This is a genomic window from Anabaena sp. 90 (assembly GCF_000312705.1).
Classification (GTDB): Bacteria; Cyanobacteriota; Cyanobacteriia; order Cyanobacteriales; family Nostocaceae; genus Dolichospermum; species Dolichospermum lemmermannii.
Map to the genome: position 1 here is coordinate 2,989,972 of NC_019427.1, position 57,671 is coordinate 3,047,642.

Here is a 57,671-nt window from a genome sequence, read left to right on the forward strand (position 1 = left end):
ACTGCTAGAACCAATTATTAAAACATTGCAACAATCATATCCTGAAATTACCTATAATTCCCTTGTTTCAAGTTTAAATATTCGTCGTGTTGGAACAACAAAAATCATCGAAATCAGCTATCAAAGTAATAATCCTCAAGAAATTCAATTCGTCTTGAATACATTTTCTCAATTCTATTTAAAATACAGCCTAGACAAGCGGCAAACCAAACTAAGTCAAGGCGTTAAATTTGTGAATCAACAACTACCCAATATCCAAAATCGGGTGACACAGTTGCAAAAAGAAATGCAAATATTTCGCCAAAAATACAATTTTATTAGTCCAGAAAGCCAATCTGGAATAATTACTGGAAAACTCCAATCTTTGGCACAACAACGACTATCTGTAAATCAACAGTTAGCCGCTGCTAAAAATAATTATCTGAGATTGCAGACACCAGAAGAACAATTGGCCATTCTCAATGATGCTCCTCTTTACCAACAGTTAATTGCCCAACAGCGCCAATTAGATACTCAAATATCTGGAGAATTAGCTCGATTTCAAACTGATAACCCAGTTATTCAAACCTTACAAGAGAAAAGAAACAATCTCTTACCTATTATCAATGCAGAAGCAAAACGAATTTTGAACACTAGAATAGCTCAAGCGGCTGTTCTCGTTCGGAAAGTAGAAGTAGATAATCAACAACTGACACAAGCAGAACAACAATTACAAAGCGAATTAAAACAACTACCAATTCTCTCTAGACAATACACTGACATTCAACTGAATTTACAACTAGCAAATGAGAGTTTGACGAGGTTTTTAGCTAAACGTGAACAATTACAAATAGACGTAGCACAAACAGAACTACCTTGGGAATTAATCCAAGCATTTACTCTACCAAGATATCCAATTTCCCCAAATGTTCCCCGGAGTTTACTATTGGGATTTGTGGCTAGTTCTTTGTTGGGCATAGGTGCTGCTTTTCTCAGAGAACAGACTGATAATACCTATCACAGTGTTGAAAATGTCCAGGATAAGATGGGAGTGCCTTTATTAGGATCTCTTCCCTTTAATAAAAACTTAGTTGGGAGTCGATCTTTCAACCTGAGAAAGAGAGGAAAAGATCAAGAACCAGAAGTAGTTGTAGACCCTCTTATGGTAAGTGATGAATCTAACACTTCTCCTCGTCGTCCTTCCCGATCCAGCTATTATTATGGACAGGGATCATTTTGGGAATCCTTGCAAGTTTTATATAGTAATATTCAACTGCTTAATTCTGATCGACCAATTAAGTCTTTAGTTGTTTCCTCTGCTGTCCCCGGAGATGGTAAAAGTACGGTGGCATTTAGCTTGGCAAAAACAGCCGCGGTCATGGGGAAAAAAGTATTACTTGTAGATTGTGACCTCCGCAAACCCAAGGTTCACAAAATATCAAAATTAAATAATCTGTGGGGAATAACTAGTTTAATTTCTTCAGATATAGATGTAGAGCAAGTAATTCAAAAAGTGCCTGGATTTGATGATTTATCTGTGATTACCGCAGGTCCTGTACCACCCGATCCTGCCCGGTTGCTCTCATCAGATAAAATGAGTCAACTAATGGACTATTTCACCGAGCATTTTGATCTGGTGATTTATGATACTCCTCCTTTGTCAGGATTAGTAGATGCTAGATTGGTAGCAGTTCATACTGATGGTGTGATGCTAGTTGTAAGAATTGATAAAACAGATAAATCAGTCGCAAAGCAACTTGTTCATACGCTAAAAGCATCTCCCATCAATTTACTAGGATTAGTAGTCAACGGCGACAAATTCCGAGGACTCGGATATAACTATAATTATAGGTATAGTTCATATTACTATACTAAGAGTCAAGCGGTTAGTTAGGTTTGCTGATAGCGAGGCGTGGCTTAAGCCATGGGTGGGGAAATCTTAACTGTTTCACCTATCTGGATATCCTCAATTTCCTAGATCCGACAAGGAAAAATGCAACTGTTTTGAGACACCATAAACCAAAACTTTGCATTTTTTTGTTCTAAAAATCCACGAAACGCTTTTTAATAAACGGCTTTATACTAAACACGGTTGGGACATGGACTTTTAGGAAATTATGAAAAACCTAAATTTGTAGGGGTTTAGCAGTGCTAAACCCCTACCCACAGAATCAAATGAATAAGCCGTGTTGAGTATAGCTTTATTCAGCCAGCCCTACTTAATTTCGGAATTATACAGCACTTCCCGGTGCTATGAGGTACATATCTAGCGGCTAAGATGCCCCCACCACCTTTGTACATCATAAGAGCGGAAACCGCTGTATTAAGCAAAGAAATATTCACGAGAGACCAGTCACAGACATTATTTCGTGTCTGTGGCTCGAATTTATTTTTCTAAATGGGCAGGAGGAGAATCGAACTCCTATGACCTCACGGCCGCCGCATTTTGAGTGCGGTGCGTCTACCAATTCCGCCACCCGCCCTTGGGTGTCACTTTTGTAAGTATAGCCTATTTTTTTTAGTTTGGCAAGAGGTAATTAGATTTAATTTAGAAATTTTTTGGTAATTGGCTCACCAAACTAGAATCAATATCCCCCAAACTGGCACAACCACTCAGAGCCATTGCCAAATTTAACTCATCTTGTAATAGGGAAATGATGTGAGATACGCCAATTTTTCCAGCTACCGCTAATCCCCATAACACCGGACGGCCAATGAGTACGGCTTTAGCACCGTAAGCTAAGGCTTTGAGGATATCTGTACCCCGACGGATACCACCATCCAATAGGACTTCGGCTTTACCGTCTACTGCGGCGATAATATCAGGTAAAGCATCCAAAGAAGCGATCGCTCCATCTAATTGTCTACCACCGTGATTAGAAACTACAATTGCTTGCGCTCCATATTCTACAGCCCGCACAGCATCATCAGCCCGTAAAATTCCTTTCACTACCAAAGGTAGGGGACTCAGAGATTGTAACCATTCCAAATCCTTCCAAGTGACTGCGGGGTTAATTTGTTGAGCAAAATAAGTCAATAAACCAGATTCTCCTGGTGCTTGGGGAATGTCCAAACCAGAGATATTAGTTAAATTAGCGGGATGTAAGCCAGGGGGTAAAGTGAACTCATTGCGCTGATCTCGTTCTCTTTTTCCCAACATAGGCGCATCTACCGTCAGACAAATTGCTTTGTATCCTGCGGTGTATGCTCGTTGCACCAAAGCCTGAGTTAAACCCTGATCTTTATGGATGTAAAGCTGAAACCATTGCAAACCATTGGCAACTGTGGCAACTTCTTCTAAACTCTTGGTAGCAAGGGTACTCAACACCATGCCCACACCTGCATCAGCCGCAGCTAAGGCTGTAGCAATTTCTCCTTCTGGATCAGCCAGACATTGAAAAGCCATGGGTGCGATTAATAGGGGTAATTGCAAAGATTCCCCTAAAACCTGGGTAGTGAGGTTAATGTTACTAACATCAACTAACATTTTCGGACGAAGTTTCACTCTTGTAAAAGCAGCGAGATTATCCCGCAAGGTCACTTCATCCCATGCACCACTGCTGTAATAATCAAAAGCCATCTGGGAAAGATGCTCTTTTGCTAGTTGTTCATATCCAAATAAATTAATCGCTGATAAAGAATTCATATCTTGATTGACTCTAGCAAAATCTACCAATTCCTCCATCCACCTTGAGATATAGTTTCACTTTTGTGATTAATGCCGTGATTTTGCACTAATTTTTGGTACTCTTGACTACCTGCCCAACGGTCAATTTCCTTCGCTCGTAATACGGGGACAGGATGACTTAATTGGGCTGTGCGGGCGGATTTGACCATTTCTCCCAATTCCGTTTTACTAATGTCATCATAGGCACGAGCTTGGTCAACAAAGGCATCTAAATTGAGTTGGGGGGCTAAACTGGGAGAACCGCCGGCTAACTTCATTAATACTGACATGACAACTTTCGGATTTTGGGTAGCTAACAAAGCGGCGCGATCGCAGGTAAACTCAGCACAGCGGACCCATTCTAATAATTGTGACTGGATAGCTTGAGCCAAAACAGCACCGACATTTGGGACAATGGCAGCAGCTAAAATCAATAAATTCACAGGTGTTAAATACACGCTATGATCACATTTAAGATGACCCAATTCATGGGCAATTACAGCCTGTATTTCTTCAGGGGTGAGGATTTCAATCAAGGATGTATGAATGACCACAAAAGGCTGCTTACCTCGCATGGCAAAGGTATAAGCGTTAGGGGCTGGGTGTTGACGCACATATAACTGAGGTGGATCAATATCCAGAATTTGACAAGCTTCTAATAGTAACTTGTGTAAATCAGGAAGTTGTTTTTCTCCTACTAAAATACTAGAAGCGATATTTTCCACATAGAAAACCTGTTCGGCCATGGGACCGAGCAAATTTCGCACCATCATATCTAAACCGGGAATTTGTTTGAGAGTTTTGGTGGCTTCCAAGTCCAGAGGATGACGGAATGAGTCTGCTTTTAAGCCTGTAAGCGAGGTTTTGAGTAAGGACATAGTATTTAAATTAAGAGAAAATGTGAATTCTAGTGTTTATAACATAACAAAACCCAAGATGATCGAGGATTTTGTTGGGTTTCCTTGCGTCAACCCAACCTACGATATGATGTTGATTTCTATGGTTCTAACTAACTTGTGCTTCAGGAATACCTACGGGACAAGCTACGTTAGTACCACCTAAACCACAATAACCACCGGGGTTTTTGGCTAAATATTGCTGATGGTATTCTTCAGCATAGTAAAATTCTGGTGCATCTAAAATTTCTGTGGTAATTTTGCCATACCCAGCACTGCTGAGGGCTGGTTGATAAGCGTTCTGTGATGTTACTGCTAGTTCTTTTTGCTCTTGTGAATAAACGTAAATTCCTGAACGGTATTGAGTACCAGCATCATTCCCTTGACGCATTCCTTGGGTGGGGTTGTGACTTTCCCAGAACACTTTCAACAGTTGGGAATAAGTAATGATTTTGGGGTCAAATACAACTAATACTACTTCATTGTGACCGGTCATGCCACTACAGACTTCTTGATAGGTGGGGTTGGGTGTGTAACCAGCCGCATATCCTACCGCAGTGGTGTAAACTCCTTCTTGTTGCCAAAATTTGCGTTCTGCTCCCCAAAAACAGCCTAAACCAAACATGGCGGTTTCTAAGCCTTGGGGAAAAGGTGCTTGAAGACGATTTTTATTAACATAATGTTGTACTGATACTCGCATTACTTCTGCGCGTCCTGGTAAGGCTTGCTCAGGTGTAGGTATGGCTGACTTTTTGCCAAATCCGAATATTCCCATGATTTTTAATTTGTATTATGTATGATTGCTATTCTTCTTTATTGTAAAGATTTTTGTAGCTAGTACACAACGGCGTAAGTCAATCAACCATTAAAAATTTGACAAAAGCTTGTGTAATCTGCTTTTTTAATTTTTAATTTTTAATTCCGCACTGCGGTGCTAGTCGGAGATCTATCAACCTCAAATTCCACACCAAATACTTCTGCAAAACATTGATTGACAAAAGGACGGACTTGGTTACAGGTAATGTCAGGAATCCATTTGGCTAAACTGCTGACTGGTTTATCAATAATGCCACAGGGGATAATTTGTTTAAATCCTGTCATGTCTGGACAAACATTTAAGGAAAAACCGTGCATGGTAATCCATTTACTCACTTTTATGCCGATGGCAGCAATTTTGTATCCTTCTAGCCAAACTCCGGTAAAACCAGGAATCCGTTCTCCTTTCAAGTCGTAATTTGCTAAAACGCGAATTAATACTTCCTCAAGTTGACGCAAGTACCAATGCAAGTCTTGACGATAACGGCGTAAGTTTAAAATGGGATAACCTACCAATTGTCCGGGACAATGATAGGTAACTTCGCCGCCTCTTTCAATGCGATGCACATCATAATCACTTTTGTCAAGATTAAATTTAATAAATTCTGGATTTGCTGCTGTCCCCAAGGTGTAGACCGGGGGATGTTCTAGTAGAATTAAGACATCATCTAGTTCTGGATTGTGAATGCGTTCTGCAACGAGCGATCGCTGCCACTGATGAGCGGTTTCATAAGGCATTACGCCAACATTATATAGTAAACAACGGTACGGGTTCAATTGAGTGCTAGGAATCATCAGTGAATAGGTGATAAGCAAGAAAGAGGCAAGAGGGAAGACACCCGATAAGTAAGTGGGCGTTAAAAAATGTAAAAATATAATATAAACCTAACCCCCCAACCCCCTTCCCTACCAGGGAAGGGGGAGTCAAAGCCTCTCCCCTGGTAGGGGACAGGTTTGGAGAGAGGTTTTATATTTAATTGTGTTAAGCTACTTACCTCTTATTTCCCAAAAATATAACGAACAAATGTCAAGCTATGCAAAGGATCTTAAAGGAACGTCAAGGAAATATATTTTATAAACCACAAGGTGCTAGTTTGAATATATAACCTGAATGGGCGTTGGGAGAAGAGCATTAAGCTAAGACAATACCAGCTAATTTACTGACTGATGGCAACTTAAAAATTTATTTGTATCAATCAGGATCAAATTTCCCAAAATGGTTGTATTCTCTATACAATAGTGAACAAGACTGGGGGACAAGAAAAGGGTTCCTTTTAGGAACTACGGTCAGAAACGGTAAGTTCTACCGAGATTGCCTGTGGAGCGGAAAAACCTCTTAGAAGCCATTCTAAGACCGTGATGAAGCAGGAAGTAAACACTAAGGTTATCGCTGTCCAGATGTGTCTAGACTTTGGTAATTTTGGGTAAGTTTTATAGAACGGCAAGCACTCCTATTTTGGTAAAGTTCCATAGAAGTAGGCGTTTAAAAGAAATATATCTCAAAAGGCCTAATTCAATAGTTTTGCTTCAAACAGCCAATTCCTTGGTAAACAGTTGGAAACAAGACGATAAATAGCGCAAACATGATGTAAGAAGTGTTAAAAATGCTAAAAGGCAATGTCTTAGGGATAGGTGGCGATTTATGCTGGTGGCAGTGATAGGCCTTACCGCAATTTCTATTCCTAACTGAAAACATCACATATAATATTGAGCGGGAGAGTTTACATGAAGCTTGTCATCCACGGTAAAAATATTGAAATCACTGATGCAATTCGTGAATATGTGCATCAAAAGATTGAAAAGGCAGTTAGTCACTTCCAGAACATCACCAATCAAGTGGATGTCCATTTAAGCGTAGCTCGCAATCCCCGAATAAGTACGAAGCAAGCGGCAGAAGTAACTATTTATGCTAATGGTAGTGTTATCCGTGCGGAGGAAAGCAGCGAAAGCTTATATGCAAGTATTGACCTAGTTGCCGACAAAATTGCTCGGCAATTACGGAAATATAAGGAAAAAAGGCAGGATCATAAAACTCAACCTATATCAACTAACGAAGTAGTAGCGCCCGAAACAGTTGCAGCGGATTTAATAGGCGATCGCACCGCTGAATTACCCCAAGAGGTTGTTCGCACCAAATACTTCTCCATGCCACCAATGACATTGGCAGAAGCGCAAGAACAACTGCAACTGGTGGGACATGACTTTTATATGTTTCATAATGCAGAAAGTGGAGAGATTAACGTCATTTATGAACGTAATCACGGCGGTTATGGAGTAATTCAACCTCGTAATAACGGTAACGGCAACGGTAAAAATGGCAAATCTGCTCATGTTGGTGTAGCAGAAAAATCTAGAGTTTAATTATCGAGAGTCAGATCCCCGACTTCTCTGAGAAGTCGGGGATCTTAATTTATGCTGCTAGTTGTTGCAGGGTTTTCAATGCTTCTTCAACGTGGCCTTTAAAGTTCAACATGGAATCAAGTACATACTGAACCACACCATTTTTGTCAATCACATAGGTGACTCGGCCGGGAATAAAACCAAAAGCGGTAGTTGCACCATATTGTTTTCGGACTTTATCACCTTGATCACTTAAAAGTGTAAAAGGTAAATTGTATTTATTTGCAAACTTTTGATGAGAGTCGCTAGAGTCACCACTCACACCAATAACTTCAGCGCCAGCGGCTTGAAATACTGCATATTGATCTCGAAAAGCGCAAGATTCTATAGTACATCCTGGTGTATCATCCTTGGGATAAAAATAGAGAACAACGGATTTTTTACCCCGAAAGTCTGCCAAGCTAACATTTTCGCCGTTTTGGGTAGGTAGACTAAAATTAGGCGCGGTATCTCCAACTTTGATAGACATATTAAAATTATTAATTAGGGAGTGTCAAGATTTAGAATTGTCAGTGTATTTACGTTTAGCCCAAACACCAATACCAAAAAGAATTGTACTACCTAATATTGGTAGGGTATCAGTTTCCCAAGGAACAGCCTGAATTTGAGCATTACTTAGGGTGAGAGTTGATTGACCTGTTGAATCATTAACGTCAACAACCCCAATACCAACATTATAACTTCCCGGTGAAGTGAAGGCATAGTTATAAGTACCATTATTACCAGTTAAGGGTTGAATATTATTGGCAATCGTTACAAAAGCTTGATCTTGATCTGTGCTTGTAAAATCCCAGTTGAAGCTAAACACATCTCCAGAATTGATGTTAGTGAAGGTACTTTTAATGGCTGAACCATATTGATTGTCTGGAATAGCATTTGAAAAATTGTTCGGATCAATACTCAGAAATGCCTCTAAACTATCAGTACCACCACCAGTAATAACCGTATTCAATAAACCTGAGTAAATAACTGTTTTGTTACTACTAACATCTCCAATGGAGTTAAAAGTGTTTAAATTAACTAAGGTGATAGAGTAAGCAGGAGCAGAGATTGCCATGAAACTGATACCAGTGGACAAGGTTATACCGATGGTGATCAGAGGGTTTTTAAGTTGAGTCAACATAGAGGTCCTGATAGAAAATGTTAAAAGACAAAGTTATCAACGTTATTTAACTGGGTGGTAGTGATGTTGTCAATCTGAAGGAAGTTCTTAAATATGGCACTACCGGAAATCCCATCCCGATCAATTTGCAAAAAGGTACTACCAGTATTACTACCTGTTCCCGCTACAAATCTGATGTATTGATCCGCAATAGGATTAGTGCCATTATAACTTATACTACTGATTAATTTAGTAAGAACAATTTTGTCTGCTCCCACAGTAAAATCCGTAATCCGTTGTCCCACATCTCGAAGATCGGTAAATACGAACAAATCATTACCCGCACCTCCGGTAATGGTTTTTGCCCCTGGACCGCCTATAATGTAGTCAGAAACAGCAGTTCCTACAATTGGGTTACGTCCATTGTTAATTGAAGGATTACCAATAATTTCATTGAGATCATTAACACCAATAGTTAATTGTTTTTCATGACTTAACCCCCCTTGGTCTGTGGTTTTGACACGGATGCTGTAACTATTCTTAGTTTCAAAATCGGGAGAAGCATTAATTTTTAGTTGATTGCTACTAATGGTAAAGACATTATTATCCGTGTCTCCTGCACCGTTTACCAGGCTATAACTGAAGGTATTACCCGTATCAATATCCGTGGTACTGAAATCTCCGATTACAGTCAGAAGGGCAACATTTTCGTTAACACTGGTATTACTAAGGATGAGATTTGTTGGGGTTTCGTTAACATTATTAACACCAATAGTTAATTGTTTTTCATAACTTAACCCTCCTTGGTCTGTGGTTTGGACACGGATGTTGTAACTATTCTTAGTTTCAAAATCGGGAGAAGCATTAATTTTTAGTTGATTGCTACTAATGGTAAAGACATTATTATCCGTGTCTCCTGCACCGTTTACCAGGCTATAGGTAAATAATGTGTTACCTGCATCAGGATCTGTGGCGCTGAAATCTCCGATTACAGTGAGAAGAGCAACATTTTCGTTAATACTGTTATTGCTAAGGGTTAGACTTGTTGGGGCTTCGTTAAGATCATTGACCCCAATAGTTAATTGTTTTTCGTAACTTAACCCCCCTTGGTCTGTGGTTTTGACAAGGATGCTGTAACTACTCTTAGTTTCAAAATCGGGAGAAGCATTAATTTTCAGTTGATTACTACTAATAGTAAAGAGATTATTATCAGTGTCTCCCGCACCACTTATCAGAGTATAGGTGAACGTATTACCCGCATCAACATCCGTCGTGCTGAAGTTTCCAATTACAGTCAGAGGGGCGACATTTTCGTTAACACTGTTATTGCTAAGGGTTAGACTTGTTGGGGCTTCGTTAAGATCATTGACCCCAATAGTTAATTGTTTTTCGTAACTTAACCCCCCTTGGTCTGTGGTTTTGACAAGGATGCTGTAACTACTCTTAGTTTCAAAATCGGGAGAAGCATTAATTTTCAGTTGATTACTACTAATAGTAAAGAGATTATTATCAGTGTCTCCCACACCACTTATCAGAGTATAGGTGAAAGTATTACCCGCATCAGGATCTGTGGTGCTGAAATCTTCAACTACAGTCAGAGGGGCGACATTTTCGTTAATATTGGTATTGCTAAGGGTTAGATTTGTTGGGGTTTCGTTAACATTGGTAACTTGTATATTCAGTGCAGAGACAGTTAAACCCCTCAGAGTAGTCGTTGCCGGTTCCCCAAAATTATCGTGGGCTGTAATCTGCACCTCATAAATATTATCTTGATTACTATCAATGGGATTTTCAAAATCAGGAATACTATTAAACGTGAGTTGACCCGTTGTGGGATCAAGAGTAAATAAAGATTGATCCGCTCCCCCTGTAATAGCAAAGGTTACAGTATCTTGTGGATTAGGGTCAGAAACAGTGAGAATAATATTATTACTATTTTCTAAAAAAGCCCCTGGGGTGGGAATCAGGGGTGCATTATTTACATAATCATCGGTAAAAGCCAAGCCCGATAGATTAGGAATCAGGACAAAATCTGAAGCGGTAACATCTGCTTCGGCTAAAAAGTGAAGAGTAGCAAAGGGTTCTAGTTTATCAACACCTATTGCTTGACCGAAATCAAATGCAGGTAAAGCCCCCGCTTCTAAATCGCCAATCCGCCCAACAGTGTTATCTAAAGTACCACCAAAAACGGCGGGAAAGTTTGAGGTAATAACTTCATCAGGGTTAAAAGGATCATCCAAAGATTGTAGAATATTTGGATTCCATTGTATGGAAGACAAAAAACCAATTAATCCGACTGCATCACTACGGAAGTCACCAACTAAAATTTGTGCATAAAAACTGTTTCCAGCCATAACGCTATCAACAGCATCGCTGATAAGACCGTCATTATCAGCAAATAGTTGGATTTTAATACTGAATGCCATAATATTTTCTTCGACTTGTCTAAATGAATTCTGACAATAACTGTACACAACGGTGTCTTGACACTCTGCGGACTGAAGACACCTTAATTTATTGAGGTTTTCGGTTTATCGAGCAAGCCCTAAGTAATAGACATCTCCGGTAAAGATTGTAGAGACGTTCCATGGAACGTCTTTACAATGGTTTCAAACCACGCCCATTTAATTTTCGGAGATAGTCTAATAGGCAGGGAATAATTTCAGGAGTTAAGAGGTTGTTTGAAAAGTTTTAGGTTGTGATTTTAGGCACTTACAGATCCCCCCTAACCCCCCTTAGCAAGGGGGGAACTAGAGTCAAAGTCCCCCTTTTTAAGGGGGATTTAGGGGGATCTGAAAATATTTGATACACCATGAGGGACTTTTCAAACACCCTCTAAGGGAACACCAAAAAATAAATTACCCAATTTTGTGGGATGGGCATCCTGCCCGTCCTTGATGGTTAGCGGGCAAGATGCCCGCACCACAAGAAATTTTTGAGTATTTTTTTAATTGGAAGTCCCTAAGTAGACACCGAGAACTTAAACTGACAATTTCAGTTTGATGTCAGCAATCAAAGCACTTGCATCAAGGGTATTAATAAAACCATCACCAGTGATATCAGCAGTGGCATCAAAAATTCCGTTATCAAAGTTCGTTTTTGCTTGGTTCAGTGAACCTAAATCACCAGTATTAACTTTGCCATCATAGTTGATGTCTGAGTTAAAGGTGGATTTACCGGACAAGGCGACCTCGTACTGAGACCAATTAGGAATGTTGGTAAACAATACCAGACCATTAGTAAGATCAAAGTTTTCCCCAGCCACCAAAGGATCATAGGTCAAGTTAACCCGTTGGCTCGAACCCGCATTCAGGAACAGGTCTTTATCCCCTGACAAATCCAGATTCACAGTAACCCCGCTGACATTAATCTGAATATCCGAAACTACCAGAACACCTGACCCCGTATTGGTGATGTCAAAGTATTTGGTGGTATCAGCATAATTGGGGCGGACATAATCGCTGTCTTGGAAGTTCTTACGGAACTTGGATAGTTCTGTTGTGAATTTGATACTAGAATCATTGGCATTGCCTGAATTATCGGTAATAGCCAAACCTGGAATCACAAGATCAGCTTCGGAGTATGGGCTGAAGTAGGAATCATAACTATACCCATCTGCTGTGTAAGCATAACCGTATTCTGAGCCTAGCCCAGAACCGCCGTCATAGCTATAGAGATTGGTGGTCTCACCGTAACCAGTATCACCATCTGTGTAGCTAGTCACATAGACACGATTGTTGTAGGAACTATCCGTTGTTCCAGCGCTCACTGAGTCAATGGTATAGTAGCCAGTATTTCCTGTCTCATTGGCATAACCATCCAATACTTGACCTGCTGTATAGGTTCCTGCTGCTGCGTAGCCATAACCACTATAACTATCGCCATTACCGTAGGTGTAGGTGTAGTTGAATAGTTGGTTCTGGATGTCAGCTTCGTAGTATTGGCTGAAGTAGGGGTCGGAACTATAGCCGTTTGCGTCATAGGCATAACCGTATTCAGAGCCTAAACCATAGTAACCGCCATAGTTATAGAGATTGGTTGTTGTTCCATAGCCAGTATCACCATCTGTGTAGCTGGTGACATAGACGTAGCCGTTATAGCCTGCGTTAGTATTGCCTAATTCAACCGAGTCAATGGTGTACTGGCCACTCTGCCCCGCACCAGGATAGGATTGAAGCTGACCAGGATACTTAGCAAAGGTCGTATTTAATAAGGTTTGACCGTCTGAAGTATTGACAGTAAATTCGTCTGGACCAGCAGCAAAAGAACCATTCCCATCCCAACTGTTTATAATAAACAAGTCAAACTCTACGGTGACGCTACCGTTTAGAGCGACATCATTGAGCGCTAGACTCACCGTATCGTTACCAAATTCACCGAGGAAATTGCGGGAACCAACAGGAGTTGTGGAACGGGTCGAGCTTGACCAACCAGTTACGGAATCGCTTTCAAAGTCATTGGAGTAATTGAAACCACCAGCAGTCACTTTGACATTATCCAATCCCCAACTTTCATCAGTGATTTCCTGTAGGCCAGAGCCTATAAAATTCAGGGTTAGGGCATCGGATACATTAGTAAAGGTATAGGACAGGTGGTAGACTGAATCACCGACCCAATTATAACCAAGAGTATTGTTTTCAACCGCTCCTGTACCGCCAGGATAAAGATTGGTTTCGTTAGTTTCGTTAGCAATGCCGCCAATGGTTTGACCTGCTGTATAGGTTCCTACTGCTGCGTAGCCATAGCCACTGTAACTATCCCCATTACCATAGCTATAGGTGAAGTTATATTTCTGATTACCCAGAATGTCGGCTTCGTAGTATTGGCTGAAGTAGGGGTCGGAACTATTGCCGTTTGCGTCATAGGCATAACCGTATTCTGAGCCTAAACCATAGTAGCCAGTTCCGCTACTAAGATAGCCTGCTGCACCAAAACCTGTATCGCCATCGGTGTAGCTGGTGACATAGACAAGATTGTTAAAGGAACTATCCGTTGTTCCACTGGTCACTGCGTCAATGATATAGTAGCCAGTATTTCCTGTCTCATTGGCATAACCACCCAATACTTGACCTGCTGTATAGGTTCCTACTGCTGCGTAGCCATAGCCACTGTAACTATCCCCATTATCATAGCTATAGGTGAAGTTATATTTCTGATTACCCAGAATGTCGGCTTCGTAGTATTGGCTAAAGTAGGGGTCGGAACTATTGCCACTTGCGTCATAGGCATAGCCATATTCAGAGCCTAAACCAGAGTAGCCATAACCGCTGATATTAGTTGTTGTTCCATAACCCGTATCGCCATCTGTGTAGCTGGTGACATAGACGTAGCCGTTATAGTAACTATCTAAAGTAGTGGAAGCAATGGAGTCAATGGTGTAATAGCCATAATTCCCCGTTTCGTTATCAATGTTGCCAATGGTTTGACCTGGTGTATAAGTACCCTCCACAGCATAAACATAACCCGTATAACTATCGAGATTACCGTAGTTATAGGTAAAGTTATATTGGTTGTAAACTGAACCTATGAAAATTGGTTGGGATGTTTCCACATCCAGAGAGTAGTAGGGATTGTCATCCGCTAAAGCAGCACTATCTACTGTGGTTGTGAAATAGTAAGTCCCGGTGGAATTTTCTGTTTGGAAGCGCAGAAGAGCAAAGCGTTCTAACTGATTCACTCCTATAGCTTGACCCAGTTCAAAAGCGGGGAGAGAACCGCCACTGAGGTTGTTAATCAAACCACTGCTATTGTCTAGAGTTCCATCCTGTAATAGGGGGAAATTGGCGGTGATAATGTTGGTGGGGTCAAAGGGAGTATCAATAGATTCCAGAATCAGCCCATCCCAAGCTAAGTTAAGTCCTAAACCGTTAACCCCAGCCGCATTTCCACGCAGGTCTCCTACTTGTATTTCCACAAAGAAGGAACGATTTAGTCCTACTTGGTCATTGCTGATTATTTCACCAGCTATTCCATTGTTATCTGCCAGCAGATTCAGTCGCACTTGCAGGACGGCAGGCAAATCTGCTTCGTAATAGCTGTTGAACAGAGTGTCTCCTGAATAGTTGGCATTGTAGGCATAGCCATATTCAGAGCCTAAACCAGAGTAGCCCCATGAGTTAATACTATTTGTTGTACCATAACCAGTATCCCCATCGGTGTAGCTAGTCACATAGACGTAGTTGTTGTTGCCAGTGCCAGCATTGTCAACAGAATCAATGGTGTAATAGCCGGGGTTGCCTGTTTCATTGGTGTAACCATCCAATACTTGACCAACCGTATAGGTTCCCTGTGCAGCATAGCCATAACCAGAATAGCTATCTCCATTACCATAGGTATAGGTAAAGGTATAAAGGCTTTGGGTAACAGGTTCATTCTCAACAATAGTGAGGGTTGAGTTTATTTGATTACCTAATATTGCGCCTCCCGTAGGATCGCTTAGGGTTAAATTGACGGTTTTATCACCTTCGTAAATGGTGTCATCAATAACGGCAATAGCTACAGTTTTAGTCGTTTCACCATCGCCAAAGGTGACAGTAATGGGATTGTTGTCGTAGTCACTACCTGCTGTTGCAGTTCCGTCACTGGGGGTTAGGGTGACACTTACTTCGCCGATGATTCCCCCTGAACGAGTAAGAGTTACTTGGGTAATGGGAGTTCCGTCTTCTTGAACACTGTAATTGGTGGTACTGAATGTGATAGTGCTGGGAATATTTACTGCACTGATGCCATTTAGAGTGAGATGAGCAAAGAAGATATGATCATCATTGGACGGATTAACCGTTTCCAGTGTAAGACTAGTATCTCCGTTATTAATGAAGGGTAACAGATTGTAAAGTTCATCATCTGTTGCTGGATCTGTGCTATAGGGGGGTGGGTTATCAGGACTATCTCCTATACCACCAACAGTAAACAAAGCCCCGTTACCGAGTTGACCGTCATCATAATTACCTGCAACTTGAGTTAATGGTTGACCGTTAACTTTAACTTGAGAGGTTTGTCCTCCGGCGGCGTAACTAAATCCAATTCCTAACCCTAAAGTTGCTGCGAGAGTTAAACTGGTATCAACAGGAGAAGAAAAATTGATCGTGGAAGTTGCACCTGTAGGGCGTAAACCACCAAAGTACAAAATTACGCTACTATCTGCCGGTTGACTAGGATCATCAAACAACACAGCAAGAGCGAGTCCTTCGTATGATGCAGATTCGTTTCCTTCGTCAACAGCAATGCTAATGATACCATCTGCTGCGGCATCAATGGTAGGTTTTACTAATGAAGTAACATCACTGAGGTAGCTGTAGAAGCTAAAAGAACTGGAAACCGTTGTAGATTCAGTTCGATCCCAATTAATGCTTGTACCATTTATTCCAGCAGTTGTGCCAATAACACTACTGGTAATATTTGTGCCGTCAGCCACTAAATAAGCTTTGCGAACGGTAGCACCGGGCTTTTTGTCAACCCGAACAGATCCTGTTGAATCGAAAGTTCCACGACCATCAACAGAGAGGTAAATTTTTCCAGTCTCATTGAAGAGGGCATTTAACCCAGTGGACTCCATCATAAGTATGACCCCGTGTATTGTTAATAGTTGCTTTTTTGAGTATATACTATAAATGACTAAGTTCCGTACTGACTATTACTGACTTTGTACTGACTTTGATTGCACATATATTAAGTTTTTTAACAATACGCGAAAGTCCCCAGCCTCAATGTAATTTTATGCTGGGGATGAGTAGCGGGCGGTCTCTACAATCTTTTTCACCCCACCCTAACCCTCCCCTTGCAAAGGGGAGGGAACTGGATTTTCTTGTTTCCCCCCTTCGTAAGGATTAAGGGGGGTAATTTGACTTGTGTGTACACGATAATTGCAAAAGGGAGGGGATTAGATTCCGGTTTCCCCCCTTGACAACAGAAAACTTCGGAAAAATAAAAGAGGCGATCGCTCAACACCAGCCAAAATATCCTAAAATTAAATACAGTAACGGGAATTTAGACTAAAAGAAATTAAAAATTAAAGTCATAAATTACCTAAAATAGGCGGGTTTAAGCGTAAAAATGAACCATCATCTGTACGCTTTCATCATGGGAATAACCACTTAACAGAAATCAATGCCAAGATCACTATGCCTTCGTTATGACTGTATTGACAAGGTTAGGGTGGCTGTTACACGCAATGGATATGCTAACCAAAGAGCCTTAGCTGATGATACCGGATTATCCTTAGCTACAGTTAGTAATTTCTTAACTGGTAAACCTGTTAACTATAGAACCGTTGAAGAACTATGTCGCAAATTAAATCTAGATTGGCAAGAAATTACCACTAGCAGCGATGAAGTAATATCTACCCCCCCCCCGCAATCCGGACAAATACGCAAAAAAAAAACAATTTCAATAAATTCCAAGACTGGGGAACAGCAATTGATATTTCACCATTTTACGGACGTAGGGAAGAACTGATCCAGTTAGAATCATGGATTATCCAAGATAGCTGTCGGTTGGTAGGATTGTTCGGTATCAGTGGAATTGGTAAAACAGCTTTAGCTACTCAACTAGCAAAACAGATTGGGGGTGAGTTTGATTGCGTTTTTTGGCGTTCAGTGCCTACTGTTCCATCTTTTGAGAGTATGATCACTGACTTGCTATCTTTTGTCTCTAATCACAAAGAAAGCAAATCCGACATTAATCGAGTTATCCATTATTTGCGTACTCGTCGTTGTCTGATTATCTTGGATAATCTTGACCCGGCTTCAGATGTTAATTATATAAAATATACTCAACTAACCCAAATAATTGCGGAAACACACCATCAAAGCTGTCTCATTTTCACAAGTCAATCCAAACCTGCTGAAGTTGGTTTTATGGAGAAGTGGACATTATCAGTACGTTCTTTGGGATTATTGGGTTCATCAGAAATAGCTTTTTCCCTAATCCAATCAAAACAATTATTGGGAACTGATGAACAAAAATATGAACTATGCTATCTCTATGGAAATAATCCCCTCAAAATTAAAGTGGTTGTTAGTACCATCATTGACTTATTTGATGGTGACATTGGGAAGTTTCTAGAAGAAAAAAGTACCCGTTAGACTCTCAAATAGATTATTCCGCCTATGCGTCTGAGTTCACTTGATGTGTTTCGTGGTATCACCATTGCAGCGATGATTCTTGCTAATATGGCAGGAGTCGCAGATGATGTTTATCGTCCCCTCAGTCATGCCCAATGGCACGGTTGTACACCTACTGACTTAATATTTCCCTGCTTTTTATTCATTGTCGGTGTAGCAATGACCTTTTCTTTAGCAAAATATACCGCCCAGAACAAGCCCACCAAAGCAGTTTACTTACGCATCCTGCGCCGCACTGCGATTCTGTTTATATTGGGTTTAGTATTAAATGGTTTTTGGAATCAAGGTGTTTGGACTTTTGATTTAAGTAGTATCCGCTTGATGGGAGTATTGCAACGAATTGCTTTAACTTATCTTTTTGCATCTTTAATAGTTTTAAAATTACCTCGCAAAAGTCAATGGTTAGTAGCAGGAGGATTACTAATTGCTTATTGGTTGACAATGATGTATATTCCTGTTCCTGATTATGGTGCAGGAGTGCTAACGAGAGAAGGTAATTTTGGCGCATTTATTGACAGATTAATTATTCCCAAGGCACATTTATATAAAGGTGATGGGTTTAATTTCCTGGGAGATCCAGAAGGACTTTTCAGCACTATTCCGGCAATAGTTAGCGTTTTAGCCGGTTATTTTACTGGACAATGGATTAAAGATAAAAAACAAGCTACTTCACAAACTAGCATGGATTTAGTATTGTTTGGTTTGTGTTGTTTGGTAATTGCAATTATTTGGGATGTGTCATTTCCCATTAATAAGAAAATTTGGACGAGTTCCTATGTTTTATTTACCACTGGTTGGGCGTTAATGTTATTAGCAGCTTGTTATGAATTGATAGAAGTGAGGTTAATTAAACGCTGGAGTAAGCCTTTTGAGATCATGGGATTAAATGCGATCGCTCTTTTTGTGGCTTCTGTATTCCTGATTAAAATCACTGCCAAAACCCAAATCGGTACAGGTGAAACTGCCGTTAGTATCTATAATTGGATTTACCAAAATATCTTTGCATCTTGGGCAGGAAATTTCAACGGCTCATTTTTGTTTGCATTTGTTACCCTGTTATTTTGGTATGGTGTTGCTGTTTTGATGTATCAGAAACGTTGGTTTATTAAAGTGTAAATAAAACTTTTGTGGGACAGGCATCTTGCCTGTTCAAAGTCTGTAAGAAATTCATTCTTTTACTTCAAAATCTACCTTATCATAGATATCTTCCAGCAAAATTTGACAAGAAATAGCAGCTAAATTTAAAGAATCATGACTATCTGAATATTCCGAAAAAATCCATTTGTTATGATCAGTTTTGGAATATTGTTCAACGTGCATTGTATATTGGTCAATTAAAATATATTCTTGAAAATCAGGAATAGTTCGATAAGCTGCAAACTTTTCATCTTTATCATAACTTTTGGTAGATGTTGATAACACTTCAGCAATCATCACCAGTATTTAGTATAATGATATAGTCAATTTTATCAGCAAATACTATTGAGATTCTCTACTTTTGAGTAAAATATTCTGAAGCTTATATTTCAAATACATAAGTAATGCTAGATTTTTTGTTAAAATACTGAGATTATTTGACTATTTTACATTGTAAGGTATTTTAATGGATACTTATCATAGACAGTGCCAACTAGGTGCTTCTCGTCGTCGTCTCGAAGATGCTTTAAAATTGCATGAACAAAAACGTTGGACGGGTGCTATTTATCTAGGTGGTTATGCAGTTGAATGTGCGTTAAAATCTCTAATATGTTATGAACAAGGGAAAAACCACTTTAAAGAAACAACCGTTTTCCAGAAAATACAAGGCGCTAGGTTGCATAATTTAACAAACTTACTCAATGAGTTAAAATATATTGAAAAAAGTATACAATTAGATAGAAGTGGTATTTATAAAGCTGCATGGAAATTAGTATCATCAATGTGGGATAATGATGAATTAAGATATTCTGATAAATTAGGTGATGAAGAAGATAGTGAAAAATTTATAGCAGCAGTAAAAATTTTACACACCTTTTTTCTAGCAAGGCAAAACGAGGCATCATGATAGAGAATATAAACTTAACACCTGATATTATTTATCAACACTTACATGAAAATCTGAGCCGTGAAGACGAACAAGTAGAAGTGAGTGTCAAAAGAATTTCATTAGGTTGGATAAAAATTAGGATAGTTACTCAAAAATTTGAGGGTAAATTCTTAATTGAAAGAGAACAAAAAATAGATGAATTACTAGGAAATCTTGAACCTAATTTCAATCTTGGTCAATATCCAATATCCGGCTATGAATTACTAACACCAGCAGAAGCAATAAAACAACCTCCTGAGTATGTTAAAGTACCACTTTGGTCAGATATTTTAATGGCTCCCAAACCTGATCAAGCAGTGGAGGTAGATGAAGATATTCCTACTAAAAAACCTTTAGTTGTTACCTTTTATTCTTTCAAGGGAGGTGTAGGTCGCTCTACAGCTTTAGGAGTGGTAGCAGGTATACTAGCAACCCGCAATCGTCGCGTGGTAATGGTAGATTTTGATTTAGAAGCTCCTGGAATTTCAGTTATGTTTCAGCAGGATATAGAAAATACTACTGGAGAAAATTTTGGAGTTTTAGATTATCTACATCAAAGGTCTTTAACCCCTGAAGAAAATATTCCTAATATTGCTGATTGTATCCAACAGATAAATTTACAAACTCGCGGAGAACTATTTTTAGTTCCCGTGGGAGAATATGACGAAAATTATATTCATCGGTTAGCTGATTTAGATATGCGTTCTTTTTATCGGACTGCAAAAAATCCAGTTAAGCAACTGATAGAAGATATTAAAAAGCAACTAGAACCAGATGTAATTTTAATTGATGCGCGTCCTGGATTTAATGATGTAGCTGCAATTACACTTTTTGATTTAGCCGATACAGCAATAATTTGTTTTTCACCAACTGATCAAAGTTTTCAAGGATTACGTTGGGTGATCAAGGCAATTCTGAAACAAAAACAATATCAGGGTAAACCTGATGTTAGATTTCTATTAACTCCTATTCCAACATTACCTCAATATAAAGAATTAGTAATAAAAGTTGAAAAGTGGATTGATCAAAATTGCTATGAAGGTGATTTTGCTATATCTCTAGGTCCAAAAATTGATGAACTACATCATACAATTTTCTATAATCCTATTATTACGACTTTATCTAGTTTAGTTAATGATGTACCCAAAAGTTTATTAGATGAATATATACCAATTGCTGATACTATTGATGCCAGTTTACCGGATATCAAACCCAGTATTGTTAGTAAAACTATTGATGATCGGAAAAAGATCCTGAATGAATTAAAATTGGCAGCTACAGCACAAGAACTAGAACCAGAAAATATTTCCGAAATATTTCAACGTACAGAAGATTTTCCTAAATTTTTAAGTAATAGAATCTGGTTGATTCGTGGTGCTAAAGGAACAGGAAAAAGCCTATTGTTTAGACTGTTTGTAGAACAACCAACAGCAGCAAAAGAACTAGCTCAATCGGATGTTAATTTAGATCATGTTCACTTTGTTCCTGGTCATGGTCAACCTAGAGTATCAAGCACAATTTTAGATAGGTTTGACCTTCAAAGCTACGAAGATCAAGTTGGTATAAATGACTGGCAATTTTTCTGGCTCAATTATGCTCTTTTACAACTGTGTCATCATTTATCGGAATTACGTTCACTAACTGGTTTAGATGAAAAATTAGTTGCATTAAGTAATCAAGAAACCCCTGCTCACTCTGATATTGTTACATGGATGGTAGAAAGATCCAACTCACCAACCAAGAAACCACAAGCTGCCGATGAACTGCGTTTAATTGACAGAGTATTACAAGAGAAAAATCAAGTAGTATGGTTATTATATGATGAATTAGATGCAGGTTTCGGTTCTAGCCCAGAAGATTATACTCGACGTAGAAGATCCCTAGAATCCTTACTTGCATGGTGGTTAGAAAGTGGTACAAATCTCAAACAAATTGTCCCGAAAATATTTTTACGTGAAGATATTTGGAAGCAATTTAACTTTACTAATACAGGACATTATAGCGGACGTTCACTAGAATTACGTTGGGAGGAAGTTGATCTCTGGCGACTTGTACTGCGTCAAGCTCTTACAAATTCTTCATCTCTGAGCAAATCTTTGGGAGAAAAGTTAGGAGTTACTGTTGAAAGATTAGATATAATTGGGCTGGAACAGTTACGCCAAAGTCTTTATCCGTTGTGGGGTGAGCGTATGGGCAGTGGTAATAAAGCCTATACTTATAATTGGGTGATCACTCGTATTACAGATGGCCAAAAAAACTGTTTTCCACGCAGTTTAATATTACTTTTAGAAGAAGCTGTGAAAATTGAAAAAGGATTTTCTACAGAATATTCTTTAGATATAACATTACGTCCAAAAGCTTTAATTAATGCTTTTCCTAGTGTTTCTCAGCAGCGTGTAGATGAGGTACGTAATGAATATCCTGAATTGAAAGATTTTCTAGAAAGACTTCAAGGAGAACGCTCTCCCATTAATGAAGATAGGTTATCTGAGATATGGAATTTGCAGGGTGGTGAATTATCACTTCGTATTCAGGATATGGTTGACGCTGGTATTTTGACAGAACGCTCTCGTCCCAAAGATCCTCCTCCTCGCGTCTATGCAGTTACTGAATTGTACCTGTATGGACTGGGGATGGTTCGTAAGGGACAACGATAGCGAAACTGTACTTAAAAAAACAAAATCAACCCATCAACTAAACCACAACCTCTTCCGCTTCCAACACATTAATCTCATCTAAAATCCGCCAAATTTCCTGCATCATTGCATCTAAACCAGTGCGAGTTACCGCAGAAATTATAAAAACTGGCGCTAAAGCCAGATGATTTAATTGCATAGCTAAAGCTTCCAAATCAACAGTTTCTCTATCAACAGCATCTATTTTATTTAAAGCTAAAATCTGCGGACGTTTAGCTAAACCGCGTCCATAAGCTTTCAGTTCTTCTTGAATAGTATGAAAATCAGCGATGACATCTTCACTTGTCGCATCAATTAAGTGTAATAAAACCCTTGTCCGTTCAATGTGACGCAAGAAATCATGACCTAAACCCGCACCATGAGAAGCACCTGCAATTAAACCGGGAATATCAGCAAAAACAGTACCATCACCCGTGGGTTTTTTTACCACACCCAAATTAGGAATTAAGGTAGTAAAAGGATAATCAGCGATTTTCGGACGTGCGGCTGATAAAGAAGAAATTAAAGTAGATTTACCCGCATTTGGTAAACCAATAATTCCTACTTCTGCTAACAATTTCAACTCTAAACGTAATACCTTTTTTTCCCCTTCCAATCCGGGAAGGGCATATTCGGGGACGCGGTTGCTATTACTCAAAAAATGTTGGTTTCCTAGCCCACCTTTACCACCTTTAGCAACCTGAAAACTTTGACCAGGTTCAACTATATCGCATAGTAAAGCACTCGTTGCCGCATCATAAACAGAAGTACCACAGGGAACTTCAACAATTAAATCTTTTCCACCTGCACCGGTACAATTATTCGGTCCACCACGTTCTCCATTTTGCGCCTTAAACAAATGCTTATATCGAAAATCTAACAAGGTTTGGAGGTTGCTATCACCTACAAAAATGATTGAACCGCCTCTTCCGCCATTACCACCGGAAGGACCACCTGCTGGTACATATTTCTCTCTGCGGAAAGCAACAATACCATCGCCTCCGTCACCTGCTTCTACTTCAATTACTGATTGGTCTATAAATTGCATAATTTAGTCAGTTGTCAGTTGTTAGTTGTTAGTTGTCAGTTGTCAATTACGCTAACAATTGACTACTAACAACTAATTTAAATATAAGGTGTAACATCCTCGCCACAGTCGTCTGCTAGGTAGGAAAGGGCGCGAAAGCGTAAACCTACCATTTGTTCATAAAGGGGGTTAATTTTACACAATGGCGGAATATGAACTATTTTCCGCCCGAATAGAGTTACATCTCTTTCAAAGGGACACTGGGAAGGAATCATCTTACACAAAAATTTCGCCAATCTGGGGTCTTGAATATCTAAACCGTCTAACCACTGACGCAAGGGACGTAAAGCGTCTGGGTGTGGGGCTTGAAGTCCAGTAGAGGGGAAATTGTTTGTTTGTGAGGTATCTTCTAGGGTCTGACGTAAAGCCGTGAGTAAACTTTCTTGCAGTTCTAATTTTTGACACAATTGCTGAAGTAGGTCATCTTCACTAGGTGAGTATATACCATCAGCGATCGCTACCATTACCGCTGTCCGCAAGAAATTTTCCGCTACAGGCGTACCTTTACCCAATATAGCCGCTAATTCATCTGGTTCAATTATCTCTAGAGTATTCCAATCAACAGCAGGGGCTAATTCATCTTTGGTCAGATTAGTAATTAATTCCTGTTCTTGAGTATCAAAGTTACCATCAGCCCAAGCAATAGTCAGTAATCCACGTAACCAAGCAATAATTTGTTCGCTACTGTAAGGAGTTTGAGCAGTAGTTGTCATAAAAACTCAGTCCTGTAATTTTTATTAGTCAATATTAAGTTACCTTGAAGATAACTAAATTTCTGTACATTTAATTGGTAAAAATAAAGTAAATGTAGTCCAACATGATCAGGAATTTTGTTGGGTTTCCTTGCTTCAACTCAACCTCCGAGATCAGGACTTTTTAGCCTGAACTAAGCAGTATTGATTCACAACGGCATAAAATATGGATATAATTGATTATATTTATCATTAATTAGGTATAAAGTATGTTCTCCTTTGGTATTGAACATGAAGTTGCTTTTCTCAATCATCAAGGAAAATTCGCAGATTTCCAGAATACAAAATTTGCAGATTTTCAGCAAATTGTTGACAAATTACCTATCTATCCCACTGACTACCCACAATTAAGAGTTGGTGATGCTGGGATTAAGAAAAAGCGGTGGTATATTGAAGGATTTGAAAGATTTAGCGACTCTGAAGAAGTAATTGACTGTGTAGCTAAAGGTATTGAAATTAGAACAACTATCCACTCTACTATTCAAGGAGCAATTGATGAATTAACCGCAAGTTTTATTTTATTACGTGATGTTGCTGCTAACTTTGGGTTTTCACCTGTTTTAGCCAGTTTTAATCCCTATACTTGCGTATTTAAACCACAACCCCCATTAAATGATTTTGAAATTAGGCAATTACAAGCTTATCCAGATGAACAAACTGCTCATATTTATATGGTTTCCTATGGACCAGATTTAAATATTTCTATGGCAAATTTATCTACTGAAAGGTTAATTGACATTGGTAAAAAGTTAACTTATTACAGCCCTTACATCATTCCTTTTAGTTATAGTTCTCCTTTTTATAATGGTGGTTTATGGGAAGGTTTATCAGTGAGGACATTTATTAGAACAGGAAAAAGATCCGCAACATTAGTTTTTTTAGAAACAGCAGAAGAACTGATTAAAAGTGTGCCTTCATTAACAAAAATTGCCCGCATTCCCTCAGAAGTAGGACGGATAGAATTTAAAGCTTGTGATAGTTGTGATAATTTCGCTATTTATGCAGGTTTATTAGCTTTATTAAAAGGTTTAGTATTAGATGAAACTTTACCAGGTAGAGCTATGATACCTGATGCTAATTTACACCAAATTTCGGCAAAATCAGGCTTTGAAAATGAAGACATTTTCGTTAACTCTTACAAACTTTTACAAGTTGCTGAAATTGCCCTGAAAGATGATCCTGATCTTGAATTTTTAACTCCATTAAAAGTCATTTTATCCGAGAAAAAAACAAAATCTCATGAATTAATTCAGTTATTCCAAAATTTAGGTTCAATTGAAGCCACTCTCAAGAAAAGTTATAACAGGTAATAGGTAATATTTACCAATCACCAATCACCAATCACCAATCACCAATGACCAATCACCAATCACCAATGACGAATTACTTTTTCTTTTCCTCCTTTTCCTGACTAGGAGGAATTTGTTCAATAGGAATTAGTGATTCCATCACAGTTTTCACAATTGGTGCAGCTACTGTAGAACCATAGGCATTTTCTCCCTTTGGTTCATCCACAACTGCAAACACTACATAACGAGGAGATTCCACGGGCAAAATAGCGACAAAACTGGTAATTCTTGCACCCTTAATATATCCACCATTAGGACTAGCTTTTTGGGCCGTTCCCGTTTTTCCACCAATGCGATATCCGGAAATTTTTGCAGCTTTACCAGTACCCACATTCACTACTGTTTCCATCATTTCCACAACCTTTTGAGTAGTTGTAGCTGAAAAAATTTGCCGTGGTTCTGGGAGAGTCAGTGAATAGTGCGTTACTCCTTGACTATCAATTAATCCTCGGACTACATGAGGTGTCACTAATTTGCCCCCATTAGCTAATGCACCATGTAGTTGTACCAGTTGTAGTGGAGTTAGAGAAAAACCTTGTCCAAAAGATGTTGTGGCTGGTTCAATGGCTGAAGAGATAAATTGTTCTTGACTTTTTAGTTGACCCATAACTTCAAAGGGTAAATCTGTCTCAACCTTTTGTCCTAGTCCTAAACGTTCTAGCCAGTTGTAGTATATAGATGGTTTTAATCGTTGAATGATTCTCACCATGCCAATGTTACTAGAAGTTTGTAAAATCTCAGGAATAGTTAATCGGCGATAACCAGTTTTTTCGGCATTTTTGATCGTATGTATCCCGATTTTAATCGAACCAGGATCTTCAAAAGTATCGTCTGGTTTGATTGCACCATTTTCTAGAGCGATCGCCACATTTACAGGTTTAAAAGTTGATCCCGGTTCATAAAGATCAGCCACAGTCCAATTTCTAAACAGAGAAATATCAGATTTAGCATATTGATTTGGGTTATAGGTAGGTTGGGAAACCAAAGCAAGTATTGAACCATCAACCGCATCCATGACAACCACTGCGCCTCGTTTGGCACTAAATTTAGTCATTTGTTCTTTTAATGCCCCACGGGCTACCCGTTGCACACGGCTATCAATAGTTAATTGCAGTTTTAAATCATCAAAATGCAGAAATCCCTCAGTCGCATAATCCGGCATCAATGACCCATTACCAGACTTACTCATCCGAACTGTTTGTCCAGAACGTTCTAGTAACTTCTCCTGACTATATTCCACACCAGCCTGACCACGACGGTCAAGATTAACATAGCCCACCACATCTGCTACCAAATCATCTTGGGGATAAAATCGAGAGTATTTTTGAATAAACTCGAACCCATTCAAGCGGAGTGATATCAACTTATCAGTAATATCTTCAGAAACACCAGAAGCTAGTAAAATTCCACTGCGTTTACTTTGGAATATTTTAACTAAATCAGCCTTTTCTCTGCCAATAACTGGAGCAATTTTCTCAGCAATTTCCTCCTGGGATAGATCAAATAACTTGGGATGGCTATAGACATTATAAACAGGACGGTCAATAGCCAATATATTATTACCCCGATCTACTACCGGACGACGGGGCATATAAGGGCGTAAATTGACCATTTGCTGGTTTCGTGCCTTTTGAGTCAGCTTTTTTCCCTGAACAATTTGTAACTGATATAAGTTAAATGCCAACCCTAGCATAGCAATCATTAACACACCCCACACAGCCAACAATCGTAATTTAATATTGGGTGGGTTTTCCGGTATTTTCGGATCAATATTTCCTATTTGAGTTTGTTTAGAGAACTTTCGTTGTCGTCTGAATTCTAAATTACGTAAATTTCTCAATTTTGTTTTAATTGATGACTTCACCATTAGAGCAACATATAAGTTAGGGAATAGGAAATAGAAAGAATTTGACCAATTACCAATTAATATCCTAATGGAGAAGGAGGTTCAGGTTGTAATTCTGGTTGAGAAGTTGAAAATGACGATTTGGGATAATTATTAGATGTTGGTGGTAAGAAAATTGTCCCTTCAGAAGTTGGTGATACCATTTCCGTCCCAGGCTGTTCGGCTTCCTGTGCCATTTTGCTAGTCAGTGTCGCATTGGCAGTATTTAACTGTCGCTCATGACGTTGTAAGCTTTGTAGTTTACGGTACGAGTCACTCCAAAGCTCTTGAGAATATACTGTACAACCATAAACTATTAATGTCGCTACCACTAATAAAAATGTGAAAACGGATGAATAGCGATTAACTGTATACATACGTAGCAACCATGTTGGCATAGTCGCAGCATTACTCATTTTATTTAGAGTAGCAGTTGATTGTTTATCGGTCCCGGTAGGTTGTTTTTTACTCGTTTCTAAGCTGGAAATGCGGGTTGCTGTCTTATTTCTGCGAGAACCTAAAAAATTTAAATTTATCCAAGCATTCCGGGAAATAGGTGATTTAACTGCTATCGGTTCACTCAGAAGTCGGGAGAAATTCTGTGTCTTTTTATTCGGACTTCGAGAACGTCGTCTATTCAATGACAAAGGAAACTTGCCCCATAACCAGGCATTTTTTGGGGAAACTGCTGATTTACGTTCAAAAACCATAATTTTTCTGATGGTAAATACTTTATTTTTGACTTGATTGAATTTTACAAGAAAGACTGGGAAGTTTGAAAGCCCCTGAATAAGCATTGCGTAGCAATGCCTTATATGCTTTAGACAGGGGATGAAAAACGACTCAGGTGGTTTTAACCTAAAGTTGCATTAATTAGATCAAGAATTTGAAGCTATTCTAACTCTTAATCATGATCTATTCGTGTTACATATAATCTACAAAAATGTTACAAAAAAGAATGAGTTGAAATATGTAATCAAAAAGTCCTAAAAAAAAATCAATAAATAAGGTATCTTATTCAACAGGCTGCATATTTTATTGCCACAATTGGTGAAAGAGGAGTTATGAAGACAAGAATTTTTGGTTTGGCTCTAATGTTAAGTCTGGCTACCATGCTTGGAGCTTGTGAAGGTGGTAGTGAACCAGCAGGTACTACCAGTTCTCCAGCAGCAACCACAGGTGGCGAACCAGCAGATACTGGTGCTACCCCTGCGGCGACAACCTCTCCTGCGGCGACAACCTCTCCTGCAGCGACAACCTCTCCTGCGGCGACAACTTCTCCTGCGGCGACTACCTCTCCTGCGGCTACTCCCAAAAAACCTTAGTATAGGGTAATACATCGCCCTCGTGATTAGTTGACTCTTTAAAAATTATTTTTCACAAAACTCTACTGAGAAAGTTAGCTTAATTTGTGGATAAAGACTAAAGATTCAACTGCCTAATGGTATCAAGTTGGGTAAAAAACAGGAACATTCATCAGGTTTTGCTTCTGGGCTAGATTCAGTTCTCGCCCAGTTTGATTTTTTTTATGTTCGTTTTCACTTAGTCTAGAACCTAAAAGCTCTCCTTACGAGTAAGGTCAATCAGAGAGCGAATTATCAGCAATTAACGCTGTTTGACCAAGGTTAAACTACGTTACTTGTGTATCTCAGTAACCAAGTAAGATCAATGTATGTTGTTACTGCAATTTAGTACATCTCATTATTGTCGCAAAGCCCGATTGGCATTGGGTTATAAGGGAATTAGTTATCAAGTTGAGAATTTAACTCCAGGGCTGCATATTTTAAAGGTCAAGCCCTTAACTGGGTTAACGACACTACCGGTACTGTTACCCCAAATTGTCGGACAACCCCAAACTATTGCTGACTCTACAGAAATTTTCAAATTTTTAGAAGGCTATCAACCTGAACCTGCTCTATTTTTACCCAATTCAGAACAGCAAACTCAAGCTGCGATGTTGGAAGATTGGTTAGATGAAAGTATAGGAACAGCTACTAGGTTTGTATATTATCAATTTCGCGCTAGTGAAGGTAAGTCAATTGACCCTTCGCTATTTAGCCAAATGGTGATTAAAATAGTTAGACAACAATATGGTATTAATGATACTACCGTTGAATTAGCGCGAAAAAGACTCGCCAATGCTTTGTTAGTATTATCTGCATATTGGCAAAAAAGTGATTATTTAGTGGGTAGCCGCTTGAGTATAGCTGATATTGCGGCGGCGGCTTTATTGAGTCCTTTAGCATTGATTCCCGATTATCGTCAGGAGTATCCACAGGTTTTTGAACGAATTATCAATATCCACCAGCTATGTGCTGAACCATTACCACCTGGACTTGAGAAATTATAGCAGGAGTCAGGAGTCAGGAGTCAGGAGTCAGGAGTTAGGAGTTAGGAGTTAGGATGAAACGGATACTGCTGCTTATTTTGGGCGTTACTACTAGCATTTTGATGGTATTAGTGGGTCATAGTGGTAAAGCAGTGATGGCATTACCACCACAAGAAGATATACCAGAAGAGATATTGCGGACAGAGATTATTCTAACAGTGCGATCGCCCATTGATGGCAGAATCCTCACGCCCGCAGAATATGCCGAATTGCAAGCACAAATCCAAATAAGTCCACCACCACGTTTAGCTTCTGGTATCCGCGATAAAGTATTTTTGCTGCAACTACGCAAAACATTATTACAACTTTTCCCATTTTTAAGTATTTAATCAGGGAATAGGGGGTAGGGGAGGTGGGGGAGGTTGGGGAGGTTGGGGAGGTTGGGGAGGTTGGAGAGGTTGGGGAGGTTGGGGAGGTTGGGGAGGTTGGGGAGGTTGGGGAGGTTGGGGAGGTTGGGGAGGTTGGGGAGGTTGGGGAGGTTGGGGAGGTTGGGGAGGTTGGGGAGAAATTTCTTTCTGACAACTGACAACTAACAACTGACAACTGACAACTGACAGTGGCGACAAAGATGCAAGAATATGAATAGTTAAAAAGTAGATTTAGTTAATCACCATATATCACATAGGTAGCTTCATGTCCACAACCACAGTCGCCCCTGAACAGGTTAATCGCATTGTTGGCAATCAACATCACGATCCCTTTGAAATTCTGGGTTCTCATCTCATCGAGCAAAATGGTAAAACTGTCTGGGCTGTGCGAGCCTATCTCCCAAATGCCAGCGCTGCGTGGGTAGTAGTTCCAGAAGAACGGAAAGAATACCCCATGGATACAGTGCATAATCCACACTTTTTTGAATGCACCATTGAAACCCCAGAACTAAAAAATTATCAGTTACGCATTAAAGAAGGGGAACATGAGCGAGTGGTTAATGATCCCTACGCTTTCCGTTCTGCCCACTTAACAGAATTTGATCTACATTTATTTAGTGAAGGCAACCATCACCGCATTTACGAGAAATTGGGAGCGCACACCACAGAAGTAGATGGTGTCAAAGGCGTTTATTTTGCCGTTTGGGCCCCCAATGCCCGCAACGTTTCCTTATTGGGAGATTTTAACCTGTGGGATGGACGCAAACACCAGATGCGGAAAGGACACACAGGCATTTGGGAATTATTTATTCCCGAAATCGGTGTAGGAGAACATTACAAATACGAAATCAAAAATTTTGAAGGGCATATTTACGAAAAATCCGATCCCTACGGTTTCCAGCAAGAACCCCGGCCAAAAACCGCATCTATTGTCACTGACTTAAATTCCTACACCTGGAAAGACGAAGACTGGCTGGAAAAGCGGCGACACAGTGACCCCTTGAGTCAACCCATTTCCGTTTACGAAGTCCATTTAGGTTCTTGGTTACACGCTGCTAGTGCTGAACCTGCCAAATTACCCAATGGGGAAACTGAAGCTGTAGTTGTCGTTTCTGAACTAAAACCCGGCGCTCGGTTTCTGACTTATCGGGAACTAGCAGATAAACTCATTCCCTACGTTAAGAAATTAGGATATACCCATTTAGAACTCCTCCCAATTGCCGAGCATCCCTTTGATGGTTCTTGGGGTTATCAAGTAACCGGTTATTTTGCGCCTACTTCCCGTTTTGGTACACCCGAAGACTTCATGTACTTTGTGGACGAATGCCATAACAATGGTATTGGTGTCATTGTAGACTGGGTTCCTGGCCACTTCCCCAAAGATGGACATGGTTTAGCTTTCTTTGATGGTAGTCACTTGTATGAACATTCTGATTCCCGCAAAGGTGAACATAAGGAATGGGGGACTTTAGTATTTAACTACAATCGCCATGAAGTCCGTAATTTCTTGGTGGCTAATGCCCTGTTCTGGTTTGATAAATACCACATTGACGGAATTCGGGTTGATGCGGTTGCTTCCATGCTCTACCTTGATTATTGCCGAGAACCAGGAGAATGGTTGCCTAACGAATACGGTGGTCGAGAAAATTTAGAAGCTGCTGATTTTTTACGTCAAGTTAATAGCTTGTTATTTAGTTATTATCCTGGTGTGCTTTCCATTGCGGAGGAGTCCACATCTTGGCCAATGGTATCTTGGCCTACCTATACGGGCGGATTGGGCTTTAACTTAAAGTGGAATATGGGCTGGATGCACGATATGCTGGATTACTTCAGCATGGACCCCTGGTTTCGCCAGTTCCATCAAAACAATATTACCTTTAGTATGTGGTATAACCACAGCGAGAACTTCATGTTAGCTCTCTCCCATGATGAAATCGTCCATGGTAAGAGTAATATCATCGGCAAAATGCCCGGTGATGAATGGCAGAAGTTAGCTAATATCCGCTGTTTGTTTGCTTATATGTTTGCTCACCCTGGCAAGAAAACCATGTTTATGAGCATGGAATTTGGCCAGTGGAGTGAGTGGAATGCTTGGGCTGATTTGGAATGGCATCTTTTACAGTTTGAACCACACCGACAGTTAAAGGATTTTTTCCAGTCTCTTAATCTTTTTTACCGTTCTGAACCAGCTTTATATACTCAAGATTTTGACCAAGCGGGGTTTGAGTGGATTGATTGTACTGATAACCGTCATAGTGTGGTTTCTTTTGTCCGTCGTGACAAGAATTCTGACGATTTTATGATTGTGGTTTGTAATTTTACACCTCAACCCCATTCGCACTACCGTATTGGTGTTCCTGAAAAGGGTTTTTATACAGAGTTGTTCAATAGTGATGCTCGTCAGTATGGCGGTAGCAATATGGGCAATTTAGGTGGTAAGTGGACTGATGATTGGTCTTTGCACAATCGTCCTTATTCTTTGGATTTGTGTTTACCTCCTTTGGGTGTGTTGATGCTCAAGTTGGATAAACAGAAGTCAGCACAGGTGATGGAATAATACTATAGGGTGGGCATTGCTCACCCTATTTTGATATATGCTTGATACAAGCCAATAAAAAATCAGTAATAAAAATAAGACATGAAAACCGTTGAGTGTAAAGTAAGGCTGAATAAGTCCCAAGAAAGCTATTTTATTGGAAATAATACCTTGGAATCTCAATGGTTATGGAATTTAGGATTGGAACTTCTCATCGAGTACCATCAATTTGAGTATTACAAGTGGTTAGAGAAGAAAGCCTCAGAAAAGGGTATTTCTCTAGAAAATATTGATAGATACTGGCTGCGATTTCCAAAACATAGTGCTTGGTCATTGCCAATGATACCAAACGAACAGCGAATGCAATCGCTACTCACTGAATGGAAAGAAAGCCAGGAATATAAATATTTTGGTTTAGGTGGTGCTACCTGCCAAATAGCTTTTATTGACAAAGACAGAAATTATCAATTAATCCCTAAGAGATTGCTTCCCAGTGAACCCAGACTACAAAAACATGGCCAGTCTGTAAAGAGTATTTCCAGAACACTGGAAGGTTATTTAACTAAAACTCGTTGTAATGTTTTTAGACAATCACAGAATTTACCACCACTACAAATTGATTGTGGCTACATGGGTGGTTTACTTAATCATCTAGCTAATAGTTGGGCAGCGTACATCGATCCTCAACGTCGTGATAGTCACATCCCTAAATGGAAGAAAGAAGCAGTTAAAACTTTTAGTTGCCTCGATACAGAACGTATTAAACTCATAGATGATCAGTTATTTATACCTGGCGTTAAAAGTGGTATTAAGTTTGTTAATAAAAATCACAAGAGGCTGAAAGAAGGCGATGAAATTCGTAGTGTTGTGATTAAAAATAATTCGTCAGGGTGGTATGTTTGTCTGACAGTTGCTAATAAATTAGAGGTGGAATTAAGACAAAAACAAAATTCCATCAAAAAAGAAACAGACGATGATAAAAAGAGAGAAATTAAGTTAAAAATTGATCATTTAAAAATAAAGTTAGATATTCGCTCACGTCAAGAAGCGGGAATTAAACCCAGTAATAAAGCTACTGGTATCGATCCGGGTGTTAAAGCTATGGTGGCTACTGATGGAGAAGCTTTGATCAAACCTCCAATAGCTTTAAAACTTCAAGAGGCAAAACTAACAAGGCTACAGCGTAAGCTTTCCAGACACAAAACCCATAGTAAAAACTTTAATAAGACTACTGCTAAATTAGCCCGTGTACACGAAAATATTAGACGAAATCGCACCGCATATCATCATAAAGTTAGTACCTATTTAATCAGAAACTTTGGAGCGATCGCTTGGGAGGACACCCAACATAAAAACCTGACTCGTAAGCCCAAACCTAAACTTAGAGCAGATGGTAAAGGCTATGCCAAAAACGGTGCTAGAGCAAAATCAAGATTAAACAGAAACTTGCTAGATGTTGCGTTAGGTGGATTGAGAGAAAAAACCAAGTCCAAGATGACTACTTACCGTGGTGAAGGTTATTTTATTTTGACTAAACCTCATTACTCTAGCAAAAAGTGTTATTGTTGTGGGGAAAAAGGCAACAGACGCACTCAGTCAGATTTTTACTGTACTAATCCCCAATGCCGATTACATGGGGTAAAACAGCAAGCAGATGTCAACGCTGCAAGAAATCATCTGCTAAATTCAGGCTTCTTACAATCTGGAAAATACCGCCTTTGGGATTGGTATCAACAGAATCAAGAAGATACCCCGCTTGGGGCTGGTAACAGCGTGGCAACACCGGGGGAATTTAAGCCTGTTGGGGAAACCCTATCTAGTGGAGACGTGCTACTAGGAGAGACTGAAACCTTGAGGAGTAAGTCTATGAGACAGGAAGCGGACACACCCGCACCATCACCGGAATATGGTGATCAACTATATAATTTTTCAGAGAAGTGAGAATAGGTATGTGCATAATTTAGTTCACTAAAATCTACATCTACCTTATTCTCTGAAAAATCTGGTTAGTTGCAAGCGAGTCGAACATGGGATTAAACAAATCTATGACGACGGGTTTCCGAAAATTTGTCATTGAGTGAATTTTCTTTGCGGATTGTTTTGTGCGCCATGGCGCACAAATTTCCCAGAGATGAATTTTGTGCGACAATTTTTTCTGCCTCCCAACTCTGTTGGTATGACGCTTTTTAAGTAATTGGACAAAATTAATTACACAAAAATTGGGGCTGAAATCCTTGACTGGTAAAGAATTAGTCAATAATCAATAGCAAATTCCAGTGGATTTGGTAATCTTATAAATGTGCCGAAAGCTAACCGGAATACATGATTAGCAGTTTTGATTTCCTGTTCTTGTAGTAAGCGAATAGAAAAATTCATATAAAAGTAGAATATAAATATACTGATATTACAGGGGAGAGGAATTACGACTTGACTAGCAACATCGGAATTCAGTGCAGTTAACATAGCATCATTAATGACAAATTAATATAAGTATTGAATCATAGATGCGATCGCTTAAAGTTCATTTACGGCAAAATGCGATATTACATAAAATGCCACTGCTTATACTATAGCGGTTATTGGTTGAGTGAAATACAAGAAACCAACACCCTCTCCGCAAGCGAGGAGGGGGCTTATGACTGTATATCATGCGAGTGCATACCGCTATAATGTTTGCAATGAATTATAATAATAATGGTTCAGAGGATTATAAATATGAGTGTAGTTATTCCCAATGAAATACTAACCACAACTCGCATGAATGAAGAGGAAATGAAACGAGAAATTGCGATTATGCTATTTCAAAAAGAAAAGTTAACTCTTGCTCAAGCTAGTCGCTTTGCTGGTATGAATCGTATAGCATTTCAACATTTACTCGCAAGTTATCAAATCCCAGTTCATTACGGAGTAGAGGATTTTGAACAAGATATCAAGAATTTGCGGGAGATGGGTAGACTGTGATTGTTGTCAGCGATACTTCACCCATTAATAATCTTGCAGCTATTAACCAGCTTCACTTATTACAACAGCTTTACGGAACAGTTCTAATTCCTGAAGCCGTTTATCAAGAATTAACCGATCCTGATTTTCCCGTAGCGGGTGCAAAGGAAGTACAAACTTTTACTTGGATTCAAATCCGTGCAGTTGAAGATCGGACGATGCTTAAAGCACTTAGCAGTGAACTTGATCCTGGAGAAGCAGAGGCTATAGTTTTAGCCTTAGAAATGAAAGCAGAACAAGTTTTAATTGATGAACGTCGTGGCCGCATGATTGCTGCTAGACTTAATCTCCATTACACCGGAATTTTAGGAGTTTTAGTAGAAGCCAAAAGTCAAGGTTTCATTTCTACTGTTAAACCGCTGTTAGATGATCTTATTAATAAAGCAGGATTTTGGGTTGCTGAACCTTTGTATAAAAGTGTCTTACGGCTAGTTAATGAAACAAAGTAAAATCAGGCCAGAAGATTATGGGTAATTATTTAATCATAGATGCGATCGCCAGTAGGGGCAAACCCCCTGTGGTTGCCCCTAATACTGCGGATCAATCAATAGGTGATCCCCATAACTAGAATCTAACTAGCTTTTTGATAATAGGCGTTGAAAAATAAGACTTTGGCATTATTGGAAGTTGTGTAGGCATCATCTGGATTACCCCAACCAAGTTCTAAACTAATAGGGTATAAATAGCCGTCTTTGGCATAGGGTGTATCAGAAATATCGTCAGTTTCTACCCATTCACAGCGTTCTGCTAGTGCCAAGATTTCATTTGAGGTAATAAGTTTACCTTCATTACTGGTTGCCTGTACAAGTCTCAATCCATCAGTCTGGTTTAGCCATTGTTGTACAGTTTCAATGCTGGTTGCTACTGTCATCGCTGTCATACTCCTTTCGACATTTTTCTAGTAACCCCTTCTCAGTTTCCCCCAAGTGAGTTTCCCAACCTTGCTGGTAAATATGCTCAATGTCTTGCTCACTAGGACATTTACCCCGTCTTAACGCCTTTCTCCCTCTGAGAAAAGCTTCTGTATATCCTGGTCTAGTCATTTAAGGTTGGCGATCGCTAAATTTTCCCTGCTCTTTTTAATTCAGTTTCAACTAACTCAGTTATACGCTTACTCATATCCGTATTTTGTTCGGTGCAATATGCCTTAAACAGCCTACGGTAATCTTCTGGTAAGCTAACGCGGACTTGTACCATATCTGTTTTATTGACTTTCTCGTTGTTTTTATCCATAAGGGACTTCCAAGAAATAAATTATCCTGATTAACGAACCACAGAGGCGCAGAGGACACAGAGGAATAAGGGTTTGAGAGATTTTTGCATTAGGTTGTTGAGTATTTTTTTATTTGGAAGTCTCTAAGTATTTTCCTATATAGCCACTATAGCCACTAATTTCCAAAATAGCATTAGTGGCTACATAGCATTTTATTACCATTTAGCCAATAAAATATAAGAATTGTCTATATATCCACTGTAGTCAAAACTGGCTATAGTGGCTATGTTGAATATAAAGCCAATTAACGATTTATTACTGATTAATTAAGACTAGGAGTTACGCATTGACAAGAAACTTTAAATGACTGGTTTGTTGTATACGTTTGAACTGCAAATTGCGATCGCCAGGTAAATGCACAGGCTAACACTTAGTTTCTAGATTTACAAAAAGATTACATAGCTGGAGAATATCAGCCTATAAATTTTCTCAACAAAAGCACCCACTACTAGATATAATTTTCTGTAAGTTGAAAAAAACATTAAGATTAGCGTAAAAATTACATTAAAATAAAGATTACGCTTTTATTAAACTGACTAGCTAAATACCCAAATTAGGAGGAATATATATGGCTCTCGTACCAATGCGGTTGCTTTTGGATCACGCTGCTGAACACGGTTATGGTATCCCCGCTTTTAACGTCAACAACTTAGAGCAGATTCAAGCAATCATGAAGGCTGCGGTGGAAACAGATAGCCCCGTAATCTTACAAGCTTCTCGCGGCGCTCGTAACTATGCCGGGGAAAACTTCCTCCGTCACCTGATTTTGGCTGCGGTAGAAACCTATCCTGAGATTCCCATTGTCATGCACCAAGATCATGGTAATGCTCCTTCTACCTGCTATTCAGCTATCAAGAACAACTTCACCAGCGTGATGATGGATGGTTCTTTGGAAGCTGACGCTAAAACCCCTGCCAGCTTTGAATATAACGTGAGAGTTACCAGCGAAGTTGTCAACGTTGCTCACTCTTTGGGTGTCAGTGTTGAGGGTGAATTGGGTTGTTTGGGTTCTCTAGAAACCGGTGCCGGTGAAGCTGAAGATGGTCACGGTTTTGAAGGGACTCTTGACCATTCTCAACTATTAACTGACCCTGATGAAGCTGTTGACTTCGTAGAAGCAACTCAAGTAGATGCTTTAGCTGTTGCTATCGGCACAAGTCACGGTGCTTACAAGTTTACTCGTAAGCCTACAGGTGAAATCTTGGCTATTAGCCGCATTGAAGAAATTCACCGCCGTTTACCTAACACCCACTTGGTAATGCACGGTTCTTCTTCTGTACCTGAAGATTTATTGGCACTCATTAACCAATATGGTGGCGCTATTCCTGAAACCTACGGTGTACCTGTGGAAGAAATCCAAAAAGGTATCAAGAGTGGTGTGCGTAAGGTAAATATTGACACCGATAACCGTTTGGCTATTACTGCGGCTGTGCGTGAAGCGTTGGCTTCTAATCCCAAGGAATTTGATCCTCGTCACTTCCTCAAGCCTTCTATTAAATATATGCAAAAGGTTTGTGCTGACCGTTATCAACAGTTTGGTACTGCTGGTAACGCAAGCAAGATTAAGCAAGTTTCTTTAGAAGATTATGCTGCTAAGTATGCTAAAGGCGAATTAGCAATGAGAGCGGCTGCTAAAGTTTAATTTGGCAGTATGAGAATTAGGGCATAGCATTGCTATGCCCCTACAAGAATAAACCAGGTAACGTTAATGTTTCCTGGTTTTATTAATTAATGTGATAGACTTAAGTAATGGCATAAATAAGGCTATCTGTTATGACTACCAATTTACAATCTACATCCTTGAGTAGTTATCTTTATGAGCAGGATTATTGTTCGTGGCTAGAAACGACAGCTAAGTTATTGCGTAATCATCAATTAGATCACGTTGATTTTGAGCATTTGATTGAAGAAATAGAGGACATGGGGAAAGAGAAAAGACGTGAACTTAAAAACCGACTCATAGTTTTACTCATGCACTTACTCAAGTACCAATATCAACCTAAAAAACGTTCTTCTAGTTGGGTGAGGACAATTTGGGAACAATTTTATCAAATTGAGTCTTTATTAGAAGATAGTCCTAGCCTCAAACCTTATTATTTAGAAATATTTTCTGATTGTTATTTAAAAGCAGTTCGTGCGGCTAATACAGAAACTAAATTACCTATTGATTCTTTTCCCACAGAGTCTTCTTTTCTCCCTGATGATCTGACTAATCCTGATTTTATCACCATGCAATTAAGTTCATAAATTTAATCGCAAATCCAGTTTCTTTAATTGATTGCCTAAAGATACTAATAATAGTAAGATGTGAAATTTATTGATTGCAATGGGCAATAAATCTGTTGGGAAAAAAAGGCCAAAAAATAGGGGGAAGTTGAACTTTCCCCCTGTTTATCGTTGTGATGATCATTTGACTTTTGATTTTCTTTGAGTTTCTGTCTGAGCATCTGTCTTTGTTTTTTTAGTTGCCATTTTCTTGCAGCACCACCTCGGCCTTTATCGTTTCTGCCCTTGTAGAGACGTTCCATGGAACGTCTCTACGATTTTTTTCGGAGATGTCTACTGTATTTTGGATTCAGTGAGAAAATATTTCAATCTGCAAGTAATTGTTTTAATTTTGTTGAATATGACTATGTAACATCACCAAGGTTTCCGCTAATTGACTCAAGCGATTTTCTAGGTCTTGTTTGCGTCCTAAGAGTTGCCTTAATATTTGGTGACGAGCGATCGCTATACTGACACTAGGAACTTGTTCGACTGGACAGGGACGAGACCAGACCTGACCGGCTTTATCTACTCCACATAGTCGGTAGTCAGTATGTAGTGGTTTATGAGATTCTTTTTCACCATTAGCACAAATTTCTTCTACATAGTCCATGAGACGCTCTACTTCTGCATGGCGTAATGCTGCTGTTCCTACTGTTTCTGGCTCTTGGGCATTGGATTCCAACCAGCCATTAATAATTGGACCTTCTAAGTAAATATCTTGAATATTTTGGACTATTCTTTGTAATTCTATTTGCCAACTAGCAACTTTTTCTTGGATTTCTTGGAGCATATTCATCGCTAGGGCTGGGTTAGCGCCGTGACGATGATTGCTGAATGATGGAGTTTTAAATTTAGGCAGAGTTGGCGTTTTTTCTCCATTGTCTTGGGCTGGAAAAGCTGGGACAGAATCATGGTGGGGAAATAAATTTGCCTCTGGAATTTTATGATTAACTGGATCTGCTTCTAAGTTATTATTGGTTTGGGCGGTAGTTGGGGAATTTTCTGTAGATTCCTGGGGACGGATACTAATGCGAAAGGAAAAGGAACGTTTGGTTTCATCACCTATTTCTGTGGTGACTTCATCATTGCGAGTTCCTAAATCATGTAATGTTGCCTCGATCCGTTTTAACCCTGGTTTCATAAGAATATCCTCAAATTTATGGTCTTGATCAAGAAAGAATTCAGGAGTACAAAAAGGTGGCGATTGTGGGGATACTTGATTTAACTCGTGTATTCTTTCTGTTTAAATATTATATGATCAAATGATGAGTAAAGTGATTTTGGTGACTGGTGCAGCCCGTTCTGGTAAAAGTGAATGGGCGGAAGATTTGGCGATAAATTCCGGCAAAACTGTAGTGTACATCGCCACGGCTACACAAAATCCAGATGATCAGGAATGGCTTGCACGGATTCAAAAACATCAACAACGTCGTCCTCAAGATTGGATAACTCTGTCTGTACCTGGGGAACTGACTGCTGCGTTGGCTCAATCTCAGCCTAATACTTGCCTGTTGGTTGATTCTTTGGGAACTTGGGTGGCTAATTTTCTGGAAGAGGATGATTTAGTTTGGGAAAATACTGTGAGGGAGTTCCTGGAAATTCTGCCGTTAGTTGCGGCTGAGGTGATATTTGTGGCAGAAGAAACTGGTTGGGGTGTAGTTCCAGCTTATCCTATGGGGCGCAAATTCCGCGATCGCTTGGGTGCATTAGTTCGACAGTTAGGGACAATTTGTGAACCTGTTTATTTGGTTACGGGTGGTCATGTTCTGAATTTGAGTTTATTAGGTGTACCGTTACCAGCAAAGAATAGGACATTAAATCTTCAGACATCTATTGACATTTCTTCACAATAGGTTCATTATATTAAATATATACGAGAGTTTTGTAGTTAGTTAATTTAAAGTCAATAAATATTTTGAGTAACTATAATGGTTCCGAATAGACTTGAATGGCTACAAAGAAAATAAACCTTTCTTTTTGAAAACTTGGTAGTTCTAGAGAAAATTTGCGTATTGAACTCGTTGACAGACAATCAAGAGCCTGAGAACATAATTCTAAGGCATATAGGATACCACCTTCACTAACTCAGTTGGTGATGTTGTACTAGATATTCACGACATCTCAGATGTCGGGGAATGTCCCGGTTAAAAGTATCAGTTAACCCATGCCATGTTTGACATATTGCCTTTTCGCGTTGAATTAGATACAGTTGCCATCGCTGGAGCTTGTTTATGGGCTTTAGCATTATATTTGAGTTTTTCCCAAGTTAGAGAATGGGTAACGACACAACTCAATCGCTGGTTCAATTTTGCTGAACAGTCCCTTTATACCAGTCAGTCAGAATTTGAAAAGACACGCAAAGCCAGAGAAGCGCAAAATTCCTTCTATGCTTCACTGTTTAGCATTTTCCCGTTTTTAATATTTGGTGGTTTATCTAACTGGATTTTAGATATCAGTTTAGGTAATAGTTGGGGAATTAGCATTGGGATACTTGCTTGTATGGGTGCTGGTGTTTATGAACTAGGACGCAGACAAGGGGAAGAGTAAATTTAAGTTTATGTACTTTGAATACTTTCAATCATAGTTATTTCTGCATCAGTTAATTCATAGAGTTCATAAACTAATTGATTGATTTGTCTATCAGTGGCTTGAATTTGTTGCTGAATCATTCTCTTGGCTGGGGGTGTGTTTGCTTGATTGAGTTGTTGATGAAGATCAAGTATTTGTTGTACTAAATTAACAATTAAATCATGTTTTTGCTTTTCTGAAATTTGAGAATTATCAATAATTTTAATAGGAAGATTGCGAATAAACCGAGATTCAAAACTATAGTAACCACCTCTCATTGATGTAGATGATTTTTTGAGATAAAATTCTAGGACTTGACTATTTAACAATCCTAAAATGTATTCCCATGAATAAATAGATTTAACTAAAATTCCATATCCTCCAGCGACACCACCCGTAAAAAATATCTCCCCTGTTTTATCCCATGTAAATGATGAACCAGTCGCAATATCAGGAGTAAATATTTTTGGTAAAGCCATGACATTTAAAGCTTGAAATCTACTATATCCATACCAATTTTCTCCTAACATTTTACTATTTTCTCTACTTTCTAAATAATCTTTATTATCTAGTAAATAATTCCGGGTTAAAGGATATTCTTTTTCAAAGGTATTCATAGAAATTAATTCCATTGAACCATTATTTTTAAGCATATAGGGAAAAATAATCAACTTATTAGTTTTAGACAAATAATATCTTTTACTATCACCACCTTTAATCAAAGGATGTAGTAAATTAGATTCTAACCAGTATGTTATTTGTTTTTCTTTTGAAAAAACCTGGATTAAATTATCTTCCCGTGATAATTCTTCGACGATATATATTTTATCAGCACTGGTTTTAATTCCTTGAAAAATCCTTTCTGTTACATCTTCTAGTCTAGATTTAATTTGTTGTAATTTTGCAAATAAATTAGCATCTTCTCCCAAAATAAAATTCCATGCTAACCCAGAAACTAACGAATGATTAATAATTCCTGTTTGACTATTATGATTATTTTTCCAATCTATTAAATCAGTAACTTTTTCCATTTCTAAATCAGATTGTTGTGATTTTCTCAAGAAAAGCAAACAAGTATAAGTTGAAACTTTTGGAAACACTTGTTGATCTCCAAAATGCACTATTTTATGAAGATATTTACCTTCAGCAATTAATTTTCTGATAGATTCCCCATATTGAGCATTAAAAAACTTATGGGGTAAAATAAAACCTAAATAGCCATCTTTTCTTAATAGCTCTAATCCCTTTTCCACAAAGACAACATAAATATCATAGTTTCCCTTACTAGCAGAAACATACTGTTGTTTATAAAATTCAACTTCTAAAGCAGCCCATTCTTTTAAAGCTTGGATTCTAATATAGGGAGGATTACCAATAACTACATCAAAACCACCTCGTTTCATAATAACAGAAAAAGCCGATTTCCAGTCAAAAATATTAACTCTATAAGCCGTATTTTCGTCTAAAAAATTTAATTGAGTATGTTGATAAAATTCTGCGTCTATCAAGGTATTACCACACTGAATATTATAATCTAAATCAGGTAAAGCCCTTTCCTTAAATAGCTGTAATTGTCTGCTAATTGTTTCTCCTGATTCTCCTTCTAATACCTTTAATAATAAAGATAGTTTAGTTGTTTCTACCGCTTGTTGATCAATATCAACACCATAAATATGAGTTAATAAAATTTGCTTTCTCTCACTTGCGGTTAAACGCCATTGATGATCTGAAATTTGATAGAATTTATTTTTGTATTTCTTGGGATTTTGTAAATATTGTTCTAAATACCAATCTAGGAGAAATTGATAGGCCACAATTAAAAAAGAACCCGAACCACAAGCAGGATCAAGAATTGTTATATCTTGGATTTTATCTGGTTTCTTATTTTCTAAAACCTTACCAATAGTTTGTTTAATAATATAATCAACAATATAACTAGGAGTATAATAAACACCTCCAGCTTTTCTTACTTCCGGTTTATCTTCAATAACTGCTTGACGACTTGCAGATATTTGAATGACTTTACCTAAAAATTGTTCATACACTTGTCCTAAAATTTCCACAGGAATCACAGAAAATTCATAAGGACTTTCTGGAGGATAGAGTTTTCTAATAATTAATGTTAAAATAGCATCATCTATAGTTAAATTCAAAGTAAAATCATCAGGATTTTCTCGTCTTTTTTCACCTTGAAAATGGAATAAACCCGAATTATAGCGATAATCTGCATTGATAAATAACCGCCCTAATTCTTGATAAAAATTTTCAAACTTTAATAAATTATATAACTGTTGATAAGGTTCAATTCCTCTATCTTCACAAATGCGTAAAAAGACAATTCTATTAATCGTCATTTGGACAGCAAAATTTAACTCTCTTTGTTCAATTTGGGGATTTCTCCAAACAATATTAGCAGCTAAATTTTCTCGCCAAATTTCAATTTCTTGGAGAAATTTTTGATCAACAGTAATCCCAGCTTTAACTTTAGTTTCCGCAAATCTTTCTAAAGAACCATTTAAGACAGCTTCCTTAGAAAAAAGATCATAAATCTCTTGCCATTTTTCCACATATTTTGTATAATTAAAATGTTTGATTCTCGCTATCAATGGAGAATCATTTTTATTTGGCATAATTCGACAATCATAAACTGCAAATTCTTCAAAATCTGTTAAAATGCTTAAAGGTAATTTTGCAGACCAGCCATAACGTCTGACTTGAAAGGCTGCACTCATATTATTACCAACATTAACAGCGGGTTTTTTCGCTTCCACAAAAAACTTTCTGACTCCACCAACCCAAAAACTATAATCAGGTGCTTTGGCTTTGTTTGCGTCGCTAATTTTTAAAGAATCTTCATGAACAACGTCTTTATAAATATCAGAAATTTGTCGTTCATTATTAATATCCCACCCTAAAGCAGCAAAGAAAGGATTGATAAATTCAATTCTAGTTTGTGTTTCATTAATTCCCCCTGCACGATACAATTCTATCGAAGAGTGAAAATGTTCAACAAGTTTAATAATGGTATCAGGTGCTTTCATATTTGAAAAAATGTTAGTTTTATATAAATCTATAATAACTCTTTTTTGACCAAAATTGCCAACTTTTCCGCAGCCCCACCTTCACCCCTAACACTGCGTAACTTATGACGAATAGCTGCTAATTTTTCGGGATTTTCTAACAAATCTAAAACCATTTTTCCCACAGTTTCGGGTTGCAATTTACCTACCAATTCTGGAACAATTTCTGCTTGCGCCCAAATATTCGGCCAAGCTAACAAACCCTTATTTTTTATCATCCACCAATTAATTAATTTAGCAAAACTAGAACCTACTCCCGGTAAATTTGCTAATATTCCTGGTAAACCATCCCAAGAACGCATAGCATCTAATTGTTGAGTTGGTAATAGGACAATCATCGGGACAGCTAATGCACCTAATTCTGCGGTATTTGCACCAACTGTAGTCAAACAAATAGAACATTGAGATAATAAATGATAAGCGGGATTTTCTGATTTTAATGCTACTATTAAACCTGTAGAAGTCACCAAATTATCACCTATTAAATCAGCACCTTGAAAGTTAAAAGCTTTAGCCAATGGGTTATTTTCAGGTTTAGCAAAATCAGCTAAAGTTGATAGATCTAAAGTTGGTGCAACAGGAATAAAAAACTTCGTCTGGGGTAATTTACTGTGAATATATTCAGCAATAGCTAAAGTTAAAGGTACACCTTGGGTTAATTTTGCTGCTTTTGAACCTGGTAAAATGCCAATAATGTTAATTTGGGATTTGGGATTTTCAATTTTAGATGTTATTTCATTCTCTGCCGCTTCTAACATTAAATCACCAACAACAGTGAATTTATCTATATATTTAGGAGAAACATTTTTCGCAACTTGAGCTTTCATAATTGCAAATTTATCTATAAAATTGTGCCAACGCGCTGACCATTCGGCGTAAACTACTGTTTTATATCCTAACTTCTTACCAAGAATAACGGGAAAAAGTTGATCACCACCTAAAAATACCACTGCACCTTGATTTCTCCAATCCCAATTTTCTGCGGTTTTTCCCCATAGTAAAAATTGCCAAAAATCTGCTGCTGCTTGAACTCTATCAACCTCTGGGTAGCCCAACGCTATAGCAGTTTCTTTTCCACTAGCATGGGGACAAGGTGATAATATTACAGAAATTCTTACTTGAGAAATATCATGTCCTAATTGTTCTCTCAATGCTTTGACAACAGGACGTACCCAAGTTGTAACTTCTCCTGGTCCATTGGAAAGAATGAGAATATCTACCGATGAAGTCATTTAATTATTACCTGATAAGTTATAAAATTCAATTATACCGATATAATGAATGAAGAGAATAAAACAGAATCTAGAAGTGAGCATCTCAATTAAATCTAGTAACCGGGTATCTAAAGTTTTGTATCATAGTTAATTAAATTAATAACAAAATCAAATAACAATGTATCATGGTGGTTAGTAGTGTAAATGTTTAATGCTTTCCTTGCTGTTTTCAAAGGGTATCAGGTAAGCTACGCCCTGATTTACCAATAGCAGAATGTGGAAGCTTTAACGGGTAAACTTAGTTGGGTAATACTGATGTCTAAGGAAAAAAAAGGTAATAAAGAAACTAAAAAGCCTAAGAAAGATGCCAAGGACAAAAAAGAGAAAAAAGACCCAAACAGATATGATGGTTTAGGCAAGTAAGAAATAGCAAGCAAATTCCTGAGAATTTCTTGTAGGTATAAAGCGGTATGCACTTGAATGAGATACTAATTTTAATCACGGAGTCCCACAATATAAGGGTTTTACTCCTGACGGCTGACCGCTGAAAGCTAAAAGCTGCTATAACAAGGGTTTTGGCTTAACCGACAGAAGCCCCACGTCTGACCCGATAGGGCAGCGGGGGATGAATGGCGCGTGAATTGACGACGGTTTTCCGACCAACGCGACAGCAAGGAAGGAAAACATGGAGACAATTCACAAAATTTGTGTTATGAATTGAATATCTCGGCAAGGCGAGAGAATAGCGATAACCAAGCTAGATACATGATCATTTTTGTTGATTAACCTTGATTTTGCCTTTGGAACGAGGGGTCAGCCTATCGCCTTAACATCAGTCTTGTTGTTCTCGAAGAGCAAAAAGCTGTTAACTGGGTAGGAAGCCTATACTTACCCGCAAGGGAAGTGTAGGTAGTTCACGTTTATATGGCTAACTCCACGCTAATGAGTTAACCCTAAATAGACTTCAACTCTAACTACTAAACTTCAAAATATTATAATCTAATGGAGCTAAGCGGATTCGAACCGCTGACCCCCTCAATGCCATTGAGGTGCGCTACCAACTGCGCTATAACCCCGAAATTCCAATGCAGTAAGCTTTTTGGCTTATTGGTTAGTTTTTTTTATTTGTCTCTTTTGTGATTATACATTAATCTATGTCAATTCAGTCAAGAAAGTTATATTAAGAAATATTAAGCAGTAAATTAACCTTGACACCGATAAACCAAAACAAAAAAATAGATGTGGTTTTCAACCTAATTAATCTCCAACCGCCTAGAATCATGCTGGAGAACATGAAAAAAAGGCTAGTACCGCAGTGCGGAATTAAAAATTAAAAATTAAAAATTAAAAAAGCAGATTACACAAGCTTTTGTCAAATTTTTAATGGTTGATTGACTTACGCCATTGTGTACTAGGGAAATGTTTATTTGATAGCTGAATGCTGACAGTTACGCAATAGGACTGCTATAGTAATTTAATCATATTTTTGCAAATACTTATGGCAGCAAATAAATTCTTGAAAAATATCATTATTAAACTACTGACTGGGGGATCAAAACCAGAGTATGCTCCACAGACTAGTCAACTAACTTTAGCAGATGCGATCGCCAAAATTGACGGGCTTTTTGATTGTGAGGCTGTTTTAAAAGAATTTGATGCAGATGCTACCATATCTTACTACACCCAAAGCGAGTGGGGTTATCAAATCTATCACTCTGGACAAGATGCTATCCACATGGCATTAAACCCTGATGGTATATTTGATCCAGATGGTTATTATGCTCAACCACGAGTAGTTGCTGAACAAATTCATAAACTTGATGCCAAGACCGTTTTAGAATTAGGATGTGGTAAAGGATTTAATAGCTGTTTTTTAGCCCAGCAGTATCCAGAAGTACATTTCACTGGCATTGATTTAACACCATCGCATATTAAAATAGCACGTCGCAAAGCCGATAAATTTGCTAATCTATCTTTTCAAGAAGGTAACTTTAATCGCCTAAACTTCTTAGATCAATCCTTTGATATTGTTTTTGCCTTTGAGTGTTTATGTCACGCCTCTGAAGCAGAAACACCACTGGCAGAAATTTTTCGGGTGCTGCGTCCAGGTGGACAATTAATTATCTTCGATGGTTATCGTAAAATTAAGTTTACACAACTCCCTAAATTACTGCAAACCGCAACTCAACTTGTAGAAATATCAATGGCAGTTCGTCATGGATTTTCAGAAATTAATGATTGGAATGCTATCGTCCAATCAATTGGCTTTCAAATTCAAACTATTGAAGATATTTCTTTAGCAATTCAGCCGACATTATTAAAATTACAAAAATTATCCTGGAAACTTTTTTCCTTGTCTTGGCAAGTGAAAATACTTATTTATTTGTTACCTAAATATTTAATTAGAAATTCAATCGCTGGTCTTTTAATGCCTTTTACTGTCAGTCCTAAAGGGGAAGCTTTTGGATATTATAAATTAATCTTAGAACGACCTTTAGAAGAGAGTTAAACTCGATGAATTTGAACTTTGAGCGCAGATAATTCCTGCGCCCCTACAATTTCCTAATATTGTGGCACAGAAGGATCAACTAAAATCGAATAAGCGGAAATTCCACCCTTAATATTTTTAACATTTGTAAATCCTTGAGTAACTAACCACCCACACATCTGAGCAGAGCGGATACCATGATGACAGAGAACAAGAGTTTCTGCATGAATATCAAAGCGGATAGGCACTTGTTCACTCCATTGCTCATATTCACTCAAAGGAAGATTGACAAAACCATCTAGCCGTGATAAAGCAATTTCCTGGGGTTCACGCACATCTATTAACTGAAGCGTTCCTTCATTACTGGAAAGACGTTTGGCTAGTTCCTCAACAGTAATTTCGGAAAAGGGTTGATCAAATGATGTATTTGTCATGCAGTTTTTCTAAAAAATCCTATACTATTCATGTTTGCAGAAAAACTAAAAAATATAAAGAATGTGAACAGTCAACACTTAACAAAAAATATTAAACTTGGTTTCCTTATAGCTGGCATAATCACGCTTGTGCTAGTTTGTGTAGCTAAATTCTCCTGGTTTTCGGGGAAAAGTCCAGTTAGTCTTGTCGTTCGCAACTCTCAACCCGCTGCGGCTATATTTGTCTCCAAGTCTTCACCAGCAATGGTATCATTATTGGTCAATCCCGACGGGTTACAGACAATAGCAGCAAAAGGAGAATTTTCTCAACTCAAAAATAGTCTATTGGCAAAAAATAATATAGATTATTCAAATGATCTTAAACCCTGGTTGGGTGATGAAATTACCCTAGCTGCAACTACCATAGATATAGACCGTGATCCAGACAACGGACTACAAACCGGGTATTTAATGGCACTTGCAACTACAAAACCAGAGAAAAGCCGTGAGTTTTTGGAATTATTATTTTCTAACCGGGCTTTTAGTGGGACTAATTTAGGAATTGAACGTTACAAAGGTGTCAAGGTTATTTCTGATCATCCCGAATATGCACCAGACTTAAAAAACCAAAATAGTTTAGCAGGTGCAGTTGTTAATAATTTTGTTTTGCTGGCTAATCATCCTCAAGTTATCAAAGAAGCAATTAATAATTTACAAGCACCAGATTTAAACTTAATTAGTTCTCTAGAATATCAAAAAGCTACTCAACAAATCTCTAAAAATGCTGTAGCTGTGACTTTCTTAAATTTGCCCGAAGTTGGTAAATGGCAAGGATTAGAATTGGCAGAATCAACTTATAATAGCCAAATTCTCTCCTTCGTTTTAAATTCCCAAGGGTTGCTCACAGAAAGTACATTTTTAACAAATTCCCCAGTTGTACCTTCATCTTTACCCCTATCTCAATCTGTAGGAGCATTACAGTATATTCCAGAATCAACAGCTTTAGCGATCGCTGGCACAAATTTGAATAAATTAGGCAATAGCGATATAGCAAAACTGTGGAAACAAGCAACAGCAAGCATTTACGGTTCTAGTGAAGAAGGGATTTCTCGATTACTACAACCCTTAGCAAAAATCCAACACAATTGGAATTTAAACTTTAGCGAAGATATTTTCAACTGGATAACAGGAGAATACGCTTTAGCCTTATTACCCAATTCAGAAAATACAACCCCTCATTGGTTATTTGTCATCGAAAAAACCCCAGAATTAGCAGCAGGAATCACACATTTAAATAATATTGCCAGTAGAAGTGGTTTTAACGTTAGTTCCCTAACTTTAGATCAACAAAAAATAGCAGCTTGGACAAAAATTACAGCCACAAGTGAAAATAACACATCTATTAATGTTGACACAAAAGTTAAAGGAGTGCATACAACCTTAGATAATTATGAAATTTTCAGTTCTGATTTAAAGACGCTAACAGCAGTTTTGAGTCAAAAGCAAAAATCTCTCCTAGAAAGTCCTCAATTTCAAAATAGTATTGCGACAATTCCCCAACCCAACCAAGGGTATATTTATCTAGACTGGGAAAATAGTCAAAATCTTCTCAAACGTCAACTACCCTTGCTTAAACTTGCAGAAGTATTGGGTAAGCCACTTTTTGATAATTTAAAATCCCTGACAGTGAGTAGTTATAGCAGCGAACCAGGAACACTTAAAGGTGGAGTATTCTTGCAACTGCATTAAAAAATCAGAATTAACTACACTTTAACAGTCCAGAAGCCTTAGATACTAAGGCATAGATGATTTAGTCCCCAATTAACAATCACCAATCACCAATCACCAATTACCAATCACCAATTACCAATCACCAATTACCAATCCCTAATTACCAAGTCACGATAATATGAGAGAGTAGCTTGTTGTGCTATCAAGGGTACTATCTCAATGTTCTCTAGACTCCGTACCGATTTTCGCATCATCTTTGAACGTGACCCCGCAGCCCGGAATTGGTTGGAGGTTTTGTTTTGCTATCCAGGTTTGCAAGCCCTAGTTTTCCACCGCTTTGCACACTGGTTGCGTCGTCTTGGTCTTCCCTTTTTCCCCCGCTTGATTTCTCACATTGCGCGGTTTTTAACAGGTGTAGAAATTCACCCAGGGGCTACAATTGGTGAAGGCGTATTTATTGATCACGGAATGGGAGTAGTAATTGGGGAAACAGCCATTATCGGTAACTACGCGCTGATTTATCAAGGTGTCACCCTGGGGGGAACAGGTAAAGAAAGCGGTAAACGTCACCCCACATTAGGCGAAAATGTCGTCGTTGGTGCCGGTGCAAAAGTTTTAGGAAATATCGAAATTGGTGATAATGTCCGCATTGGTGCAGGTTCAGTGGTGTTGAGAGATGTACCATCTAGTTGTACCGTTGTCGGTGTTCCTGGTCGCATTATCTACCGTTCAGGAGTCCGGGTTGCACCTCTAGAACACAGCAATTTACCAGACTCAGAAGCCCAAGTCATTCGCACCTTAGTTGACCGCATTGAAGCCTTAGAAGCACAAATTCAAGCTTTACAAACTCCCGCCAAAACTCCAGTTTTAGTTGGTAAATTCCTTCCAGAAGATGAATTACCAAAAGAACACAATTTTTGTAATATCCGAGATAAACAGATTCAGGAATTTTTTGATGGTGCGGGAATCTAGGAAGTTAAACACTAAAAATTAAAATTAAGGGTTTATTGCTTCAGTCAACCATTCTTGGTTTTCATTGCGGTGATAAACCCATCTATTTTGTGGTTCACCCCGCAATTCTAAATGATCTACTTGTACTGGTTCAAGTAATAATAGACAAAAATTTTCTAATGGCTGAATATTGTCTGGTGCTGGTGGTGTGAAAGCTTCCGGTGTTTGTACTCTCATCTCACCAGGAATAGGCCAAGCAAATTGTAACCTAGCTGCATCACTTAATTCTTGCCACATTTTGATTCTCGCAGGTTGTAAATGTGGGTGAGAATCAGCACTTACTAATATTAATTCTCCACTAATCCGAAATTGTTCTCTGGTGTTAGGAAAATACCAGCAAATTTCCGCTGCGGATTGTTTTGATATTTGTTCAGCTTTTTCACTACGAATATCGGTAATAAATTTTAGCTGATTGGTATCGTCTAGAAAGCCCCGAAATACGACGGTACGATTAGCAGGAAAACCATTTTCCCGCACTGTTGCTAGTTGTACATAGCGGGCATAAACGAGGCTGCGATTTTTATGTAGGGCGCGGGTAATCAGACTTCGCCAAGGTGCTAGGGACATTTTTAAATATGGTTGTAATTAATATTTCTAATATTGTACGGTAATCCGTACCTAAAAATTCTTTGTCTCCTAAAATTACACTTCTACGTTGGGTATGTCAACATACTCCTGAAAAAATAGTTAAGATTGCTAAACAAGCTGACGGCAAAATAGTCTTTTTAGAAGAAGGAAAACCTGGTAAAAGAGGAAGTGGACTATTACACATTTTGGATAAACATCAAGAAGACTTTGCCAAACGGGGAATTTCTGAAGATGAAATTGCCGATGTTGTTATGGCTGCTGTAATCAGTGGAATGTTTCTTGGTTATCAAGGAACAGTAGAACCTCGAAGAAAAATCTATGAAGTAAACTTTAATGGAAAAAAGCAGTATATAGCAGTGACAGTAGGCGATAATGGTTATATAGTTGGAGCTAATCCAGCCTCATTACCATAATTCCACCGTAGTAGCTATGGCAATAAAAATTAAACTAATGGCTGATTATGGGTGCGACCCTTTATGGTGGGCAGATGCTGACAAAGTTGGTAACATTGACCCAGCCAAACTGCCCCTCAGCCAAGAAACCATTAACCATTTGAGAAAATGGGCAACTGCTTATAATGCCACATTAAATTGGCAAGATCCTGGTAATTCACCAGATTTGAGTCCAGAAGCAGCAGCAGCTTTTGAACAGGAAGGAATTAGTTTGTGGAAACAACTACAAAAAGAACTTGCACCTAATTATGAAGTTATCTATTTCAGTGAGCAATTAAATCAAGTTGTAACTAATACAAATGAATTGGCATCTTTACTTACTATCTCTGCTTGATGAATAGTCAACGCAAAAATTACACAAACAGCACTATTACATAGATAGCCTATTCTACGAAAACTGACAGATAAAAAGTTGAGATTCTATTACCCTGATAATGCACTGTCGGGGTTTTATACTTAAACAAAAAACAAAAATATAGTTATAATTGGCACAGACTAAGCTATAGCGCAAAGTAGTAAAATTTTCAATCTTTAATCTTAAATCTACTTGGCGTATAGTCATAGTTTGTCCATAAGAAATCATACTCAAATTATGCTTCAAGAACTTGATAGCCTGCGTGACGACGTAGGAGTCATACGTCAACGTCAGGGTGCAGCTTTTCCAGAATCTGCTCCAGCAGCCAATCCCGTGTTTTTTAGAACCTACAGCCGTCGGACAGATGCAGGTTTGAGAGAAACATGGGATCAGGTGTGCGATCGCACTTTACGCGGTTTAGTAGAACTGGGAAAACTCACCCGTGAAGAAGCTGCCATTTTAGATAAGATGCAGCGAAACATGAAATCCCTCCCCAGTGGGCGCTGGATGTGGGTTGGTGGCACAGATTGGTTAGCCAAACCCAAAAACTTCTCCGGTGCTTATAACTGCACCTCTACCAACCTTTTAGACTGGAGTGCCTTTGGGTTGATGATGGATCTAGCCATGATGGGCTGTGTGCGATTCGTTGGCTAGAAACTAAGCCCAGCAAGGGTTTTAGAGGATTAGCCGCAAGGTAACTTTACTCAAAAGGTAAGAGCCTTGACAACTTGATAGTCATGTTGGTGACATTGGATTATCAAAAGTTAGTACAGATAAATCATAGAAATATTCAATGGTTTGTTTGAAAAGCATAATAAAATCTGATGAATTCCAACCCCCTAAGTGCAAGGGTGAAAGCACTTTCCCCACGGTAGCGACTAGCCATCAATCCGTGAAGCGGGAATGAACGGTGGTAAGAAGCCAGTCCAGGCTTCGACTCCAACCAGCAAGAGAATATGGTTAGCGAAAGCAAATCTACGTCTGAATCATCGTGAACATATAAAACAGCTTAGTGGACTAACAGGCTGTGCCAAAAGGCAAGGGCAGAGTGACCAGAATACAACCGTCTGGTCTGCACCACTCGTAACCCCGGTGAACAGTAGAAACCTAAATTCTCAATCAATGACTATCAGGAACGAAGTAACCACATAGATTCTCTCAGGAAGGTCGATCCCTGAGTAGGTGCTAACCGGATGAACTATGTGGCGAGATTGAGTCAGAAGCTAACGCCTACGGTAATGCGTAGGATACGCTGACGGACTCACGGAAAACAGATATATGTAGGTACAATTAGCAATGAAGACGACTAAAACGAGTTTCAAGACTACGGTGGTATGGAACAACATCAACTGGAAGAAAATCCAGCGGATGGTGTTTAAGTTGCAAAAGCGCATACATAAAGCTGCTCAACGTGGTGATGTCAAAGCAATGCGAAGACTCCAGAAAACCTTAATGAAATCCTGGTACGCCAAGCTACTAGCAACGCGAACTGTTACCCAAGACAATAAAGGCAAGAACACGGCAGGGGTGGAGGTCGTAAAATCTCTTGGATATGCCCAACGTCTAGAATTAGCCAACAGTCTAGGAACTACTAGGAAGGTAAAGCCAACCCGTAGAATCTGGATTCCAAAGCCAGGAACAGACGAAAAGCGACCCCTAGGAATTCCCACAATGTCAGACAGAGCTAATCAGGCATTCGCCAAATTAGCCTTAGAATCAGAATGGGAAGCCAAATTCGAGCCAAATAGTTACGGGTTCAGACCAGGACGGGCAGTACATGATGCCATCGAAGCCATTTACTTAGCAATACACTGTAAAGCTAAATACGTGCTAGATGCCGACATCTCCAAGTGCTTTGACAACATTGATCATCAAAAGCTATTGAGCAAACTAAACACATACCCATCCATGAAACGGTTAATTCGTAGCTGGTTAAAAGCTGGTTTTATGGATAGGCGCGATTTATTCCCAACAAAAATGGGAACGCCACAAGGTGGAGTTATTTCCCCACTACTGGCAAACATTGCCCTTCACGGTATGGAAGAGGTCATTAAGGAATACGCCAATACCCTCCCTACTCGGAGGAACTATGGCAGAAAACAAAACCGCAATGCCCTCAGTTTAATTCGCTACGCAGACGACTTTGTGATTATTCACGAAGATATCAATGTTGTGTTAGGGGCAAAAGCTGTAATCGAAGGTTTCTTAAAAGACATTGGTTTGGAACTCAAACCAAGCAAGACCAGAATTTGTCACACCTTTGAAGAATATGAAGGGGAAAAACCTGGATTTGATTTTTTAGGTTTTAACATTCGACAATTTCCAGTCAACAATGGGATGAGCGCAAGGACATCAAGAGGAAAAACCCTTGGTTTCCAAACAATCATCCAACCAAGCAAGAAAGCGATACAAAGCCACTACAAAGTTATATCCGATGTTATTGACTCCCATAAGGCAGCACCACAAAAGGTACTAATCCAGAAGCTTAATCCTATCATTCAAGGATGGGCTAATTACTACTCATCTGCTTGCTCAACAGATGCTTTTAGAGACTTAAATAATAAGATTTATCTCAAGTTGGCATCATGGGCAAGATACAGACACCCCAATAAAGGGGCTAAGTGGGTGGTACAGAAATACTGGACGACCGTAGGTGGAGATAACTGGGTGTTTGGTTACATGAATCCGGACACCGAAGAAAGATATATTCTCTCAAAGCACACTTGGACAAAAATTGTCCGACATACTAAGGTTAAAGGCGAGGCCTCACCATTTAACGGTGATTTCGTTTACTGGGGAGCAAGAACTGGAAAAAGTAAAGAGATTCCCTCTCTACTTGCAAAAACCCTTCACAAGCAGAAAGGTAAATGTGTCCATTGTGGTCTAACGTTTACAACAGAAGACCAAATTGAACTAGATCACATTCTACCAATCAGCTTGGGCGGGAAAAGAAAGTTCAATAATATTCAAGCATTGCATAAACATTGCCATGACAAAAAGACAGCCACGGATGGCAGTCTGAGTAGTTCCTTTTGACAAGGGTATGTTTTCTGAGGAGCCGGATGAGGTGAAAGTCTCATGTCCGGTTCTGGAGACGAGTAGCATTCGTGAGAATGTTGCTTAGTTTAATGGGACAGGTGCGATCATCGAACCACAATATATTAATCAACTTCCCTCTATCCGTAATCGCCTCAATATCACCATCATAGGTGAAATTGGCAGCACACCCCAAGCACAGCGTCGTGAATTTACACAAACCCATATAGAAGCTAACACCGCTACTATCCACGTTGGAGACAGCCGGGAAGGTTGGGTAAAATCCTATCAAACCCTTTTAGAACTTTCTACGGATGAACTTTTTACAGGTGACGTTCAGGTAATTGTTGATATTAGCGATGTCCGCCAATCTGGGGAAACTCTCAAAGGCTTTGGCGGTATGGCTAATCCTGTGAAGTTGCCTGGATTGTATCAGCGTTGCGCCTCTATTCTCAATAAGGCAATAGGCAGACAATTAAACTCAGTTGAATGTTGTTTGTTGATTGATGAAGCTGCTGTAACAATTGTAGCAGGCAATATCCGTAGAAGTGCGGGCATGAGACAGTTCCTTTCTGAAGATGGACAAGGTGCGACTGCTAAAGATAACCTCTGGCAACAAGACGCACAAGGTAACTGGCGTATAGATCCAGAACGCGATTCTCTGAGAATGGCCAACCATAGCCGAGTCTTTCACCACAAACCAACCTTAGAAGAATCCATTGTGGCTGTACGTAAACAATACTATAGCGGTGAAGGGGCAATTCAATGGGCTGGTGAAGCAGTTGCTAGAGCGAATGTTGATTTATTAAATACACCAGAACTCAAAAAAGAATTTTTACAAGCTTATGAGCAAGGAAAAGTCGAGCAATGGATACAAGAACGCCACCCAGAAATTGATTCTCAAGAATTAGAGCATCGTTTGGGTAGATATGGCTTAAATCCGTGTCATGCAGGTGATACATTAGTATCTACTAATCAGGGATTAGTACCTATTAAAGATTTAGTGGGTAAACCATTTCAAGCATTAGTTGACTTACGTTCTGTAGGATTAACTGGAGTCAAATTAACTGATGCGATCGCCTTTTCCACAGGAGTACAAACAACTC

49 protein-coding genes, 2 tRNA genes and 2 pseudogenes (2 of these 53 only partly in view) are annotated in these 57,671 nt (G+C 38.8%); 27 read left to right on the forward strand and 26 right to left on the reverse strand.

The window, feature by feature from the left end:
- Nucleotides 1-1,873, forward strand: the 3' portion of a protein-coding gene (locus ANA_RS13030) for a GumC family protein (protein ID WP_015080524.1). Its footprint begins 371 nt before the window's first position; only the last 1,873 of its 2,244 coding nucleotides appear in the window; the start codon falls outside the window, past its left edge; it ends in the stop codon at nucleotides 1,871-1,873.
- Between the two features lie 505 nt (nucleotides 1,874-2,378).
- Here ANA_RS13030 and ANA_RS13035 read toward each other — a convergent pair.
- The 5 genes from ANA_RS13035 to lipB form a co-directional block, all read right to left on the reverse strand.
- Nucleotides 2,379-2,462, reverse strand: a tRNA-Leu gene (locus tag ANA_RS13035).
- Nucleotides 2,463-2,527: 65 nt separating this feature from the next.
- Nucleotides 2,528-3,625 carry an alpha-hydroxy acid oxidase gene (locus tag ANA_RS13040; RefSeq protein WP_015080525.1) on the reverse strand — a complete coding sequence of 366 codons (1,098 nt, stop codon included), beginning with the start codon at nucleotides 3,623-3,625 and terminating at the stop codon, nucleotides 2,528-2,530.
- 23 nt (nucleotides 3,626-3,648) lie between these two features.
- Nucleotides 3,649-4,524, reverse strand: coding sequence for a M48 family metallopeptidase (locus ANA_RS13045; protein WP_015080526.1), 876 nt, complete (start codon nucleotides 4,522-4,524; stop codon nucleotides 3,649-3,651).
- Between the two features lie 127 nt (nucleotides 4,525-4,651).
- Complete coding sequence (gene msrA, locus ANA_RS13050; RefSeq protein WP_015080527.1) at nucleotides 4,652-5,317, reverse strand: peptide-methionine (S)-S-oxide reductase MsrA; 666 nt, start codon at nucleotides 5,315-5,317, stop codon at nucleotides 4,652-4,654.
- Between the two features lie 140 nt (nucleotides 5,318-5,457).
- Nucleotides 5,458-6,153, reverse strand: a complete 696-nt coding sequence (gene lipB / locus ANA_RS13055; protein ID WP_015080528.1) for a lipoyl(octanoyl) transferase LipB — start codon at nucleotides 6,151-6,153, stop codon at nucleotides 5,458-5,460.
- A gap of 930 nt (nucleotides 6,154-7,083) precedes the next feature.
- Between lipB and hpf the strand changes: the two genes are divergently transcribed.
- Entirely contained in the window at nucleotides 7,084-7,719 is a 636-nt protein-coding gene (gene hpf / locus ANA_RS13060) for a ribosome hibernation-promoting factor, HPF/YfiA family (protein ID WP_015080529.1), read from the forward strand.
- A 49-nt stretch (nucleotides 7,720-7,768) separates the two neighbouring features.
- Here the strand turns inward: hpf and ANA_RS13065 are convergent, their stop codons facing one another.
- From ANA_RS13065 to ANA_RS13080, 4 genes are all read right to left on the reverse strand, one after another.
- The gene (locus ANA_RS13065) at nucleotides 7,769-8,227 is read right to left on the reverse strand and encodes a peroxiredoxin (protein WP_015080530.1); all 459 of its coding nucleotides are present in this window, start codon (nucleotides 8,225-8,227) and stop codon (nucleotides 7,769-7,771) included.
- Between the two features lie 24 nt (nucleotides 8,228-8,251).
- Complete coding sequence (locus ANA_RS13070) at nucleotides 8,252-8,815, reverse strand: PEP-CTERM sorting domain-containing protein (protein ID WP_148279051.1); 564 nt, start codon at nucleotides 8,813-8,815, stop codon at nucleotides 8,252-8,254.
- Nucleotides 8,816-8,901: 86 nt separating this feature from the next.
- Complete coding sequence (locus tag ANA_RS13075) at nucleotides 8,902-11,286, reverse strand: cadherin domain-containing protein (protein ID WP_051155186.1); 2,385 nt, start codon at nucleotides 11,284-11,286, stop codon at nucleotides 8,902-8,904.
- A gap of 554 nt (nucleotides 11,287-11,840) precedes the next feature.
- The gene (locus tag ANA_RS13080) at nucleotides 11,841-16,418 is read right to left on the reverse strand and encodes a Calx-beta domain-containing protein (RefSeq protein WP_015080533.1); all 4,578 of its coding nucleotides are present in this window, start codon (nucleotides 16,416-16,418) and stop codon (nucleotides 11,841-11,843) included.
- A 548-nt stretch (nucleotides 16,419-16,966) separates the two neighbouring features.
- Here ANA_RS13080 and ANA_RS23605 point away from each other — a divergent pair.
- From ANA_RS23605 to ANA_RS13090, 3 genes are read left to right on the forward strand one after another with little or no spacing between them, the layout of a single operon-like run.
- Nucleotides 16,967-17,314 (forward strand): helix-turn-helix domain-containing protein, encoded by a 348-nt coding sequence (locus ANA_RS23605; protein ID WP_083881461.1) that lies wholly within the window; start codon nucleotides 16,967-16,969, stop codon nucleotides 17,312-17,314.
- A 17-nt stretch (nucleotides 17,315-17,331) separates the two neighbouring features.
- Nucleotides 17,332-17,943 (forward strand): NB-ARC domain-containing protein, encoded by a 612-nt coding sequence (locus tag ANA_RS23610; protein WP_371260407.1) that lies wholly within the window; start codon nucleotides 17,332-17,334, stop codon nucleotides 17,941-17,943.
- Between the two features lie 24 nt (nucleotides 17,944-17,967).
- Nucleotides 17,968-19,098: an acyltransferase family protein gene (locus ANA_RS13090; RefSeq protein ID WP_015080534.1), complete on the forward strand. Its 1,131-nt coding sequence runs from the start codon at nucleotides 17,968-17,970 to the stop codon at nucleotides 19,096-19,098.
- Between the two features lie 51 nt (nucleotides 19,099-19,149).
- On the opposite strand, the pseudogene ANA_RS13095 reads toward ANA_RS13090, so the two are convergent.
- A pseudogene (locus ANA_RS13095) lies at nucleotides 19,150-19,419 on the reverse strand (Uma2 family endonuclease); the annotation flags it as partial.
- Nucleotides 19,420-19,585: 166 nt separating this feature from the next.
- Between ANA_RS13095 and ANA_RS13100 the strand changes: the two are divergent.
- Entirely contained in the window at nucleotides 19,586-20,026 is a 441-nt protein-coding gene (locus ANA_RS13100) for a HEPN domain-containing protein (protein WP_015080535.1), read from the forward strand.
- On the forward strand, nucleotides 20,023-22,704 hold the full coding sequence (locus ANA_RS13105; protein ID WP_015080536.1) for a tyrosine-protein kinase family protein: 2,682 nt from the start codon (nucleotides 20,023-20,025) through the stop codon (nucleotides 22,702-22,704). The genes ANA_RS13100 and ANA_RS13105 overlap by 4 nt, the downstream gene beginning before the upstream one ends.
- Before the next feature lie 37 nt (nucleotides 22,705-22,741).
- Here ANA_RS13105 and obgE read toward each other — a convergent pair whose 3' ends face one another.
- Together obgE and ANA_RS13115 are read right to left on the reverse strand one after the other, a co-directional pair.
- A complete protein-coding gene (gene obgE / locus ANA_RS13110; protein ID WP_015080537.1) occupies nucleotides 22,742-23,770 on the reverse strand; it encodes a GTPase ObgE in 1,029 nt (342 codons plus the stop codon).
- Between the two features lie 77 nt (nucleotides 23,771-23,847).
- Nucleotides 23,848-24,522, reverse strand: coding sequence for a Mo-dependent nitrogenase C-terminal domain-containing protein (locus tag ANA_RS13115; RefSeq protein ID WP_015080538.1), 675 nt, complete (start codon nucleotides 24,520-24,522; stop codon nucleotides 23,848-23,850).
- Nucleotides 24,523-24,770: 248 nt separating this feature from the next.
- Between ANA_RS13115 and ANA_RS13120 the strand changes: the two genes are divergently transcribed.
- The gene (locus ANA_RS13120) at nucleotides 24,771-25,871 is read left to right on the forward strand and encodes a hypothetical protein (protein ID WP_015080539.1); all 1,101 of its coding nucleotides are present in this window, start codon (nucleotides 24,771-24,773) and stop codon (nucleotides 25,869-25,871) included.
- Between the two features lie 73 nt (nucleotides 25,872-25,944).
- Here ANA_RS13120 and ANA_RS13125 read toward each other — a convergent pair whose 3' ends face one another.
- From ANA_RS13125 to ANA_RS26605, 3 genes are all read right to left on the reverse strand, one after another.
- Entirely contained in the window at nucleotides 25,945-27,777 is a 1,833-nt protein-coding gene (locus ANA_RS13125) for a peptidoglycan D,D-transpeptidase FtsI family protein (protein ID WP_015080540.1), read from the reverse strand.
- A gap of 56 nt (nucleotides 27,778-27,833) precedes the next feature.
- The gene (locus ANA_RS13130) at nucleotides 27,834-28,505 is read right to left on the reverse strand and encodes a hypothetical protein (RefSeq protein WP_041458056.1); all 672 of its coding nucleotides are present in this window, start codon (nucleotides 28,503-28,505) and stop codon (nucleotides 27,834-27,836) included.
- A gap of 308 nt (nucleotides 28,506-28,813) precedes the next feature.
- Nucleotides 28,814-29,110, reverse strand: a complete 297-nt coding sequence (locus ANA_RS26605) for a hypothetical protein (RefSeq protein ID WP_015080542.1) — start codon at nucleotides 29,108-29,110, stop codon at nucleotides 28,814-28,816.
- Nucleotides 29,111-29,467: 357 nt separating this feature from the next.
- Between ANA_RS26605 and ANA_RS13140 the strand changes: the two genes are divergently transcribed.
- Both ANA_RS13140 and ANA_RS13145 read left to right on the forward strand, forming a co-directional pair.
- On the forward strand, nucleotides 29,468-30,145 hold the full coding sequence (locus tag ANA_RS13140) for a glutathione S-transferase family protein (protein WP_015080543.1): 678 nt from the start codon (nucleotides 29,468-29,470) through the stop codon (nucleotides 30,143-30,145).
- Nucleotides 30,146-30,198: 53 nt separating this feature from the next.
- Nucleotides 30,199-30,513 carry a hypothetical protein gene (locus ANA_RS13145; RefSeq protein WP_015080544.1) on the forward strand — a complete coding sequence of 105 codons (315 nt, stop codon included), beginning with the start codon at nucleotides 30,199-30,201 and terminating at the stop codon, nucleotides 30,511-30,513.
- On the opposite strand, the gene ANA_RS27725 is transcribed toward ANA_RS13145, so the two are convergent.
- Complete coding sequence (locus ANA_RS27725) at nucleotides 30,514-30,720, reverse strand: hypothetical protein (RefSeq protein ID WP_041458058.1); 207 nt, start codon at nucleotides 30,718-30,720, stop codon at nucleotides 30,514-30,516.
- Between the two features lie 97 nt (nucleotides 30,721-30,817).
- Here ANA_RS27725 and glgB point away from each other — a divergent pair, with 97 nt between their 5' ends.
- Together glgB and ANA_RS23615 are read left to right on the forward strand one after the other, a co-directional pair.
- Complete coding sequence (glgB, locus tag ANA_RS13155; protein WP_015080545.1) at nucleotides 30,818-33,109, forward strand: 1,4-alpha-glucan branching enzyme; 2,292 nt, start codon at nucleotides 30,818-30,820, stop codon at nucleotides 33,107-33,109.
- 150 nt (nucleotides 33,110-33,259) lie between these two features.
- On the forward strand, nucleotides 33,260-35,029 hold the full coding sequence (locus ANA_RS23615) for an RNA-guided endonuclease TnpB family protein (RefSeq protein WP_158310532.1): 1,770 nt from the start codon (nucleotides 33,260-33,262) through the stop codon (nucleotides 35,027-35,029).
- Nucleotides 35,030-35,341: 312 nt separating this feature from the next.
- Here ANA_RS23615 and ANA_RS27095 read toward each other — a convergent pair whose 3' ends face one another.
- The gene (locus ANA_RS27095; protein WP_200863826.1) at nucleotides 35,342-35,551 is read right to left on the reverse strand and encodes a hypothetical protein; all 210 of its coding nucleotides are present in this window, start codon (nucleotides 35,549-35,551) and stop codon (nucleotides 35,342-35,344) included.
- Nucleotides 35,552-35,803: 252 nt separating this feature from the next.
- On the opposite strand from ANA_RS27095, the gene ANA_RS13165 reads away from it, so the two are divergent.
- Both ANA_RS13165 and ANA_RS13170 read left to right on the forward strand, forming a co-directional pair.
- A complete protein-coding gene (locus tag ANA_RS13165; protein ID WP_015080547.1) occupies nucleotides 35,804-36,049 on the forward strand; it encodes a UPF0175 family protein in 246 nt (81 codons plus the stop codon).
- Nucleotides 36,046-36,537, forward strand: coding sequence for a DUF3368 domain-containing protein (locus ANA_RS13170; RefSeq protein ID WP_015080548.1), 492 nt, complete (start codon nucleotides 36,046-36,048; stop codon nucleotides 36,535-36,537). The genes ANA_RS13165 and ANA_RS13170 overlap by 4 nt, the downstream gene beginning before the upstream one ends.
- Nucleotides 36,538-36,659: 122 nt before the next feature.
- Here the strand turns inward: ANA_RS13170 and ANA_RS13175 are convergent, their stop codons facing one another.
- From ANA_RS13175 to ANA_RS26610, 3 genes are read right to left on the reverse strand one after another with little or no spacing between them, the layout of a single operon-like run.
- Entirely contained in the window at nucleotides 36,660-36,959 is a 300-nt protein-coding gene (locus tag ANA_RS13175; protein WP_039200204.1) for a hypothetical protein, read from the reverse strand.
- A complete protein-coding gene (locus ANA_RS13180) occupies nucleotides 36,937-37,131 on the reverse strand; it encodes a hypothetical protein (RefSeq protein ID WP_015080550.1) in 195 nt (64 codons plus the stop codon). Before ANA_RS13180 ends, ANA_RS13175 begins: the two co-directional genes overlap by 23 nt.
- A gap of 16 nt (nucleotides 37,132-37,147) precedes the next feature.
- Complete coding sequence (locus ANA_RS26610) at nucleotides 37,148-37,321, reverse strand: hypothetical protein (RefSeq protein ID WP_158310533.1); 174 nt, start codon at nucleotides 37,319-37,321, stop codon at nucleotides 37,148-37,150.
- A gap of 608 nt (nucleotides 37,322-37,929) precedes the next feature.
- Between ANA_RS26610 and fba the strand changes: the two genes are divergently transcribed.
- On the forward strand, nucleotides 37,930-39,003 hold the full coding sequence (fba, locus tag ANA_RS13185; protein ID WP_015080551.1) for a class II fructose-bisphosphate aldolase: 1,074 nt from the start codon (nucleotides 37,930-37,932) through the stop codon (nucleotides 39,001-39,003).
- A gap of 131 nt (nucleotides 39,004-39,134) precedes the next feature.
- Nucleotides 39,135-39,608 carry a DUF29 domain-containing protein gene (locus ANA_RS13190; RefSeq protein WP_015080552.1) on the forward strand — a complete coding sequence of 158 codons (474 nt, stop codon included), beginning with the start codon at nucleotides 39,135-39,137 and terminating at the stop codon, nucleotides 39,606-39,608.
- A gap of 364 nt (nucleotides 39,609-39,972) precedes the next feature.
- On the opposite strand, the gene ANA_RS13200 is transcribed toward ANA_RS13190, so the two are convergent.
- The gene (locus ANA_RS13200; protein ID WP_015080554.1) at nucleotides 39,973-40,770 is read right to left on the reverse strand and encodes a hypothetical protein; all 798 of its coding nucleotides are present in this window, start codon (nucleotides 40,768-40,770) and stop codon (nucleotides 39,973-39,975) included.
- A 124-nt stretch (nucleotides 40,771-40,894) separates the two neighbouring features.
- Between ANA_RS13200 and cobU the strand changes: the two genes are divergently transcribed.
- The gene (cobU, locus tag ANA_RS13205) at nucleotides 40,895-41,482 is read left to right on the forward strand and encodes a bifunctional adenosylcobinamide kinase/adenosylcobinamide-phosphate guanylyltransferase (protein ID WP_015080555.1); all 588 of its coding nucleotides are present in this window, start codon (nucleotides 40,895-40,897) and stop codon (nucleotides 41,480-41,482) included.
- Between the two features lie 316 nt (nucleotides 41,483-41,798).
- Complete coding sequence (locus ANA_RS13210) at nucleotides 41,799-42,176, forward strand: hypothetical protein (protein WP_015080556.1); 378 nt, start codon at nucleotides 41,799-41,801, stop codon at nucleotides 42,174-42,176.
- 8 nt (nucleotides 42,177-42,184) lie between these two features.
- Here the strand turns inward: ANA_RS13210 and ANA_RS13215 are convergent, their stop codons facing one another.
- Together ANA_RS13215 and ANA_RS13220 are read right to left on the reverse strand one after the other, a co-directional pair.
- Nucleotides 42,185-45,238: an Eco57I restriction-modification methylase domain-containing protein gene (locus tag ANA_RS13215; protein WP_015080557.1), complete on the reverse strand. Its 3,054-nt coding sequence runs from the start codon at nucleotides 45,236-45,238 to the stop codon at nucleotides 42,185-42,187.
- Between the two features lie 29 nt (nucleotides 45,239-45,267).
- Nucleotides 45,268-46,509 carry a hypothetical protein gene (locus ANA_RS13220; protein ID WP_015080558.1) on the reverse strand — a complete coding sequence of 414 codons (1,242 nt, stop codon included), beginning with the start codon at nucleotides 46,507-46,509 and terminating at the stop codon, nucleotides 45,268-45,270.
- A 258-nt stretch (nucleotides 46,510-46,767) separates the two neighbouring features.
- On the opposite strand from ANA_RS13220, the gene ANA_RS26615 reads away from it, so the two are divergent.
- Nucleotides 46,768-46,914, forward strand: coding sequence for a hypothetical protein (locus ANA_RS26615; protein WP_158310534.1), 147 nt, complete (start codon nucleotides 46,768-46,770; stop codon nucleotides 46,912-46,914).
- 580 nt (nucleotides 46,915-47,494) lie between these two features.
- On the opposite strand, the gene ANA_RS13230 is transcribed toward ANA_RS26615, so the two are convergent.
- Nucleotides 47,495-47,567 (reverse strand) — tRNA-Ala (locus ANA_RS13230).
- Between the two features lie 422 nt (nucleotides 47,568-47,989).
- Between ANA_RS13230 and ANA_RS13235 the strand changes: the two genes are divergently transcribed.
- Nucleotides 47,990-49,000, forward strand: coding sequence for a class I SAM-dependent methyltransferase (locus tag ANA_RS13235; protein WP_015080559.1), 1,011 nt, complete (start codon nucleotides 47,990-47,992; stop codon nucleotides 48,998-49,000).
- Between the two features lie 53 nt (nucleotides 49,001-49,053).
- On the opposite strand, the gene ANA_RS13240 is transcribed toward ANA_RS13235, so the two are convergent.
- Entirely contained in the window at nucleotides 49,054-49,413 is a 360-nt protein-coding gene (locus ANA_RS13240) for a rhodanese-like domain-containing protein (RefSeq protein ID WP_015080560.1), read from the reverse strand.
- A gap of 30 nt (nucleotides 49,414-49,443) precedes the next feature.
- Between ANA_RS13240 and ANA_RS13245 the strand changes: the two genes are divergently transcribed.
- Together ANA_RS13245 and cysE are read left to right on the forward strand one after the other, a co-directional pair.
- A complete protein-coding gene (locus ANA_RS13245; protein WP_015080561.1) occupies nucleotides 49,444-51,141 on the forward strand; it encodes a DUF3352 domain-containing protein in 1,698 nt (565 codons plus the stop codon).
- Between the two features lie 201 nt (nucleotides 51,142-51,342).
- Complete coding sequence (cysE, locus tag ANA_RS13250; protein ID WP_015080562.1) at nucleotides 51,343-52,095, forward strand: serine O-acetyltransferase; 753 nt, start codon at nucleotides 51,343-51,345, stop codon at nucleotides 52,093-52,095.
- Between the two features lie 24 nt (nucleotides 52,096-52,119).
- On the opposite strand, the gene ANA_RS13255 is transcribed toward cysE, so the two are convergent.
- Nucleotides 52,120-52,701, reverse strand: coding sequence for an Npun_F5749 family FMN-dependent PPOX-type flavoprotein (locus ANA_RS13255; protein WP_015080563.1), 582 nt, complete (start codon nucleotides 52,699-52,701; stop codon nucleotides 52,120-52,122).
- 62 nt (nucleotides 52,702-52,763) lie between these two features.
- On the opposite strand from ANA_RS13255, the gene ANA_RS13260 reads away from it, so the two are divergent.
- The 5 genes and pseudogenes from ANA_RS13260 to nrdJ form a co-directional block, all read left to right on the forward strand.
- Nucleotides 52,764-53,135: a hypothetical protein gene (locus tag ANA_RS13260; protein WP_015080564.1), complete on the forward strand. Its 372-nt coding sequence runs from the start codon at nucleotides 52,764-52,766 to the stop codon at nucleotides 53,133-53,135.
- 16 nt (nucleotides 53,136-53,151) lie between these two features.
- A complete protein-coding gene (locus tag ANA_RS13265) occupies nucleotides 53,152-53,508 on the forward strand; it encodes a hypothetical protein (RefSeq protein ID WP_015080565.1) in 357 nt (118 codons plus the stop codon).
- 258 nt (nucleotides 53,509-53,766) lie between these two features.
- A pseudogene (locus tag ANA_RS13270) lies at nucleotides 53,767-54,165 on the forward strand (ribonucleoside-triphosphate reductase); the annotation flags it as partial.
- Nucleotides 54,166-54,900: 735 nt separating this feature from the next.
- A complete protein-coding gene (ltrA, locus tag ANA_RS13280; RefSeq protein WP_235082041.1) occupies nucleotides 54,901-56,565 on the forward strand; it encodes a group II intron reverse transcriptase/maturase in 1,665 nt (554 codons plus the stop codon).
- A gap of 106 nt (nucleotides 56,566-56,671) precedes the next feature.
- A protein-coding gene (nrdJ, locus tag ANA_RS13285; protein ID WP_371260408.1) for a ribonucleoside-triphosphate reductase, adenosylcobalamin-dependent crosses the window boundary here: on the forward strand, nucleotides 56,672-57,671 show its beginning. Its footprint extends 2,012 nt past the window's final position; 1,000 of the gene's 3,012 nt are visible here — the first part of the coding sequence; its start codon is at nucleotides 56,672-56,674; the stop codon falls past the right edge of the window.

Bases quoted from the DNA above. Each gene is read 5' to 3' on its own strand.
- ANA_RS13090 (WP_015080534.1), top strand. From the start codon at position 17,968: ATGCGTCTGAGTTCACTTGATGTGTTTCGTGGTATCACCATTGCAGCG.
- fba (WP_015080551.1), top strand. From the start codon at position 37,930: ATGGCTCTCGTACCAATGCGGTTGCTTTTGGATCACGCTGCTGAACAC.
- ANA_RS13190 (WP_015080552.1), top strand. From the start codon at position 39,135: ATGACTACCAATTTACAATCTACATCCTTGAGTAGTTATCTTTATGAG.
- cobU (WP_015080555.1), top strand. From the start codon at position 40,895: ATGAGTAAAGTGATTTTGGTGACTGGTGCAGCCCGTTCTGGTAAAAGT.
- ANA_RS13245 (WP_015080561.1), top strand. From the start codon at position 49,444: ATGTTTGCAGAAAAACTAAAAAATATAAAGAATGTGAACAGTCAACAC.
- ANA_RS13210 (WP_015080556.1), top strand. From the start codon at position 41,799: ATGTTTGACATATTGCCTTTTCGCGTTGAATTAGATACAGTTGCCATC.
- ANA_RS13265 (WP_015080565.1), top strand. From the start codon at position 53,152: ATGGCAATAAAAATTAAACTAATGGCTGATTATGGGTGCGACCCTTTA.
- ANA_RS13120 (WP_015080539.1), top strand. From the start codon at position 24,771: ATGTTCTCCTTTGGTATTGAACATGAAGTTGCTTTTCTCAATCATCAA.
- ANA_RS13100 (WP_015080535.1), top strand. From the start codon at position 19,586: ATGGATACTTATCATAGACAGTGCCAACTAGGTGCTTCTCGTCGTCGT.
- obgE (WP_015080537.1), bottom strand. From the start codon at position 23,770: ATGCAATTTATAGACCAATCAGTAATTGAAGTAGAAGCAGGTGACGGA.
- ANA_RS13215 (WP_015080557.1), bottom strand. From the start codon at position 45,238: ATGAAAGCACCTGATACCATTATTAAACTTGTTGAACATTTTCACTCT.
- hpf (WP_015080529.1), top strand. From the start codon at position 7,084: ATGAAGCTTGTCATCCACGGTAAAAATATTGAAATCACTGATGCAATT.
- ANA_RS13180 (WP_015080550.1), bottom strand. From the start codon at position 37,131: ATGACTAGACCAGGATATACAGAAGCTTTTCTCAGAGGGAGAAAGGCG.
- ANA_RS13175 (WP_039200204.1), bottom strand. From the start codon at position 36,959: ATGACAGTAGCAACCAGCATTGAAACTGTACAACAATGGCTAAACCAG.
- ANA_RS13235 (WP_015080559.1), top strand. From the start codon at position 47,990: ATGGCAGCAAATAAATTCTTGAAAAATATCATTATTAAACTACTGACT.
- ANA_RS13040 (WP_015080525.1), bottom strand. From the start codon at position 3,625: ATGAATTCTTTATCAGCGATTAATTTATTTGGATATGAACAACTAGCA.
- ANA_RS13065 (WP_015080530.1), bottom strand. From the start codon at position 8,227: ATGTCTATCAAAGTTGGAGATACCGCGCCTAATTTTAGTCTACCTACC.
- ANA_RS13080 (WP_015080533.1), bottom strand. From the start codon at position 16,418: ATGATGGAGTCCACTGGGTTAAATGCCCTCTTCAATGAGACTGGAAAA.
- ANA_RS13130 (WP_041458056.1), bottom strand. From the start codon at position 28,505: ATGGTTTTTGAACGTAAATCAGCAGTTTCCCCAAAAAATGCCTGGTTA.
- ANA_RS13165 (WP_015080547.1), top strand. From the start codon at position 35,804: ATGAGTGTAGTTATTCCCAATGAAATACTAACCACAACTCGCATGAAT.
- ANA_RS13140 (WP_015080543.1), top strand. From the start codon at position 29,468: ATGTTGTTACTGCAATTTAGTACATCTCATTATTGTCGCAAAGCCCGA.
- ANA_RS13125 (WP_015080540.1), bottom strand. From the start codon at position 27,777: ATGGTGAAGTCATCAATTAAAACAAAATTGAGAAATTTACGTAATTTA.
- ANA_RS13070 (WP_148279051.1), bottom strand. From the start codon at position 8,815: ATGGCAATCTCTGCTCCTGCTTACTCTATCACCTTAGTTAATTTAAAC.
- ANA_RS13240 (WP_015080560.1), bottom strand. From the start codon at position 49,413: ATGACAAATACATCATTTGATCAACCCTTTTCCGAAATTACTGTTGAG.
- cysE (WP_015080562.1), top strand. From the start codon at position 51,343: ATGTTCTCTAGACTCCGTACCGATTTTCGCATCATCTTTGAACGTGAC.
- ANA_RS13105 (WP_015080536.1), top strand. From the start codon at position 20,023: ATGATAGAGAATATAAACTTAACACCTGATATTATTTATCAACACTTA.
- ANA_RS23605 (WP_083881461.1), top strand. From the start codon at position 16,967: ATGCCAAGATCACTATGCCTTCGTTATGACTGTATTGACAAGGTTAGG.
- ANA_RS26610 (WP_158310533.1), bottom strand. From the start codon at position 37,321: ATGGATAAAAACAACGAGAAAGTCAATAAAACAGATATGGTACAAGTC.
- glgB (WP_015080545.1), top strand. From the start codon at position 30,818: ATGTCCACAACCACAGTCGCCCCTGAACAGGTTAATCGCATTGTTGGC.
- ANA_RS13200 (WP_015080554.1), bottom strand. From the start codon at position 40,770: ATGAAACCAGGGTTAAAACGGATCGAGGCAACATTACATGATTTAGGA.
- lipB (WP_015080528.1), bottom strand. From the start codon at position 6,153: ATGATTCCTAGCACTCAATTGAACCCGTACCGTTGTTTACTATATAAT.
- ANA_RS13045 (WP_015080526.1), bottom strand. From the start codon at position 4,524: ATGTCCTTACTCAAAACCTCGCTTACAGGCTTAAAAGCAGACTCATTC.
- ANA_RS13220 (WP_015080558.1), bottom strand. From the start codon at position 46,509: ATGACTTCATCGGTAGATATTCTCATTCTTTCCAATGGACCAGGAGAA.
- ANA_RS13145 (WP_015080544.1), top strand. From the start codon at position 30,199: ATGAAACGGATACTGCTGCTTATTTTGGGCGTTACTACTAGCATTTTG.
- ANA_RS27095 (WP_200863826.1), bottom strand. From the start codon at position 35,551: ATGTTAACTGCACTGAATTCCGATGTTGCTAGTCAAGTCGTAATTCCT.
- ANA_RS13115 (WP_015080538.1), bottom strand. From the start codon at position 24,522: ATGACAACTACTGCTCAAACTCCTTACAGTAGCGAACAAATTATTGCT.
- ANA_RS13255 (WP_015080563.1), bottom strand. From the start codon at position 52,701: ATGTCCCTAGCACCTTGGCGAAGTCTGATTACCCGCGCCCTACATAAA.
- ANA_RS13075 (WP_051155186.1), bottom strand. From the start codon at position 11,286: ATGGCATTCAGTATTAAAATCCAACTATTTGCTGATAATGACGGTCTT.
- msrA (WP_015080527.1), bottom strand. From the start codon at position 5,317: ATGGGAATATTCGGATTTGGCAAAAAGTCAGCCATACCTACACCTGAG.